Genomic DNA, 57,671 nt, shown 5'->3' with positions numbered 1-57,671 from the left:
GCAAATCGAGTATAGACGCTGTCGCAGTAATCACCGAAAAAAAGGAGCTTTAGATCAGCGTTAAATGCTCCCCCGAACAAGAACTCCAACGTACAAGCGATCTTACCATCATCTATGGTATGGCTCAACGTATCTTAATTATGACAATGCGAAGCAATTTTCAACTAGTATATCAATTTATGACACATTAAAAACTTTCCTCTCCCCCATCCAATCAGGCTATTTCCATATTGGATTCCCGTTTCGCAATTTTCTGGATGCTCAGGAGAATCGGAACTTTTTGATTGAACTTGCTAACGAAGCTGACTCATCAAATACTATCTTAGCAATAGATTCATTTGGCATACTCTATCGCTTCGCACTTGCACACGAAAAAAATGGTGGCTAATCCATTTCTTAAACGCCCGCTCCCTGTCCGAATATAGAATGAATGCAGGTCCCTTTGGTAGAGGTCCCTGCATCAGATTTGCAACTCGCTAAATTGTAAATCTATTATATCCGAACTAAGCGATCGATACCACTGCGAGGGGACTTAGCCGGATAAGGATCTCCGCGGGGCCAAACGGTTCGGGCGTGAAGTGTCGCCTTCGAACCGTGTCAGCAGCCTTCCCAAATCCCCCGTTCTCCGTTACCGCCCCCACCGTTCAATACGATGAGAACCTTCCTTAAGCCCGCGAAGATAAACGTAGCGCTCGTCCTCGTCCAGCGTAAGGCCGTCGGTTGATTCCACCGCGGACGCATCAGAATGAAATACCACCTCTCCATTCCAATAGATGACGAACTCCTGGTTCTCCGGCTTCGGAATGCCGACGACTGCGCTCGTTCCTTCCGGCGCTTTGAGCGATGCGCAGAACCCTGTCTCCGCCAATTCCCATTCAAAACGGATTTCGCCGTAAGGCGTAGGAACCGTGCCCTCTGCCCGTTGCAGATCACACGGATGTGGGATGGCTGCAAAAGAGCGAAACCCGGGCTCCGTAGGTTGAACACCCAAGATGTAACCGGACAGCAAATGAGCGACCGCCGTATCCGGGTGGGAGCTGTCTCCCCAGTTCTTACCTGGCGGCATGATTGCCGGCGGATAGGTCATGCACTCCCAGGTCGCATGAGGTCCGCGCCAATCGGCTAATGCGCCAAGCCAATCTACGCCGCCTCCTGGCTTGCGAAGCGTTCCGAGCGCATCCTCGTCATAGCCGTAGTGGAATTTTCCGCGAATCGCCAAGCTTTGATACTTGCCCATGTCCGTTTCCTTAAGCTTCTCTCTGACGGACGCCGCTTGTTCGCCATCCGGAAAGCCGATGGCCAGCGCCAGCGCGTTGGCGTAAAACTCGAATTCGCGGCTGCCCTTCAGCTTAACGTAATGCCCCTGCTCTTCATCCCACAGGTGCTCCCGAATGCCCTGGCGCAAGACCGCGGCCTTCTCTTCGAATGCCGACGCATCCGCATCGAGACCCAGCAATCCGGCCAGATACGCGCCTTCCTTGAACGAATCATACACGAGAAAGTTCACGTAAGCGCCCTTGCCCGTATATTCCAGAAGATGGCCCCAGATGCCCTTGGACGTCTCATACCGTTGATAGAACAAGCCGTCGCCTTCCACGTAGTTCCACAGGTAATCCAAGCTTTTAACCATCACAGAGTACAACTCTCGGGCCAGCTCCAGATCGCCGGTGAACAGGACATAATCGGCCAGCACGGGCGCGAACCAGGCGGAAAACTCGTCGGATTGGTAATAGCCGTATTCGCCGATTCCCGGCTTCACCTGATTTTCCGGATAACAAGCGGCCCAGATGTAGCCTTCCGGCGTTTGATGCCATGCGAACATCCTAATCGTTTCTTTCATGTACGTATAATTGTCGAATGCGTAATAGACGTTGCGACCCGCCCAATCCAGATCGCCGAGCCACGGCAGACGGTCCCGCTTGGCGCCATCCGCGATAAATGCGGGAGTACGAGCGAAGGACCAACCGCTTAGATCCCCGTTGAAATCGTCTGCGAATAGAAGCTGACCCGCTGCGTCCTCTACGCGAACCTCGCGTATGAGCGCCCACTTGTCCATGGGTTGGCAAAATCCGACTTTTCCTTCGGCATAGGTATCGTCTATGGTCGTATCGATCAGCGTCCCGTTAAGCAGCGTCTCCATCCGCGCTCCGTCCAGCCTCACCTCCAGATGATAGACCCGACCATCGACGATCGGAATGGAGAGAGATACCGCCGGCTTCAAGCGCACATATACCCCGTCAGAACGCTTGAACAAATGCAGCCTTCCGTCCAAATCGATCTGACCGACATAGCCGTTATTTTCATCGAAAGCCCGAACGATCCAGCCCACTGCGGACACGGGTCCGGGATTGCGGCGAATGACGAACTGAAACCCGAACCGGTAATCCTTCCACTGTTCCCCTTGAACCGTCAGGCCGACATCGTTGCCCTTCGCCAGTTTGCGCGGGACGAGCCAGCCCTCCACGACCGTCCAGGCGTCGGTGTTCGGAAACGACGAGACTTGTGCCGTGTAAGTGCTTGCATACCACAACCGATTTAACTCCTCGTCGCTCGAATGGAAGCTGCCTTTATACGGCGACAAGTCGGACGTGACTTCGAGGCTGAAATATTCGAGATCCACGCTGCCCTCGGTATCGAGCTGAATGAGCACCCAGCGCTGCTGGCCTTGAATCATTGGCGCGATATACAAGCCGGCTTCTTCAATCGTGTACAGCTCGTACCTGTAAGGGTTAGCAGGCGGAACAGGCAATTCCACGCCGAGATACGTGCACGACCCTCTGCTAAAATCTCCGTTCTCCCCGTGTACCGGATCGACGATCCATTCATACCAGTCGGCATATGCGATTCGCAGCGTCGGACGCCCCGTCTGTCCGGCTATCTTAATGATCGGATATCCTCCCGGAGCGGAAGGGCCAAGATCGAGCAGAATCGACGGTTTCTCTCCCCCGGCAGCGTATACGAGCTTTGCTGCCAGAGCGTCCTCCCTCAAAATGTGCTCCGCATCCGTCACGTCGCCAGTCTTCGAATGAACGGCAGTCCCGAATACGCGTTTGGACGTCGGCGTCAAAATGTACTTCTCCTCGTTATTCATTTAAACCACACTTCCTCTCGTTACCGTTTTCGCTATCTACGATCCATTATATTTTTTATCGCGCGCATGCCCAGCCATCATTCAAACCGAAAGATAAACGATTTAAACCTATTTTCAAATTTAAGTCATTGTTGTATCAACGAATCGCTAACTATAAAATATAGGTATCCAAACTCTCTACCTTCGAGGTGAGCAACCTGTCCGTTCTCTACTTTACGGCCCCTCCCCTGCCTCATTACATCAATTCCGGCGAGTCCCGGTTTAAGCCCGGAGACATTCATCCCGCCCGCGGCCCAATCGGATTGTTCGACCTGCTCGTCGTTCATCAGGGCACGCTGTTTATGGGAGAGGATGACCGGACGTGGACCATTAACGAGGGACAGGCGCTTCTGCTGAGGCCCGACCGACATCACTATTCGCCTCGTTCCGTCGACACGGACACGAGCTTTTATTGGCTTCATTTCCATACGAAAGAGCTGTGGGATGATCGGATGCGAGAGGATCAGATGCGGGATGAAGCTGAAGAGGAGCTTTCGGATGGCAAAAATCAATTCCACGTCGAGCACGGGCTCATTCCGCGCGAGTTCGGCTTTTCTATCCCGCAATATTTTACGCTTCAGGATCCCGTGGACGTCTATCGCCGCCTTCGCGAGCTGATCGAGTTGGAGCGGCAGCCGCTATCGTGGGCGCGATGGCAGCAACAGATCCATTTGCAGAGCTTGCTTAAAGTATTGGCCCAGGAGCAGGACAAGCTCAGCCAATCGCCTGCCGCCCTGCTCGCCGAACGCGTCGCCGTCCATCTGCGCACACATTATCGCTCGCACCTGACGAACGAGCTGCTGCAGCGCGAATTCAATTTCCATCCCGTCTATATCGCGCGCTGCATGAAGAAAGCCTTCGGCTGCTCCCCTCTGGAGTATTTGACCAGGTACAGAATCGAGCAAGCCAAACTGCTCATGATCAGTACGACGCTGTCGATCGAGGAGATCGCATGGGAAATCGGATTCCGCCATCAGACCTATTTCTCCAATACGTTCCGCAAGCTCGAGTCGATGTCGCCGAGCGAATTCCGCAAGCGGTACGGCGGCCGATAATCGAGGCTAACATAAAGAAGCTGACCCATAAGTAAAAGAGTCGTACGTAAGGATGTACGACTCTACTTAGGGGACAGCTCCTATAGCGTATCTATTCCATTTATCGCCGGCTTTACTTTTCCGCCAACAAATTCGAGATAATATCCAATTGCTGCTCTACCGAGATCGGATCGCTGGGAAGAAACTGATTGAAATCCAGCCTATAGATCTTTCCTGTTTTTCCTGCTGGGGAGTTTTGAATGAGCTTCTCCACTTCCTTCACATGTTCCTCTGCGCCTTCATTCACAGCCAGGAATAACCGATCGCCTATAAAGTCGGGAATGACCTCGGAGGAGATTTCCCACGTTTCTCCGTTGATGACGTCTGTTTTTACTTTATCGGTTGGCTTCAGACCCAAATACTTGTAGATAATGTTGCCGCCCATATTGGTATCCCCGTAAATAAAGACCGCATCCTTACGCACATTTAAAATGGAGAAGGTTTCATCTGCGCCGACAATCGGACTAATCTTCTCCTTGTATTCGGCTATTTTTGTCGCAAATGCTTCATTCCATTGCTTCGCTTCCTCCTGCTTGCCGAGAATATCGCCAAACATTTCGACGTCCTTGATCGGGTCGTTGTACTGCTCCACCACGATGGTTGGCGCGATCTGGCTCAGCGCTTCGTAACCGCCTTCTACGACCTCCGCGAATGGGGCCGTTGTCACAATCAGATCCGGCGCCAGCGATAGAATTTTCTCCGCATCGGGCGGAACTCCAACATCTTCAATCCCGGAAACATCGCTTAGCATCGGATTGCTCAGAATGAAAGTAGTTGCGCCTACCGGCTTCACTCCCAACGCCATGAGTTCACCCAGATGAAAAAGGCTGACTACGCGTTGAGGCTTTACAGGAATTTCTGTCTCGCCATTCAAATGCTTGTAGGTCCGCGTCTTGGCAGCAGTCTCGTCAGTAGCGGCGCCTGTTGATGCTGATTGGGTAGCCGGCGGCGTCCCTGCATTACTGCCTGTATTGTCTCCTGTATTACTGCCTGTCTGACATGCACTCAGAATCAAGCTTGTGCACAATAGCATCATGGCTCCGAACGATGGTCTTGAAAATCTAAACATGGATGTGTCCCCTTCTCTAAATGATTGATAATAATTCTCATTATCATTATGAGAAACAGACATTCGGGATACAATGGACGATTTTAATAGCTGTAATGGATTATTCTGAACAGCCTTCCGATTGTCCTCGCGAAATTGCAGCGGAGAGCGCCCCGTATGCTTTTTGAACAACCGACTGAAATAATAGACATCCGCGTAGCCGACGCTGCTCGCGATTTCCTGGATACGAGCCTCCGACTTCAAGAGAAGCTGCTTCGATTTGTGTATGCGTACATGAATCAGATAGTCAATCGGACCGACCCTGATCTGATTTTTGAACAAGCGGGACAAATAACTCGTACTGCAGCCGTAAAATCCGGCCAATTCCTCGGCTGTAATCGGCTCCTTGTAATGGTCTTGAATATAGTGAATGGCTTGCGATACCAAGTTTGGTTTACTGTTTTCCGCTGCCGATGTGCGTATTTGCCTCATCACCTCGTACACAAACGGAAGAAACGCCGACTGCGCCTGCAGCTTGTCCAGCGGAGATGCCTGCTGCCACAGGCGACTCATGGCTTGACACTTTTCCAGTAGGGGTAGCATTGCATAAGGAGTGAACGTATACGACATACGAAAGCTCTGCAGATCCTCCTGCGATTCGCACTCGGCTTGATATAGCATCAAGTAACAAGCAAAATCGTTCCCTAACGGCATAAAATTTAGCTCCGAGCCCTTCCCTCCATGCAGAATGTGAGGCGAACGAGCCCGATACACCGTTCCCGACAGGCTCACGTTTGCTTCTCCTTGGGTCGTAACTAAGAAAAAGCTAGTATGTGCCTCATAGCGTTCAGGGTCAGTTCCGCTTTCCACGCGTAACTGCCGAATATCCAGCAATCTTACGGCAGCTCGACCCCACCGCTCGATATGAGCCTCCCACTCCATACTAACCCCCTCCTTTCACCATTTATCGGCTTACGCCAGTATAACAAAAAAACTCTGACCTCGTACGTGTACGGTCAGAGTTTTGCTGGCGGAGCGAATTCGGCAATTGGGGTGAAATCGGCCGGTGTAGTTGAGATGCCCCCGACCGGCCTCAATCGAGTAGCCCGAAGGAGTTTCACCTTCAGGCTCTCACAGAACCGTAAGTGAACCTCTCGATTCATACGGCTATTATCATTCAGCCAGTTACGGTGTCATTCCGAGAGCCCAATGTGGAAACATATTGGGCTCTCTTTTTGCAAGTTCTTTCAGCCATTTTTCAGCTCGACTGCGATGTCCCCTAAACCTCTTGTATTTGCACATTGCCCATTTGACCAGTCTGCGATTCAGACAGTCTATGGTGTACCTTACTGCCGATGGATTGAATTTTATGAAGTAGTTAAGCCAGCCTCTGACCATCGAAGATAGCATTTCAGCGATCATTTCAATTTTTCTACCGGTATAGCTATGAATTCGCATCGCTTTTATCTTGTTTCTGAATGCTTTGGCTGACTTCTCACTCACCGATGGTAGGAAATTGAACTGCAACCTCCCCAGTCTGTCTTTTATGAACAGACTCTGAAAGGTGTACCCCAAGAACTCAAACTCAGTGACTGGATGCTCCTTCATCCTGTCCTTATCCTTGCAGTATACAATCTTGGTTTTCGTTGGATGCAAATCAAGCTTGCATTCCTCTAGTCGTTTCTTGAGGCTTCCCAGAAGCTCTTCTGCTTCCGCTTGCGTTCTGCAGTGAATAATGGCATCATCTGCATATCTTTCAAACGGTGCATTTGGTTTTGTTCGTTTCATCCATAAGTCAAAAGCGTAATGCATAAACAGATTCGCAAGTACAGGACTGATGACGCCACCTTATGCAAAGCTTTGCATAGACCGCCCTGCGGCGTGCCTTCTCCCGTTGTCTCGAACACGCCATTCGCCATGACTCCGGCGTTAAGAGAGGCACGAATAAGCTTTAGGACACGCTTGTCCGTCACTTTTCTTGCTACTCTTGCCATAAGCATGTCGTGGTTTACTTGGTCAAAGAACTTCGCTAAGTCCATGTCTACAACCCAGTGAAAGCCTTCTTGGATGTAGTGCTGAGCTTGCTTTACTGCGTCATGTGCTCGCTTCCCAGGGCGAAAACCGTAACATGCCTTCAGAAATCCGCGTCGAAGTTCGGGTTCATCACTTGTAAAAGGGCTTGTTGAAGAAGGCGGTCCATCACGGTCGGGATGCCGAGCAGCCTCATGCCGCCTCCGGATTTGGGGATTTCCACCCGTCTGACGGGCATGGGTCTGTAGGTTCCCGCAAGAAGTTCGGTCTTCACCGTCTCCCAGTGTGTTTTCAGGTAAGCTTGTAGTTTCGCTACCGTTACACTGTCCACACCGGGCGTTCCTCCGTTCTGTACCACTCGCTTGTAGGCGAGCCTGAGGTTATCTCCTCCGAGCATTCGTCCTAACAAGTCGTTATTTGCTTCGCGAGAGGAAGGGGCGACTTGTGCCGACGAAGAACTCGGCGCTCCGGCATACCCTGACGGCTTCACCGCTTCTCTTTGCCGCAAGCTCTCTTGCGAGATTTTCTGCTGTCTTTGCTCTTCCTGCGAACGCATCGGTTTCCTCTCTCCTTTCGGTTCAGCCCTTCCGGCTTCTGGCGTCCCGTACTCCCGTACTTATGGCCTCTGCTGATTCCTGCGGATTCAGCGCAGCTTCTCAGCCGCGGTTACGAAGTGACTTCGCGTCTTCCGTAGGCCTCCCCAGACTGGAAACCTGGCTTTTGGAAATTAATGTGATTACAAATAAGTGGATGATTAATATCCCTATCAAATAACGACAAAATCCATCTAAATAATACAAATTCAGTCATTATTTCTGGTGAATTAAGTAGGAAAAGACTATACCCTATTTAAGTTTTAAATGTAACAATTTAGGTGGCGACCATAAAGTACCTCGTCAAACTAAGATCTGAAGAAAGGGGCAGAGATGATGAGAGTGATAGTATAACCGGTTGTTTTAGGTTGTAGTCTTTCGGATTATAAAGGTTCTCACCAAAAAAGGAGAGTGTTAATTTTATGAAGAAACTAATATCATTAATGTTGTCATTTTGTATTTTAATTGTTGCAGTCACGCCTTTGGCCAGTGCATCTGATACTGTTCAAGAACCAAAACCATTAGTTAATGAACGGGTCATTCAGTTCCTAGAGAAAAATAACATTGATTTTCACATTGAAAATGGTAATATTATACTTACTAAAGTTACAACTAATGATATAGCACTAGTAAATGAACTGCTTATCTCTGATCAGCAAATAAATCGGAATGCTCTAACTTCTTATCCAACAGCTTGGACTCATATGATAAATTATGATGTTGTTACTTCAAAGAAATTTAAAAAGGCTACAAAAACTGCATTTGTCACAGCTGTATTAACTTTTATTGGTGCGTATGCTTCACCAGCTGTCGCTCAAGTTGTCGCTACATCAGCTGGTGTAGGATGGGGAGGGTATTACTTCGTTAACACTGACGAGGAAGACATCTATACTTTCATTAAATATTATTACAGAGAATTAAGTGCTGGTTTCTTTGATCACAATGGTAATTTCATCGGAGATTACGAAATCAAAAAAGAAATTAGATTGACTAAATCTTCTAATGGAACCGGGGGAACGCTGGAGTCTTTCACGAGGAATTCTAGTATAGTTGAACCATGGTTCTGAAATGAGATGACGGAATGTTTCATTTATTAAAGTATCTAACTTTTTTCATTGTATTATTTTTCTCCATTTACTTTATTTATGATACGAACTTCATTAAGCCTTTTGTGCATTCTCTTCTTATATTCATTGTATTTTTTTTAATGGATTCCTTAGGCAAAAAGAAAAAGTAACAGATTGAATGGAGGGTTCAACCACCCTCCATTTTTGATTGAGTAGCATTTATTATTTAGAACTCTTGGTCTTTTCTTCCCGCTAATCCACTGAACAATCCCCACTAGTTCGAAGCTTGTCGACTACGCTATTATCAGCAGTCAGTCCACAGAAAAATTACATGCATTCAGCGATCCCAAGGTCCTTGGAGCGCTTACGAATAACAGACATCGACTGAATCCCACTACTCTTTATGTTAGGTGTAATTACAGAAGTATAATGGATAGATCCATCAGGAAATGTTGTAAGATTCAAATGCGCAGCACCCCCATTTGAATTTACGCGGCGTCGTGAACCCGCTGCACGTGAAGGTATGTAAAAATTTGTACGACAACTCACCGACCAAGAACGACATTAAGGATGGCATAGTCATCGCTCGGCTTGTCAAAGACGAGAGATACGCCGTACCGAATATTCCACAAGGCCTTTATGCGGAGTGCGTGAAGCAATGAACATTTGCGACCGCCATGGTGACGACAACATGGCTGCACTATTTAAGATTTTCTACTTGGATAATTTTTTTGGAAATTCGATGGTATGGCAACTTCGGCTTCAGCATCGAAAGAAAAAAACCAATGCCCCCCCTTACTCCACCAGGAGGACCAAGTCTCTGGCGAGCCGTGCCAGCGCAAAGCAAACCATGCCCCTTCCTTTACGTCTCTAAAATTTAGCTTTTACCACCAGCCATTTGAATATCGAATACCCGCCTCGGCCAATCACTTCGGGTAATCCCATTCGACGTCGCTCTACTCTGATTTCGCGAACTGTTTCTGGCCAGCCATCGGCTTCGCTTCCCAATCATTATTAAATTGAAACCGCGAGGCCAGTCAATGATTGTTCGCAACAAACAATTTATGTTCTTGTCCATAGTCGAGAAACAATGTAAGTCCTTGTCCTTCGCTTTGGACAAGGACTTACATTGCTAAAACAAAAAAGCCGCGATATACGCCGCTTTTAATCGATGTATGTTCTTGTCCTCTGGCATCCAATGATGTCGAAAATCAAGAACTTGATCCCACAAATGACAAGAACGTTGTCCCCTCCATCTTTATGCTATTCTGCTAGTTAGCACAACGACGGTAGCCGATCGTTCTAGCCGGCTACCGTCGTGTCATCATTGAGCTATAGTACCTATTAGCGTAACGATTGGTAAGAGATAAGTGACCTAAACACTAATCCACGGTTCTTTTAGAATTATACTTAAAAAGCCGATCATGATGGAGCGGCACCATTACCATCTAGCTTATATTTTTTTGCTGCATTTGTAATATCGGTTAAGCGATAATCGTCAAATGTTCTCGTTTCAATGATAGCCCAGTTCAATTCAACATCTTGTCCGATCAACGCGCTGTAATCCTCACATATACGTTTGTGCAACTCTTCAAATAGCTTCAAACTTCTTGAGCAATCGATGTAGAGTTTGACTATCACCTCGGTTTCATGATAATTAGCAATTGGTACATAAATTGTCATTCTTGGCGTTAAAAGTTTTGCCTTTGCATCGGGATCTTGCTCCTGCCCAATTTCAAATTCGGCATTTAACAGCGACTGTGGAATGTGAGCAGACCAATTACGGAAATCACGTAAATGGTCAAGCGCCTTAACATGGCGCTCAGATAGTCTTTTTAAGACATTTCCAAAGTTCTCTCAGAGTTTTGCTGGCGGAGAGAGTCGGCATTTCGGATAAAATTAGCCAGCGTAGTCGGGATATCCCCGCCCTGCCCCAATTGAAAAGCGCCCTTGCCCCCTCACAAGGGCTAAGGCGCTTTCTCCGACTACCAGCGTAAATTGCTGCAATACTTCGCTTTAATGGACGCTTCGGCTTTCAAGCCGCTTTTCTTGAACAATTCTTTAATCGTCTTCTTAAAGTCGCTTTCCTTGCCCTTAACTGCCGATTTCTTCGGTTTGAGCAAGTCGATGCGGAAAGGACCGGCTTCCGCCCGCAGCATAGGTCCGTCGGTTCGGCAGCGGGTGTCGAAATCGTAGCCCAGCTTGTAGCCGGCCTGCAAATTCCCAAGTCCGGCCGTCAGCTTACCCATCGCCTCCAAGGTGAGCTCGTTTTTGGCAAGATCCTCAAATGGCGTAACTTCAAGACCGAGGCCGACGCCAAATCCCCCGTCCCCGCATGCAGAGACGCCCTCGTCGGTAATACACACTTTTCCGCCAATCCCAACGATCGCATATACCGAGGCTCCTACGCACATTTGACCGCAAGGATCGCGGAACATAACCGGGTTGTTATTCACATAAGCATACAGGTTCGCTTGACCGCTCTCGACCAGGATCGGATCCCTCGCCGTCCAACGGCCCGCAGCAGGATCGTAATCGCGGAAGCCGAAGCGAATCAATCCCGTATCCCGATCCTCCAAGCCGCCGGCATAACCAAGCAGCAGTTCAAACGCCGGATTGGAATCGGATTGCAGGTTGCCGAAGCTGTCGTAGCGCAGCTCCTTCACAACAGCTCCGTTATCGTCCAGCACCCGTTGAGGCGTTCCTACGCCATCCGCGACAACGTAATAACGCTGCCCACCGCGCTCCAGCGCAATCAGCACTCCCATCTCGTTGTAGGAGTAGATCGTCGGCTCGCCGCTCGGATCGACCGACGCCGTCAGCAGATGCAGAGAATCCGGGCTGCCGTACAGGTATTGATACGTCCGCCCTGCGCTGTCTTCCTTGGCTACCCTGCGTCCAAGGCCGTCATACGTGTACTTGTAGGTACCGTTCGCCACGGTCGCTTCCAGCAGTTCGCCGCGAGCGCCGTAAGCGAACGTATCCGCGCCCCGCTGCGTCAGAAAACCGTCTGCGTCAAAGCTGTAGGCAAGGTCGCCCACACGCGTCAGCACATCGTGCTCTGCATAGCTGCTGACTACAGGCCCGGCGGCTCCGCCCGTCTGGCTGGTAATCCGGTTCTTGTTCGCATCGTAGCCGTACGCCTCCGTCACGACATTGCCGCTCGGCTCTACTCGCGTCACGCCTGTCAGTTGCCCATCGAGGTCATACTCGAAATGCGTCGTTTCCCGTCCCTCCGCCGAATCTGCAGCAATATCCGTGACGTAGCCTCTCTTATCGTACGTATAGGCCGCTTTGTAGACTTGGCTTCCTTTCAGCGTATAGGTGGCGCTGCTGATTTTGCCATATTGGTCATAGTCCACTTGAATGTCCAGCTTGTCGTCATGAATGGAATCGACCGCCTTCAAAGGACCGCCGCGATTAAATTGAAATGCTCCGTACTGGGTCAGATTGTCTTCGTTGTCATACCGGATCGGGGTATGGTATACAGCGCCGGCAACCGTCATCGCAATATTCGTCATGTTAAAGAAATCGTCATACGTGTAGCTGAACGAAGCGTTCGCTTTCCCGGTCAGCGCCATTGTGTTGATGCTCTCTCCCGAGTATCCGTACTCAATCTTCTGTCTTCTGGAGCTATCCTGCTGCATGACGCTTTCGATCGTTTGCGCATAATCGGATTGCCCCACATACGTAAACATGCGCTGAATATCGGCATCGTTAATGCCGACAGGCCGCTTGCCGTCCCCCGGTTCCAGCACGTGGTCGATGACCCGTCCGCTGCTCAGCGTAGTTCTCATCAGGCTGCCGCCATTGTCATGATCCGCAGCATACCAGAGCCCGGCGCCGCTCGGAGCGAAGCCTTCGAATTGCCCCAGCGGATTGAACTGCTGCTCGTATACCGCGCCGTCAGGCATCGTTAACCCCGTTAAGTTGCCAAGGCTGTCATAGTCTTGACCATATACTTTGTTGCCCGGAGTCACAATAGAGGTCATGCGTCCCGCGGCGTCGTATTCGTATTTCTTCACGCTGCCGAAAGCATCCGTCTCCTGTTCGACCCGATTTTGCGCGTTGTACGTATACTGGATAAACCGCTCCCCTTGCTGAACCCGCTCCAGCCGGCCAACGGAATCGTAAATCGTTTCAATCGGGAAGAGGTTGGTTCCCGGCCAAGCTACCTTGCCGATTCTGTCTTTCTCGTCCAGATAGGTTTCCGTCTTGGTACCTTCGGCCGTCGTCTCCGTAAACTTATGGCTGGCTCGGTCGTATTCGATGGTAGACACATCGCCGTTCACCGTATGTTGGACCTTGTAAGATACCAGCTTGCCGTTGTTATCCGTCACAGCGGATCGTTCTTCCTTGAATTTCGTTACTGTACCGTCAGGCGATGTGTAGGTTAATTCCGCAACGAACGGCGTATTTTTGCCCATACGAGGGTCCGTTCCGAACGTCTTGGTCATTGCCGTGCCGTCGGGTAACGTCGCCGTCTCGCTCTGCTCGCCGATCCTCTCGGTTACGGTCTGATATCCGTTCGGGTCCGTCAGCGTATAAATCTTTTTGCCGTTGGCAGCCACGGTCTCATATGTCGTTATCCGATTGCTCGGGTCCGTAAAGGTAACGCTGTAGCCGTTGTCGAAAACCGATCTTTGCAGCGTTTTGACGCCGCCCTCCGGATTGACCGCCCTCACCAGCATCCCGGTATTGTCGAATGCATACTGACTGACGCCTTGCTCCGGGTCCGTGAACTCTGTGAGCAGTCCGCCCTCCTCATACTTCATGCGGTACGTCTCCCCAGCGGGGTTCGTAATCGCGACTAGCTCGCCGCCGGCATCCACTTCAACAATCGTCCGCTGTCCGCCTGGCGCGACAATCGCTGTCGGGTTCCCTTGCGCATCGCGTTCAATCTGTGTCAGATTCCCGCTGCGATCCGCTATCGACAGTAGCCGACCGTCCGGATCATACGCAAAATCTCGCAGCACAACACCTGAGAACGCACTGACATTCTGCAGAATCCGGCCTGTTTGCAGATCGAAGGCATTCACCGACAAGCCGTCCTCCTCCGGAAATTCGGCGATTTGGAGATGAGACTCGCTCATCCGATAGCTGCCGCTGGAACCGTCGCTATAAATGAAGTTCCCATTATAGTCTATCGCAGCCAACGATAACGTGGTTTGGGCTGCTGCGTTGAGATGATCGAGATCGACCTCCTCCACAATGCCTTCCTTGTTGACTTTATATAACTTTTCCCGCTCGTAGGTGTTCTTTGAAGCGATAAACCACAAATTCCCTTCCACATCAACGAACATTTTCCTCATGTAAAATAACGCCTTATTCGCAGCCACGCCGTGGGCAATGACCTGATTGCTGTAAGTGTCCGGCGTTTTCCCCACGATCTTGGTGATCGTGCCGTCCGCGCTCATTTTTCTTACCCTCGATGTATATTGCATGTGATTGAAGTTATCGTAGATGCGATCGTGAATGTACAAGAAACCGTCTGCGCCCATCGCAACGCTAGTCACTTCGCCGATCGTGGCCGGATTGGCTTTGCCGCTGTCCGCTCCAGACACCCCTTGCGTCGTGTTGCCCATCATCTGAATACGGCCTTCGGCGTTAATCCGATAAAACAGATTTTTCCTCGCATCCCTATTGTAGCCGACAACGTACAAGGAGCCTCCGCTTGCCGCAGCTATACTATAGACGACATACAAATCCGATTCGACCGCCATCGCCCCATCGACAATATCGTGATCTGCATTCCCCGTCCCGGCAAAAACAGTCCAGCGGGTTTCATCAAATTTCTTTAGATAAATCTTTCTGTCCGTGGGAGAGTACCGGTATACATTCCCTTGAGGGTCGGCGCTAATGTCTCCGTAGGTTTCTTGCGGGAATCCTTCACTTTTTAGGAAGGTGCCGTCATTGTTCATGCGGATGACAACTTGATCCCGATTGCCGCTTCCCACATCTCCGTAAGCCATGAAGTAGAACGTATTGCCAGGACCGGGAACGATTCCTGTATTGGCAATCCGATAACCTCCGAGACCGCTTAATTCGATCTTTTTTAGTTTTTTGTAGGACGCCGTTTTTTTATTGCGATCCCCTTCGTACAGAACATTCGCCTGCATGCTCAGTATATTATGCGCATCCAGGCTCCAGCCCGCGACTCCCGCTTGCTCGTACGGGTTGTTCGGGCTCTCCAAATTCCCGTACCAGACGCGGGAGACAGGCTGCCTCATTGATGCTCTGCTAAAACCGATGACCACGTTAGATCCGCTGACCCGCCCGAAGCTTCGCGTCTGTTCGTCAGCCTCATAATATTGAAAATCGTAGTAAAAGGATACGGTAACCTTGTAAGGGTGCGTGCCGATCAGCTTCCTCTCGTAAGCGTCCAACCCATCCCATTGAAAAGTATGCGTCACGTTCGTGGCCGGGGCGAACGATTTACTGTACGATTTGCCTCCGATTTCGACCGTAACACTCATGGATTTCAGCGAATCAGGAATCGTATCCCCGCTGACCGGTATCGTGAGCTTTGATTTCTCCTTATAGCCCGGCGTTCTCGTGCTCACGTAATTCAGGTTCATGCCCGTTCCTTCGATCGGGATCGCTTGGCCTAAGCTCTGATTCTGACAACCGATGATCGAGCCTGCTTGTTCGCAAGGATCGTCATCCTCCTCGTTTCGCGGATCTTCGTCAAGCGGCGGCTCGGCATCCATCGGCGGGCCGTAAGGCCAGTTGCAATCCCATGGCGTGAAATGCTCAATCGGCACGCGCCATAAGCTTTGGCCTGCGGCATACAGCTCTGCAAGCTGCTGTCTTTCCTTATCCGTAAATCCGGCTGCGGCCAGCTTCTCGGCGCTGTCGGCCATCCCGTCCCCGTCCATATCGACAGTGGCGATTCCTCCGTCGATCTGGAGAATGCGGACCACTCGTCCGTTCTCGGACGCGACCCAGCGCCCGGCCTCACGATCGTAGTAGCCCATCGGCACGACTTCTCCGACCGGGAACTCCAGGTAGTTCTCTACATAGTAGAATAATGGCTGATTGAAGCGAATCTCGGTCGCTCCCGCTTGCACCGCTTCGTCGGCAGACAGTTCCACGGCGTGCGTATAGCCGACATAGTCCGGCAGCTCGCCCGGCATGGCCTCCGGCCCGTTCTCGCCCACGGTGTATTCGGTAGCGCGCAGGTGAATCTCCGTGAGCGGCACGACAGACCCGTCCGGCAGCTCCATCGTTGCCGATGACCCCTCCGGGAAAATGACCGTGGATTGCCGGGTGCCGTCCGCATCCGTTACCGGAGAGCCTTGCGCCGCCTGGACACCTGTCGCCCCATCCAAGTCAACAACCGTCACCTTCGTATCGTAAGCCTTCAGCACCACATCCGGCAGCGTCTCATATTTTTCGGCTACTGCCGATACTTTCCGCTGGACGGGCATATACCCTTCCTTGGTCATTTGAAGCGTCAGAATACCGCCGCCGTTAACGACCAGATCAAACATTCCGTCTTCGCGGCTCTTGGTTGAGCCCAGCTCGGGCTGGTTCAGGACGCTAACCTGTACGCCTGCCAGCGGCTGATTCTCTGCATCCAGCACCTTGCCGCGAACAACGGACACCAGACTGTCTTCAATAGCTCCGGCAGCGACTCCCGTCTGCAGCGGTTCGCTTCCCTCGTATAGAAACTTGACCGTCGAAGAGAAGGTCGGCAGCGCTGTTGTTGATATCGGAGTCGCCACTTTAACCGGGTCCGGCGTCCCGCTCGAACCCTTCGGCGTGACCGTGATCGCTTCCGCCCGCTCCGAGAATCCGCCCGCCGTATTGAAGGCCCTCACCGTGAAGCGGTACGCAGTCCCGTTAACCAGACCTGTTACTGTAGCCTCCGTTACTTTGCCGACTTGGGGGCCATTCATCCACGTAGCTCCAGCGTCTGCGGAATAGAGAACCTCGTATCCCGCCAGATCCGTCTCGCTGTTCGCCAACCAGCTTAACGTAACGACCGTATTGCCGGCCACACCCGTTAATCCGCGCGGCGCAGCCGGAGGCGCCGTTTCAACCGGTGGAGCTTGCGGCGTCGCTTCCGCTCCGGCCGACTTCTCCGACTCGTTGCCGGAAGTATCGTATGCGGTCAAGGCGAAACGGTACGTTACTCCGTTCGTTAATCCGCTCACGATGTAGCTCGTTACGCTGCGGCCGGCGACATTCGTTCCGGCATCCCATGTCGCCCCATGATCCGTTGACCGGTAAACCTTATATCCCGCCAGATCATTCTCGCTATTCGCCAGCCAGCTTAGGCTGACACTGGCGTTTCCTGAAGCTGCGCTCAAGCCCGCAGGTGCGGCCGGCGGCGTCGTATCGACACGTACAGGGTTCCCCGAGCTACCGCCGCCTCCACCGCCCGATGTTGTAACAGGTCGAGCCCCATCAATGGAGACCTTCCCCAGCTTCAACGTTTGTCCTGCGCCTAATGAGGTGAAGGTTTGACTCGCTTCATACTTATGACACTCGCAGCCCGGCGTCTGCGTCTGCTCCGAATCGAGCAGAGACAATCCCGGGAATGCCGAACCGCTCGCCCCGTAGATGGACGCCGATCCTCCCCCTTTTGCCAAGATTTGCGATAGACTCGCATCCTCCACAAGTGTCAGCCGATACGTTTTCTCCGGCAGCACATTCGCACGAAACGTACCATCGGCAGCCGTAACGGCGTAGAACGTCGGGTTGGTCGTAAACGAAAGAAAAGCCCCGATCAACGGCTTGCCGTCTGTTCCCAGCACCGTTCCTTCAATCCACGCAGATTGCTGAGCCGTTACTTCCAAGTCGCCCTGTCCCTCGCCGTGCACGACGGGCTGATAGCCTGCGAATCCTTCTTTCACAACGTGCACATCGTAATTCCCGTAAGGAATCGCCGCCGCCGTTGTCCAAACTCCCTGCGCATTCGTGCGCCCCCACGCCTTGTACACGCGCTTCCCTTTCTCATGCACGAATACTTCGGCATCCGCCAGCTCCGCCCCGTCCGCCTGACGAGCCTTAATGGACAGAGGCCCTGCTTTCGCCTGATTTCCTCCCGCGCCTGCAAGCTTCTTGGCACGCTGAAGAATGACGGCCACTTCCGCTCGAGTTATGCCGTTCTGCCCCTGAAACGTGTTATCCCCGTAGCCCTGCAGCACACCGGCTTCGACCAGAGCCGCAACCGCAGACTGCGCCCACTTCGGGATCAAATCTTTGTCCTTAAAGGACACTGCTCCCGTAGCGATCTTGCCCACAATTCGATTCAGCATCACCGCCGACTCTTGGCGGCTCACTGCGGCGCCGGGTCTGAATAGGCCCGCTTCATTGCCTTGTACAATCCCGAGATTGGCCGCTTGGCGAACCTCCTTGGCGAACCACTCGTTCCCGACGTCCCGGAAATTCGGAGCCTGCACAGTTGGCAGCTCCAAAGAAGCCGCCTTCACGAACCGAAGCAGCATAACGGTTATCTCCGCCCGCGTGACACTGCGCTCCGCGCGAAACGTCCCATCCTCATACCCCTGGATTACACCCAGCTCCGTCATCTCGGCAATCGATTCCTTCGCCCACTCCGGAATCCGCTCCTCCGGCTTCTGGAGGCTTACGCCGACATCGCTAGCCTCAGCTCCAGCTCCAGTCCCAGTTCCAGTTCCAGTCCCAGTTCCAGCCTGCACCACACCAAACGGGAGCGCTCCCTGGATCAATAAGGACAAGAGGAGCAGCAGGGAAAGCCCTCTTCTCGCCAGCAATTTCTTCATAGGTTTGAGCCTCTTTCCACACTATTTTGGAATCTCACGTTCCCTCCAATCTACCATGGCGAATTTCACCCTGAGAATTATACGAAAGTATACTTTTTCACCTATACTTTAGCCGCCGGTCCAAATGCCCATTAAAAAAAGCGACACCCTCCGAAAAGTCCGAAGCTGTTCAGCGGATATTGCACCCCTAGATCAACCCAAAACCAGGAATGGCGATGCAAGGGCCTCTCCCCCGCACCGCCATTCCTTTTTCCATCAAGACAAAATCACAAAATCACATAATGCTCATTATAGCTTTCCACGATCCCGCTTCCCGTGTTGACATTCGTTCCATGGACCGTGTTCACCGAATTCATGATCTTGACCGTCCCTCCGACAGCATTGACGCACCATTCGCCGCTCTGATCCGCGCCGACATTCCATATGTCGGCGTTACCTGATGTCACGTGCACGAGCGTGCCCGGAGCATAAGCCAGAATGCTCATGATATGCTCATTCGACGGACCGTTAAGCTCGATAAACTTTTGCATTTTCTGATAATTGATCAAGAGCGTTCCGGGCGCCATCCAAGGAATCTTCATCTTAAATTCGCTGATCCCCGTCCACGGCGAAGGGTTCATGTCGTACAATTCTTCAATCCAGCCCTCCGTGGATGTTCCGACTCTGATGAAGGTATTGCTGTAGCTGCCATAGACCGATCGGATCAAGTGCCGGTCGCTTCCGTTCGCAACATCTATCCCATGATACGGATTTTTGAAGTTCGTATAGATGACATAAGCGTCCTTCGCATTGATTCTGAATGCGAAAGGATAGGTTTTCAAGGTGCCTTCTGCTTCAAATGGATTGTTGGGCCATATCACATTGATCGCGTTAATGCCCGATCCGTCTCCATTGAGGGTCACCGCGGCCGTATCCGACTGAGGCGTACTTGTATTTTCCCCGCCATATACGGTCAACCAGGTTCCGTAGCTGATATACGCCCCCGTTTTCCCGGATCCCGTTCCACGCAGTTCCACGTTGGTAGGAATCGAGAGGTTGCCGTTTATCCTATACCACCCTGCGGGCAGGTACACAATCCCCCCTCCCGCATTGCCCGCATCCGTCAATGCCGATTGGATGGCCGATGTGGCATCGTCGAACGGAAAACCCGTCGGGCTTACCAGCGAGGACACGCGCGGCGCATTGTAAGGCGCCTTGGTGACGTCATACAGCACGGCTCGGGTGATTTTGGGCAGGTCCCTTGTCGTGTAAGCCGTAGGCGAAGTTCCAGGCGACGCGATCGAAACGGACCCGGCGGTTGCCCCGGTGAGCGTCGTGTCGGTCACTTTGATCGTGTGATTGGTTACGTTGTTCTTAATGGAATACAGGCTTCCTTCCAGCGTGCTGCGAATAAACGCATTGAACCTGCCGACGGAAGCATCGTCTACCTGCAAGGCGGTATTGGTATTGGTCAGGCTAACGAAAGCTAGATTGCTGCCCCACGTACCGACTCCCCCAGCCGTATTTCCTCCGCCAAAGCGCATGCCGATGTTGTATCCCTCGGCAGAGAGATGATGAAAATTATAGATTTCGATGCGTCCGAACGTAAATGCCGTGCCATTCGCCCGGGTCCACGCATCCAGCGTGCTCTTCAGCGGCGCATGGTAAGCAGTTCCAGCATCCACCCAGTACGAATTATTAAAAGTAATATGATGCGCGCCGCCTGCGCCATAACCGTTAAAGAGCTCGAGTCCCCGCGACAATACGGTCCCTTTCACATAGGAGATTTCAGGACACGCAGTGAACCCGCCCGTTCCGCTCATTCCGAAGCGGAATCCGCTATAGGCATTTAACAAAGTCAAATTTTTAATGAAGCGATTATGTCCGACGTCCGAAGTTACGACCCACCCCGTATCGATCGGATTGGCGGCATTCTGATTAGGATAATATATTGTCAGCCCATAGAGGCCGCCAACGTCTCCTACCATCGTAAAGAGAGTTTGGAAACCGGCATTCACGTGGGCTTCGATCACTGTCCCATAGTCGCCCGAGCCAGAGTCCGGATCGCGCCAATCCCCACGCAAGAACACGCCCGAAGGAACATGGAGCGTATTGCTCACTTTATACGTTCCGGCAGGCATCCAGACAGTGCCTCCGCCTTTATGCTGCGCATTGTCCATTGCATTCTGGATCGCCATCGTAGAATCGGCTGCTCCCGTTGCGTCCGCCCCGAAATCCGTCACATTGAAGTCCGCCACGACCACATCTTCGGTTGGATAGATCGTGCTTATAATTTGCGGATTGGCCTCCAAGGTCGTGCCGGCGGGGGTAAAGGAAACATTGTCAAAATAAACCGCTCCCGTTATGCCATTGTCCGTAACCGCACGAACCCGCACGCTGGGCTGATCGCCGCTGAACCAGTCACGGCTTACTTTCGTCCATGTCCCCGCACCCAGACCTCCGATCACTCCCGGCGACACCTCCTTATCCACATCATTCAAATCCAGATAAGCGTCGCCGTTGTTGTCCGTCTTGTAAATCCAGGCGGACAACGTGTATCTCGTATTGGGTTCAACCGGCAGGGTATTGCTGTACGCCACGGCCCCGTTGCTCGTGGATTTAAGCGAATAGGTCCCTGACTGACTTCTATCGGTGGAGCGAGTCATGGCGCCGTATGACAGCCAGCCATCGGTACTCTCGAACGAACCGTCGGGCGCAACGGGCTCCAGCTTCACATCGTCAAAGTATGCCGATGCGCTAAGCCCTCCATCCGTAATGGTTCTCACTCTGGCCTGGGTTGCGTTGCCGCTATCCCATAGTCCGGATACGTAGGTCCATGCGCCCTCGCCAGCCCCATTGAATACGCCCGGTTGAGGCTCACCCGTTATATCATTAAGATCAAGATAAGCATTCCCGGCATTGTTGTTCTTATAGATCCATCCGGAGAGCTTGTACTTCGTATCGGGCAGCACGGAAATCGGATTGGACGTCGCGGCAATGCCGTTCGCAGACGATTTTAACGATGTCGTCCCCGTCTTCGCCTGATCCGTCGACCTGCTCATTGAACCGTAAGTCCAGCCTGCATCGCTCTCGAAGGTTCCGTCCGGTTGAACGACTTCCAGCTTTACATCATCGAAATACGCAGCCGCATTCAATCCGTTATCCGTTATTGTTCGAAGCCGGACCTCCGTATTGGCTCCGCTATTCCAGATGCCGGATACGTAAGTCCATACGCCGCCCCCGCTCCCATCATATACGCCCGGTTGAATTTCTCCCGGTATATCATTAAGATCCAGGTAGACGTTCCCGGCATTATTCGTTTTGTAAATCCAGCCGGATAGCTTATAGGTCGTATTGGCGGCAACCTCAAATACATTCGTACGGGCAGACGCGCCATTAATCGTGGATTTCAGCGAATAGTTTCCGGTTTTCGCTTTATCCCTTGATCTGCTTAACGACCCGAATGACCACCCCGCTTCCGTTTCGAACGTGGAATCCGGAGCATTAACCGCCAATTCCACATCATCAAAATAAACTGGCGCGTCTATCCCGGCGGCTGTAACCAGTCGAATCTGAAGCGAGGTTCTCGTTCCGCTGAACCAATCGGCGCTTACCTTCGTCCACTTGCCTCCCGCATTAACAGAAGGCTCGACTTCTCCCGCAATATCGTTTAAATCCAGATAGGCTGTGCCCGAGTCGGTCTCTTTATAAATCCAACCTGATAACTTGTAGCTGGTATCGGATTCTATCGGAAACTCGCCGCTAATTGACACTGCCCCGACCGTCGTCGTTTTTACCGCATATGAGCCCGTATGAGCCCTGTCGGTTGACCTGCTCATCCCATACATAGCCCACCCGGTTCCAATCTCGAACGAGGGGTCCGGAACGTTAGCTCCGGCCGCGAAGGAATGACCGGTCATCACGTTAGTATTCGATGCCATAAGAAGGATTATTATCAGGATAAGCGCCTTGCGCATAGTCTTGTTTGATCTCACGCTGTTCCCTCCAAATTTGATGTTTGGCAAACCGTTTGCTCCATTAACGGATGCTTCCGTCAAGGTTCTGCCTTTTGAAACCGCTTACCAAAAACTTTGCATTTAACGGGGCATCCATTCCTTTGCCGTTAGCGAATCTGTCGTTGCCCCGCAGCTTCTGCATTACCGCTCACCCCCTCATTGTTATATGTCATTTAATCTTTTAATACAACTTTCAAAGTTAATATATATCTTTAATACATTTATGTAAAGATCCATTTTTGTTTTTTTGAAAATGTTAACAAAAGAGTCCCCGCCGTCCGTTTCGGACGGGAGGACTCGCTTGCAATCCAGAAAACGAACGGAGGAGCCAACGCTAGCAATCCGCTGTCCTGGCAGCCAGTCTCCAATTGCCGTGTCCTATCGGACAAGCAATTAACTTACGCATTGGGCGGCACGGTATTATTCGCGGCCCCCGGGCTTATCAAGTCACGTAGCAACTGATCGAGCAAATATCGCCCTGACGCATTGCCGCCGCCATGCGTCAGCGTGGTCTGCATGACAAGTCCGTCGCCCATCTTCCGTTCTGCAATATACGCGCCCGCCGCGTAAGAACGCAAATCGATACGCGCCAGAATCGGCGGAGCTTCAGGCGGCTTGTCCTCGACTGATTCCCAGGACGGAATTTTCGTGTCCATGTAATACGTGGAGGCCAGCTCCAAAAATTGTAGATCGCTGTAGCCGTCATGGGGAAAGTCTCCCATCGCGTCATGCGGCTCAGGCACCACTGCATAGGAATAGGCGTTAAAGCCGCCGGGCTTGATCGGATACAGCGCCTCCTGATGGCCTACATAGAGCACACGGGCACCCGCTCGAGCATAAGCCTCCAGCTCTTGATTCCATTCCGTCGAGATGAGCACTGAAGGAGTTCCAGTGTCGCCGGCTTCATTCTGAAGCGGTTTTGCCCATGGATATTGAACCAAGAGGGATAGGGAGTCGCCCGGATCGTGAACGCCGAGCGAGAAACCACCGGCTTCCTCCTCGAGAAGCGCCTTATTCGGATAAGCCCACAAATCCCAATCATTAGTAACGGTAAATTCGGTCGCATCTTCGCGCAACAGGACAATTAACCTCAGCTTGCAGGGAGCGGGGAACTGCGGCATTTCGAAGACGATCGGCGACAACGGCGTCAAGCCTCCGTTCGCAATGATGCCGCATGCGCTAGTTCCCGCGGCCACCGAATCTTCCCCGCGCACCAACTGCCATTCCAGTCGACCTCCGGCCAAAGGCCGGCTCCCGTAATGGGACAAGAATGGCGTTACCCGAACCTCCGTGCCGCAGAAGAAGTTCTGCGTCGTCCTCTCCAACAATAGCACGCTCGCGGCGGCAAACTTACGAAGCTCAAGAGGGTCGAACTTCGGTTCAAAGTTGTCGTCATAGAAGCCCGGTTGCGTAGTGGGAATGTCATTGAGATGGGTCAAATACAGCGCGCCGATCCGATCGTAAAACTTCGCGCCCTCCATGTAATACTTCTTGGCCATCAGCGCATGCTGTCTCGACGTCCGCTTAAAACGCTCGATTTGCTCGGGCGCATATCCCTGCTTACGCAGAATCGCTTCCGGGTCCGCCACGCGAAAGAACGACCACCACCAGGGCAGTTCGCCGCCGTTCGCCCGGCGAACCGCAGAGGTGTCGCGAATGGTGTCCGTATCTGCGAACTCCCCGAGAACGAGCGGCTTGTCCGCTTCCTTCTCCCGTCTCGCCACATGCTCCCCGATCGTCTCGCGAAATCCCTTCAGCGGAAAATAAGGATGCAGCGCATAGAAATCGCCGTACCGCGTAACGCCGTTGCCGCTGTTGTCCAGATACAGACGATTTGGCGCCAGCTCCTTGCCCGCATCGACCAATTCACGCATAAGCTTGTCCATCTCTTCCGAGAAAAAGTGCATTTCGCAGTTAAAGTCCGTCAGTATGACGCTCGGATGGTTGCGATCTTTTACCAGCATTTCACGAATCTGCTTGCGAGCCCGATCGAAGAAGGCGGGGGTCTCAATTGGATTCCAGATCGGGTATTCGATATAGGCATACATGCCTAATCTGTCGAACTCGTCGAGTACATAACAAGGCGGATCGAACAAAGTAAACTTGACCGAGTTGAACCCGGCTTCTTTCAAATCCGCGATTTCCTTGCGAACTTGTTCGCGATCCGGACGTACGGACAGCCTATCGAGATACATTCCCCAATGAATCATGCCGGTCAACTGCAGAGGAACGCCATTGAGCAGAAACTTGCCGCCCTCCGCCTCGATTTTCCTCATCCCGAAGAAGACATTGCGGCGATCCGCCGCTGCGGCCCCAGCGGTAGACAGGGAAAGCTCCGCCGTATATAAATAAGGATCGTCGATCGACCACAGTCTCGGCCGAATCAGCTCCACCGGAATGACGCAAACCTCGCGGCCGCCCGCCTTGAGGCGAAGCCCGGCAACAGCGGACGACACCCCTTCCGGCTCCCCGCCCGGAACGCGGATACCCAGCCGCACGTCAACCGGAGCGGCGCTCTTGTTTCGCAGCGTAGCATGCGCGATTGCGCGGCCCCCGTCGACGTCCGGTTCTATAAAAACATCCTCTATAAATACGCTCGGGCCGACCGACAACCCCACGTCATGCCATAACCCTCCGTAATTGACGCCTACGGAATCCTGCAGAAATCCGGCCAGCGTCTCCTTAATCGGAAACTTCCCTGTGCCGGAAGCACATCTCGGGTCTGATTGATCGGTCACGCGGATGATTAGCTCATTGTCCGCCCCGTCGTTGAGCAAATCTGGGAGATCCGTGCTCAGATCGAACCGAAACGGCGTATAGCCGCCCTCATGATCTCCTATGTATGTTCCGTTGACCCATACTTCAGCATAGTAATCCGCTCCCATAAAGGTTAGCCAGACGATATCTCCAGGGGCGTGGTGCGGCGTGCGGAACTTGCGGCGGTACCAACCGACTCCGTCGAACTTGCGCGTATCCCCGTAATCGTCGGTCGAACCCGACAGCTTCGGGCCGGCTCTCACATGCACAAGCAGGCGCGCTTCGTCGCCGGCGGAGTGTCCTTCAAGGGCGATTATCTTTTTTAAATAGTTCGGCGTACCGTTCATTGCATTCAATCCAATGGACATCTGACAATCCGTCCGGAACCGAGCCGTCTCCGCAACAGCTTCCCGAGCCGCCGATCCCGCTTCGATTCGGATGTTCCACGCCCTGTCAGGCAGCGGATGCCAGGTGATCAAGTCTTGCGAGAAAAAGCTGCAGCTCCCTTCCGTCTTTGCCGTTCCGAACATTTCCAAGCTTTCATCGGAGTCGATACCATAGTTTTTGGACGTTGAATCGAATTCAAATTCATTGTCGCCTTCGCGCAGAATGCCCGCTTTTATCGGAATTGCCACCCACTGCGCTTTGCCGTCGCAATAGGACTCCAGATCGACGGTCTGCCACGCGCCGCCATTGATCCGCACCCGAAGAAGCTTCTCCGCCGCCTGCGAAGTTCCTTCCTTCGGACTTTGGAAGTTGCCTTCCCATACCGCCGGTACCGGAATGGGCTGCCACTGCTCTTCCCTAATGTCTAAGAGGGCTCTCTCGCGCCTTTCATCCGGTTCATAATCGGGATAGAACGCCCATATTCCGTTCAAGCTTTCCTCATATTTCATCGCAACAAGCTCCTTCGCCTTTAGTACATACCTGATTCGAATACGTTACACATCGCAAATAATCATTGTAAAACTGAATTGATCGATTTATTATTAATATATCATATTTATAAACCATTACAATAACATGATTATTTGTATTGTTAGGAGAGGAAACTTTTGACTAAGCCACAGGTTCACGTCATCTCCCACACGCATTGGGATCGAGAGTGGTACATGCCCTACGAAAAACATCATTTCCGTCTCGTGCGTCTTCTGGACTCCGTTCTGGATTTGCTCGATCGCGACGAACATTTTCGCAGCTTTCACCTGGACGGCCAGACGATCATAGTGGACGATTATCTTCAGGTCCGCCCTGAACAACGGGAGCGCATCACCCGCTTCATTCGCGAAGGCAGATTAATCATCGGCCCCTGGTATGTGCTTCAGGATGAGTTTCTTACGAGCGCGGAAGCGAACGTCCGCAACCTGCAGATCGGGCACAGGGAAGCCTCGGCATTAGGACGGGTTGCCAAAGTCGGCTATTTCCCCGATTCCTTCGGCAACATGGGGCAAGCGCCGCAATTGCTCGCCCAGGCCGGCATCCGCGTTGCGGTATTCGGCAGAGGGGTCAGACCTAAAGGTAAGCATGCACGGGCCGACGCCTCGTCCTATGAGTCCCCCTATTCCGAGATGGTCTGGGAATCCCCCGACGGAACACGCGTGCTTGGCGTACTGTTCGCAAACTGGTACAACAACGGAATGGAAATTCCCGTCGATGCCGGACAAGCCAGAGCTTACTGGGATAAACGGTTGGCCAATGCGGAGAAATACGCCTCTACCTCGCAGCTCCTACTGATGAACGGATGCGACCATCAGCCGGTCCAGGAAGACTTGACCGCCGCGCTGCAAACCGCTCGCGAGCTGTATCCGAATTACGAGTTCGTTCATTCCAACTTCGTCGATTACTGCGAGATGCTTGTGCACGCGACCCCGGACGATCTTACCGTTATCGCCGGCGAACTCCGCAGCCAGGGAACGGATGGCTGGGGAACGCTCGTCAACACCGCATCGGCGCGCGTTTATTTGAAGCAGGCGAACGAGCGGATTCAATCCTATCTGGAAAAGGTCGTTGAGCCGCTGGCCGCGATCTCGCATCTGTCCGGGTACGCTTACCCGCATGCCGAGCTTGCCTACGCCTGGAAGACGCTGATGCAGAATCACCCGCACGACAGCATCTGCGGCTGCAGCGTGGACGAGGTTCATCGCGAGATGATGACCCGATTCGCCAAAGCCGAAGCGATGGCGCAAGCCATCGCGGAGGACAGCCTGAAGGAGTTGGCCGTTAAGATCGATACTTCGGCTTTCGGGACTAGAGCCGGCTCCTTCCCCTTCATTGTTTTCAATACCGCAGGTCGGGAACGCAGCGGCGTCCTGAGCGTGGACCTCGAAGTCGACAAGCGGCCTTTGCTCGTACCGACTCCCGAGGAAGCGGCGACTAACGTTTCTCTTTATCAGCCTTTGCCGCAGAACATGGCTGCCGAGTTGGAGAAGCTCGACATCACCGGCTTCGGAGTCTTCGATCTCGACGGCAATAGAATCGATGCAGAGATTGCGGACTTGGGCGTACAGTTCGGCTATATGCTTCCGGATCACGGTTTTCGACAGCCGTATATGTCTCGCCGCATACGCGTGAAGCTGTCCGTCGGCCCGGTTCCTGCGCTTGGCTGCAAGTCGTACGCCCTGGCGCCGATAGAAGAGCAAGATCTGCAGGTCGGTACGGAACCGAAGTCCTTGGTTACCGGGCCGTGCAGGATGGCCAACGGGCACCTCGCCGTCGACATCGCTCCCAACGGGACGATCGAGCTGACGCATCTATCCACGGGCCGGGTTTATCGCAATCTGCTGACATTCGAGGATACCGGCGACATCGGCAACGAATATATGTTCATGCAGCCGCCCGGCGTGCAGCCGTTGTACAGCGATGGCCTGAAAGCCGAAATTAAGCTCGTAGAGGATCTTCCTTGCACGGCTTCGTACGAAATTGTTCACGAATGGGAAATTCCGGCTAACGCCGATAGCCTGCTCGACAAGGAGAGACAGTACCTCGTCGCATTTCCGCTGCGGAAATGCGGGCGGGCGAACAATACGGTTTCCTTGAAGCTGCGGACTCTCGTGACACTGGATGCCGATGCACGCGAGCTCAAGTTTCGCGTCCGTTTCGACAATCAAGCAACCGATCACAGACTTCGAGTGCTGTTTCCGACAGCGATTGCCGGCACGCAGCACCATGCGGACTCGATCTTCGAAATCGCCAGCAGGAATACCCAGCCTTCCGCGGGATGGAAAAATCCGTCATACACACAGCACCAGCATGCCTTCGTAGCCATCGACGACGACGCAAGCGGGCTTGCCGTCGCCAATCGCGGTCTGAACGAATATGAAGTGCTTCGGGACGGACAAGGCACAATCGCCCTGACGCTGCTTCGGGCAGTGGGGGAATTGGGCGACTGGGGTCATTTCCCGACGCCCGAAGCGCAATGCCTGGGCGAACACACCGCCGAATTCGCATTAATTCCGTATGCAGGGGAATCCTCCCGCCATAATGCCGCCACGATCGCCTATGGCTTTCAGACGCCCTGGACAGTGATGCAGAAAGAAGTCGGCAAGGGCCGTTATCCGGGCGAGTACGCCTGGTTAGATTGGGAAGGAGAAGCATTAGCCCTCTCCTCGTTCAAGATCAGCGCCGAGACGGGGGATCTTGTCGCGCGCTGGTTCAATACGTCCCGCACCCCGACAGCCTTGCGTATCCTAAGCGCCGACGGGGCCGAAGCAGCCTACAAAACGACAATTCTGGAGGAAGCTGTCCCTCTCGAGGTCAGGCACGCCCTTCCCTGCGTAATGCAGATTCGTCCTGCTGAAATCATCACGGCAGCTTTCGTCCGGCGTTAAATACATCCGACAGAGAGGGTTGAAGTGCATGAGCAAATTAAACGGGCGCAAGCCGTTGTATCATCAGATCCGGCAGTACGTGACCGATCAGATCAATCAGGGAATATGGAAGGCCGGCGACAGGCTTCCTTCCGAAGCGGAGCTGGCGAAGCAGTTCGGCGCCAGCCGCGTCACCATCAAAACGGCGATATCCGAATTGATCGATAACAACGCCATTTATCGGGTTCAGGGCAAGGGGACCTTCGTCTCGGCGGACGCTTCGGGAGAACCGGTCGTTTACGAGCCGAAAAAGGAAGAAAATCTCGGAAATAGGCTGATCGCGTTTATATTGCCTGCCATCGTAAGCTCGTTTACGACGAAGCTGCTCGATGGCATGGAAAAAGAGCTCTCCGGCAAGGGCTACAAGCTTCTTTATTGCAGCACCGCATCCTCCCAAGAGGAAGAGAAGCGAGTTCTTAACGAAGTGCTTGCGCTCGGAGTCAGCGGCATCGTGATTTTCCCCGTGGACGGAGAATCCTATAATGAACAGATTCTTCGTCTCAAGCTCGGTCATTTTCCTTTTGTCGTCGTCGACCGGTATTTCCGGGGAATCGAGACTAATTCCGTCTGCGCGGACAATATCGAAGGAGGGCGATTGGCGACGGAAATGCTGATTTCCTTGGGCCATCGTCAGATCGGCCTTGTTTCTACGCGGATTACGGACACCACAAGCGTCGAGGACCGGGTCGCCGGTTACGAAAAGGCGTTATCTCAGCATCACATTGCCGTAGACCACCGCTTGCGGATTACGGATTTCGAATCTATCCGCCTCGACTCCGTCCTTAAAGACGGACAGGCCGATCCGGATGCCTTAAAAGCGATTTGCACCTTTATTCGATCCAATCCTGAGATGACAGCCATTTTTGCGCTCAATCTATCTGCCGGACTCACGATCGTGCAGGCTGTGGAGTCCATTGGACTGCGCATCCCGGAAGATCTGTCGGTCGTTTTCTTCGATCAATTCGAGATGGCCGATTTCGCCAAGGTGCCCCCTACCTGCATCGTTCAGGACGCCACGGAAATCAGCAAAGCAGCCGTGGAATTGCTATTGTCGGCTATTCGCAATCCCTATGGCGAACCGCGCAGAGTCACGTTGACACCCCAATTGCTCATCCGGGAATCTTGCGCACCGCCCAGTAAAAAAGCATTACAAAAAAACATATTTACAACACAATAGTACAACTGGTATTATTTAAAGCGAAAGTTGTATTATATGATTATTTGTAACTAAATTAAATGGACGGTTTCTTAATCTCCTTTGGTGTCAGTCTCTTTTTGAAAGCGCTACCGATGTATATCAGCGAGGTGAACATGATGATCACGCCCTTCTTCAAGGAACTATACAAGAATAGATCGCTCTACTTATTCGCGCTTCCGGCCATGCTGCTGCTCTTCGGCTTTAACTACATGCCATTGTTCGGCTTGCTGATCGCGTTCAAAAACTACACATTCGATCAAGGCATATTCGGCAGTCCGTGGATGGATCCGTTCTATCACAACTTCAAGTTTCTGTTCCAGTCCTCTCAAGCTTTTCGCGCTTTGCGCAATACCCTGCTCCTGAACGGACTGTTCATTTTGGGCGGCATTGTTACGCAGGTTGGCTTCGCGCTCATGCTGAACGAAATCGCGCGACGGAGGTTCAAAAAGCTGGCGCAATCCGCGACATTCCTGCCTTACTTCATCTCCTGGATCGTCGTCGGCGTATTTACCTACGTACTGTTCAACAGCGAGCATGGTTTATTGAACGGCTTGCTCACCGGCCTTGGCATGCAGCCCATCGATTGGTACTCCTCGCCGCATCTGTGGCCTATCATTCTAACACTGATCGCCTGCTGGAAAACAATCGGTTACGGGAGCGTCGTCTATCTGGCCACCTTATCCGGCATTGACGCCACCTATTACGAGGCCGCTGAGATCGACGGGGCTTCCCGCTGGCAGCAGATCGTGAAGATTACGCTGCCGCTGCTCCGGCCGACGCTGATTATGCTCACGCTGCTTGCGCTCGGACGAATCATGAACGCGGATTTCGGCATGTTCTACGCGATCATCGGGGACGCCTCCCTGCTCTATCCGACAACCGACGTCATCGACACTTTCGTCTACAGAGGCCTGCGCGTATCCGGCGATATCGGCATGTCTTCGGCCACTGGCTTTATACAGTCCGTGCTTTCGTTCATTCTCGTTGTCGGCTTCAACATGATTGTTCGCAAGATGGATAGAGATTCCGCGCTATTCTAGCGCCAGAAGGGAGTTTTATCGGCATGAGCACTCGCAGAAAGTTTAGAAGGGACGCGCCTATCACGATATATGTGATCGTGTTCCTGATATCGGCCGCTTGCATCATCCCATTTCTGATGGTCATAAGCGGTTCGCTCAGTACGCAGAAGGACATCATGGAGCATGGTTATTCCTTGATTCCAAGAAACGTCACCTTTGTCGCCTATCAAGTCCTGTTCATGAAAATCGACATCATCCTGCAAGCTTACAAAATAACGTTCCTGGTCACGATTATCGGCACGGTGGCCAGCCTGCTCATCAACGCTATGATCGCATATTCGATCTCGCGCAAATCGGTCAAATACCGCAATGCGATCTCCGTCTATTGCTTGATCACCATTTTGTTCAGCGGCGGCATGGTGCCTTGGTACATCGTCTGCATTAACTATTTTCACCTGAAGGATCAGTTGATCGCCTTGATCGTGCCTTATCTCGCCAACGCCTGGTACATCTTCCTGCTGCGCAATTTTATCGGCTCTATCCCGGAAGAACTGCATGAATCGGCCAAGATCGATGGCGCTGGGGAAATGCGAACCTTTGCCCAGATTATCCTGCCGCTCTCCAAGCCGGCGCTGGCAACAATCGGATTGTTCATCGCCCTTGGGTACTGGAATGATTGGTGGCTGGCCCTGATGCTGGTCGACGACGAGAAACTGCGCCCGATTCAATTCCTGCTGCGCGTCATCGTCTCGAATATCCAGTTCCTGCAGTCCCAGATTGGCACATCCGAAATTCGGAATCTGACCGACATGACGCCGACCGAAGGTTTGAAAATGGCCACCTGTATTCTGACGATCGGTCCCATTATCTTTCTGTACCCGCTGCTACAGCGTTACTTCGTCAAAGGGATCATGGTTGGCGCCATCAAAGGCTGACTTAACCGGCAAATGCCGTTAAGTATATTAAATTCACTAGAAGGGGCTGGAATTTGTGCTTAGAAAAAAGAGAGGATTTATGATGTTGGCTTGCGCGATGATGATCGCCTCAGCGCTCTCCGCCTGCAACAAAACGAACAATGAGGGGGCCGCTTCTTCTCAGTCATCATCCTCTTCCAGCGGTCAATCTTCCGAATCGGCCGCCGCCGAGCCACTGAAGGACGTTACGCTGAAGTTCTACTTCGGCGGTGACAAGCCGGCCGGCGCTGACGCCGTGTGGGCAGCCATCAGCGAGAAATACAAGGACATCCTGCACGCCAAGTTCGAGGTGAAGTTCATCCCGTGGGGCGATTATTCCAATAAGCTGCTGGTCATGGCGGCTTCCGGAGACAAATGGGACTTGAACTTCGATGCGGAATGGCTTGGATACTCACAAATGATCGGCAAAAACGCCTATCTCCCCCTGAACGAGCTGCTGCCGAAATACGCTCCGGAGCTGAACGCCAAATATGAAACTTCCGGGGCGCTCGAAGCGGCAACCGTCAACGGACAGGTTTTGAGCCTGCCTTGGACGATGAAGCAAAATCATAGACCGTTCATCCAATGGCGCAAGGACCTTGCCGACGCGCAAGGCTTCGGACTTCCGCACAATGGCATCAAGACGATGGAAGAACTGGACGCCTTCCTGTTAAAAGCAAAAGAAACCAACTCGGACAAGCGCGTCTTCAACATCGGCTTCACGGGCGGTTATCCGTATAATATCGGTCAATTCATGATGCTCAAGTATGGATTAGCGGACTTGAATTTCCATGGACTCGTCTTCGACATTAACGATCCTGCCTTCAAAATCATTCCGTTCGAGCAGACGGAAGCGTTTAAAGAAGCGGCTGCCTGGGCGAAGAAATGGGTGGACGACGGCATTATGTCGAAGGATGCCATGGTAGATAAGACGGACGTTAATACCTTGTTCGGCAATGGCCAAGTCTTTTCGCAATACAGTACGCACGAACACTCGTCGCAAACGAACAATTATCCCGACAAAGCCATTGTTACGGAAGCATCCATGCTCTATCCGGACAAACCGTTCTACAACCGATCGCCGCTGGCCAACGTCGTCGGAATCAATAAAAACTCGCCTAATCCAGAACGGGTGTTGATGTTCCTCAACCTGCTCGAGACGGACAGGGAGCTTTACGACATGGTCATGTACGGCGTCGAAGGCGTCAATTATCAAGTCAAGGATGAAGCGGCCACGCTGCCGGACGGCGTAGACAAAGACAATCCGGGTAATAAAGCTTATCTGGGCTGGGCTTCCCAATGGGCATTCTGGAAGCCGCAATTCATTCGCCCGACAGAGGTCAATCCGGCCGGCTTCTGGCAAGCGGAATCCGATTTCGCAAACCAACCCAATAATATCAATAATCCGCTCGGCGGTCTGTTCTTCGATCCCGAACCGATCAAGAACGAGCTGGCGCAGCGCGACACGGTTCAGGACGAGTTCGGCAAACCGATTCTAGCCGGCTTGAAGACCGACATCGACGGCTATATCGCCAAACAACAAGCGGCGGGTCTGGACAACATTATCACCGAACTGCAAAAACAGGTTGATGCTTTCCTAGCCAGCAAATCGGATAAATGATTTAGTAAAGCAGAGCTTTTGCCTCAAAGCTGATTCAGATAATTGATGAAGGCCCCGAAACTTAAGATCCTTAGATGTTAATACGACCGGGCAGGGTTACATTGCCCGGTCTTTTGGCGTATGCGCCCGGCGGTTTACAATTGACTAAGTTGTTCATTTGTCCGGTTTTATTGTATAATTAGAGAATCAATCGAACATTGGAATGAAAGAGCGATAGTCATACTGGAATAGAGGCGATTATTTTGACTAAGTCCAGCCGCCGCGTACCGCTGTATACGCAAATCCGCCAATACGTTAAAGACCAGATCGATCAACAAATATGGAAGCCGGGGGATAAGCTTCCTTCAGAGATCGAGCTTGCCGAGCAGTTCAGCGTCAGCCGCGTCACGATCAAATCGGCGCTGACCGCGCTTGTCGAGGAAGGCCTTATTTTTCGCATTCAAGGCAAGGGCTCGTTCGTGTCCACCGATTCCGCCGGCGAGTCGATCATATACTATCCATCAAGCGACACGCCCAAACCGCAGCTCGTCGCTTTTCTGTTGCCCAATTTGACCGGTTCGTTCGTCACAAAGCTTATGCAGGAAACGGAACAAGAGCTCGTCAAACATGGCTTCAAGATGCTGTATTGCGGCACGCATAACTCGCAAGAGATGGAGAAAAAAGTGCTGAGCGAGGTGCTTCAACTAGGCGTTAAAGGCATTATCATTTTCCCGGTAGACGGGGAATCTTACAATGAAGAGATTCTTCGTCTGAAGCTTAATCAATTTCCATTCGTCGTCTTGGACCGCTATTTCCGCGGCATCGAGACGAATTCCGTAAGCATTGATAACGTGGAGGGAGGCCGAATGGCCGTCAACAAGCTGGTCGAGCTTGGTCATTCGCGGATCGGATTTATCTCCAGCAAAATTGCCGGTACAAGCAGCATCGAGGACCGCCTTGCCGGATATGAGAAAGGCTTATCGGAGCATCATTTCCCGGTCGATCATCAGCTGCGCCTGACTAATCTTGATGCCGACAAGCTAAATCTCGTGCTAAATGAAGGTGTCGTGGATGAAGATTCGCTGCAAGCGATTCGTTCCTTCATCGCGTCCAGACCGGATATGACCGCGGTATTTGCGTTAAATCTTGCCATTGGCCTTACAACGATTAAAGCCGTAGCCTCTCTCGGACTGCGAATACCAGAGGACTTCTCTATCATTTTCTTCGACCAGTATGAGATGGCATCCTTCTCGGCGATTCCTCCGACATGCGTCATCCAGGACGAAAAAGCGATCAGCGTCGCCGCTGTGCGGCTTTTGCTCGAATCGATGCAAGATCCCGCCCGCTCCAATACGCGGATCACGCTCCCGCCGAAATTAATCGAAAGAAATTCCTGCGCCGCTCCTAAAGTTCGAGAGCAGGCATCTGCACACTAAGACGGCCGACGGCGCCTGCAAACCACGGTCAAATACGGCTATCGCGATCACGACATTCTGGCAGTTCCAATCTGATGGGGCCTTGGCTAATCGGATTCCTGCAGGGGTGTCGTGTATGTTTTTTAGTTCTTGATGTTGCTCATCCACAGCTTGTCCACAAGTTGTCCCCAGAAATACCCACACAACATAAGTTACTCTCGGATTTCAAGCAGCTGCAGCGTTTAAAGCAACAAGCCTCATATTTAACAGGCACCGCTACAACGAAAAATCGGTAACCCCCTTTTTAGAGGCATATTTCAGAGTATAGGTTTCCTCTTCTTTTCCATAGGGCATTGTCGCAATTTTGATACGAGTGTAATCCAGCCTGCTCTCTCTTAAAACCCTCTTAACCATGGCTATACTCCGTTCTTCGTCCGTTACGACACAAAATATATTAAGTGCAAATTTTTTCGGATCGGAGATGCATTTCCCCATATCAAAACCGTCCACAGAGCCTAAGTCGGCATCCGCTAGAGTCAGCTCCAAGTATTCCATGACTTTATCTCTTAACCAGTTGTCGCGTTGGCTTCCTTTTGCGCTGTTCAGCGTATATTGCACCACTAACCAAAATTTTTCGCTCATTTCCACACACCTGCCTTTATTGTTTTACCTTATCCTCAATATCGGATCGCGGGGCTCATTCCGCAATAATTATGTGAAAATTTATATATGAACTGGGCGATTCGATGCCGTTCGACATCTTTTCCTATTGTAAAAATAAAGAATTAAATGGTAAATTAAGAGATATCAACTGATGCCCACGAATCTTCCGCCTAATCCTTCATTCATCTACAAAATGAAAACGCTTTAACATCCTCGCAGACTAAAGAATCCAACTTTTCACATATGTATCGTAGCCGTGCCTGTACCGCCACCATCGTTCTCCCATAACTCAGCCTATTGAAGTCCCACTTACTACTGAAAGGAGGTGAGGTCGAATTCGTGCTTTCCAATTAAAAGGAGGTGAGGCTTGACCTGTGATCAGCAGTACCCCTTTCACTATTCACGTGCCCACTCAGCATCACGCGAGTACGGAATAGTGACTAGTCGTTTTCAAAAAAAGGAGGAGAATTCATGATTAACGGAGGATTTGGCTTAAAGAAAACCGGTTTGGCCTGGGTCTGTTTATTGCTTATACTCATACCCTTCGTATCCAGCGTCGGCGTACAAAATGTAAGTGCAGCTAACCCCAATGGCAATTACAAAATCGTTGGGTATTTCCCCTCCTGGGGAATCTATGGCCGCAGCTATAACGTTACGAATATCGACGCCTCCAAAGTCACGCACATCAACTATGCTTTTGCCGATATTTGTTGGGAGGGTCGACATGGGAATGGTTCAACAGCGATAGACAATCCGAACAAACAAACCTGGTCTTGTACAGTAACGGGAATTCCGCTTCAATCCGGCACCGTTCCCAATGGCAGTATCGTCCTTGGCGATCCGGATGCCGACGCCTTGCGCCCGACCCCTGGCGGTCCAACGACCGGCTGCTGGGCCGATGCGGCTTGCGGCAACTTCGGAGCTCTACGGAATTTGAAGGCGCAAAACCCTCATCTAAAAACGATTCTCTCGGTCGGAGGCTGGACATGGTCCAATCGCTTCTCCGATACGGCGGCATCCGATCAAACTCGGAAAAACTTCGCCAAGTCCGCCGTCGATGCGCTGCGAGCCTACGGGTTCGATGGGGTAGACCTCGACTGGGAATACCCGAATGTCGAAGCCATTCAAGGCAATAGCTACCGCCCGGAGGATAAGCAAAACTTCACCTTGCTGCTGCAAGAAATCCGCGACCAATTGGATGCAGCAGGAGCGGAGGACGGCAAGCATTACCTTCTTACCATCGCTTCCGGAGCGAGCCAAAGATTCGTCGATAACACCGAGCTCAACAAAGTTGCTCATATCGTCGATTGGATCAATATTATGACTTATGACTTCCACGGCGGTTCTTTTGAAGCTACGACGAGTCATAACACCGGGCTTTACGGCGATCCTAGCGACCCTTACTACAGCAACAACTTCTTCGTGGACGGTGCGATCCAGGCCTACGAAAATGCCGGCGTGCCTCTCAATAAAATCGTTGTCGGCTTGGAGTTCATGGCTCGTAGCTGGAAAAACTGCCCTCCAGGGCCGAATAACGACGGCCAATACCAGACCTGCGCGGCAGATAACGGCTCCGTATTCAAATGGGCGCCTAACGGGACTTGGGACGATACCAATTCCGGGAATACAGGGGTGTTCGATTACGGGGATCTCGCCGCAAACTATGTGAATAAGAACGGGTATACGCGCTATTTTAACAACATTGCCAAAGTTCCTTACCTCTACAATCCGACGACCAAAATCTTTATCTCCTACGACGATACGGAATCCATCGGTTACAAAACCGAATACATCAAGAACAACTATCTCGGCGGAGCCATGTTCTGGGAGTTCAGCTCCGATTGCCGCACAAGTCCCAAATACAGCTGCACAGGACCTAAGCTGTTGGATAAAGTCGCTGGAGATTTGAGTCAAGCTACTCCGCCTGCGGATACGGTTCCTCCGACAGCGCCAACGAACCTGGTCGATGCAGGGCATGGCGATAAGAAAGTCACGCTAAGCTGGAGCGCTGCTACGGATAACGTCGGGGTTATGGCTTACGATATTTATCGGAATGGTTCGCCGGTTCTGTCTGTTGACGGAGCAACAACATCTGCGCTCATCAAAGGATTAACGGGCAGCACAACGTATATTTTCACAGTCAAAGCCAGAGATGCCGCGGGCAACTCTTCCGCAGCCAGCAGCGCCCTTTCCGTCACCACTTCGCCGCCGATCGTCGACCATCAACCGCCAACTGCTCCAACCAACCTCGTCTCCTCAGCCAAAACAAAAACGACGGTAAAACTAAGCTGGGGAGCTTCGACCGACAACGACGATATCGCCGGCTACGATATTTACCGGAATGGCACACTTGTACAAACGACGGAAAACACAACGGAAACGATCACCGGACTTTCTGCGGGAACGACCTACAGCTTCTATGTGATTGCCAGAGATTTGTCCGGCAACCCTTCTGCATCTAGCAACTCCCTCTATGTCACAACGCCGACCGACCCGGTTTTCCCTGCCTGGCAAACCAACACAACGTATGCAGTCGGAGCTTACGTCACTTACAACGGCAATCTCTACAAGTGTACGTATGCCCACTCTTCCATCCAAGGCTGGGAGCCTTCGGCCGCTCCAACGTTATGGCAGCTTCAATCCGCTCCGCCTGCGGATACGCAGCCGCCGAGTGCGCCTACGAATCTCGCCATTTCTGCACAAACGGCAACGGCCGTTACCCTAACATGGACAGCGTCTACCGATAATATCGGCGTAACCGGCTACGATATCTATCAGGATGCGAATTGGGTCGGCAGCTCCGCAACAACCACTTATACAGCGTCAGGCCTCACAGCAGCCAATTCCGTATCCTTCTATGTGAAGGCCAAAGATGCCGCAGGTAACGTGTCCGCTGCCAGCAACATTGTGACTAAGACGCCGACAACGCCAGATACGGTACCTCCTGCGGCTCCTGCAAATCTGATTTCTACAGCCAAAACTCACACGAGCGTTACTCTGGTTTGGGGAGCTTCTACAGATAATGTTGGCGTAACCGGCTACGACGTCTATAACGGTTCTACGCTGGCCGCTTCCGTGAACGGCACGACGCTCACCGCAGTTATTGGTAGCTTGACTCCTAACACGCCCTATACCTTTACGGTCAAAGCCAAGGACGATGCGGGCAACGTTTCAGCTGCCAGCAATGCCGTGACCGTCACGACCGATGAAACACCTTCAGTGGATACCGAGCCTCCAACAGCTCCGACAAACTTGACTTCCACAGCCAAAAACCAAACGAGCGTAACGCTGGCTTGGGGAGCTTCCACCGATAACTTCGGCGTAACGGGCTACGACGTCTATAACGGCTCTACGCTTGCCGCCTCCGTGAACGGCACGACGCTTACTGCCGTCATCAGTAACCTAACGCCTAGCACGTCCTATACTTTTACAGTCAAAGCCAAGGACGACGCAGGCAACGTTTCGACTGCCAGCAATGCCGCGACAGTTACAACCGATGCCCCTGCAGCTGCGGCATGGGTTGCTAATAAGGCGTATGTCAAAGACGATCTAGTCACCTACAACGGAAAAATATATAAATGCGTCCAACCGCACACTTCCCTTGCCGGTTGGGAACCTTCGAACGTGCCGGCTTTATGGAGCGTTCAACCTTAATTAAGTTCAGTCGCGGCGATATGCAGCACAGAAAATAAGTAGAAGGGGGCGGCAACGCCCCCTCTTAACCCTCCCTCTTCCTAGCAGGAAGTTGGGAGGGTTCCTTTACAGTCGTAAAATCGTACCATAATCGTCAAGAGTTGTTTTATTTGTAATCGGGGTTAGCAATGCTCGAAGCCCCCGCCCCAAACTGATAACGATACAAAATAACTACAGCAATGATTAACAGAGACATGACGACAAAAATATTGCTGTATACATGGCCGGCTTCATTCGTAATCACAGGATTAAACTGTACGGACACAGCGCCCTTATCCAATATTTTCCCGACCACACTCATGGCCATCGCGCCAGAGATAAAATTGATCATGGAGAGTAATCCCATGCCCACGCCTGTCTCCTCTTTGGACAGCGTCCGCGAAATCGTATTGGACATCGCAATCTGCATGAAAGTCTGACCTACATTCCCCAGTATCAAAATAATGGCGATGAGATATGCCGATCCCCCAATAAAGGTAGATAGCAGGGAAAAAGCAAGAAATAATAATATTGAAGCGACAAAAACAAGGGCAAAATTGCCGCGGTCGTCCGCCAGCCGCCCGCCCTTGCGTCCCATGATGGCCGAAGCAATGGCAGCCGGAACTAACACGAAACCAATATTCGCAGGGGACAAACCATTCACTGCCGCTAAAAACTGCGGTGTCAGGAATACCATACTAAAGCTCATTGCAGTGGTCGCAAAAGCAAGCGTTAACCCCATCGAATAGGTTTTGTTACGGAACAAAGACGGTTTAATAAAGGGTTCCTCGGCCTTCCGAATCCGGAGAACGAAGAAGGCCAGCGTGACAAGTCCTCCGAGGAACAGCCACACTTGCATCTGTGTGATTGCTAGCAAGAAGACTGCGACCGCCACAGCGAGCAACCCGCCGCCAAGGGCATCAATACTTCCGGCCTTTCCTTTCACGTTGTCTAAATATTTTCGAAAGAAAGGAAGCATTACTAACGGAAGCAAGGAAAGGACGAACATCAGTCTCCAGCTTCCAAAGCTGGTGATTAACCCTGCAGCGACAGGCCCCAATGCATTACCGAGTGCCAGCCCGACCGCCGAAGTTCCGAGCGCGCGTCCCCTCTTCTCTGGAGCAAAATAACGGACCGGAATAATCATAGCCGTAGCAGGAAGCACGGAAGCGCCGGCAGCTTGGATAACACGGCCCAAAATAATAAGCCAAAACTCATTAGCAAGCAGACCGATTAATGAACCGATTGCGAAAATAAACAACCCATATGTCAGCAAATCCTTCAATCGATATTTATCCGCCAATTTCCCCATAATAATGGATCCTATCGCGTATACGACCATATAGCTGGTCATAATCCAACTCACTTGCGAAGGAACGAGGTTAAACTCTTTACCAATCTCAGGCAGAGCAACATTGAACATTGTACCGTTCATAACCGAGAATATTAACGTAACGACAAGGATGGATAGCAACTTATCCGCATGTTGTGAAGCTGCGTTGTTCGTCATAGTTCGAACCTCTTCTCTATCTCAGTAAAATATAATGAGCATCCTCTGTATTTTTATGTACTGAGGATACTCATTATATGGATGCGTGTCAAGTTATATAATTTACTTTGAACCGATTAGTCTATAGAATAGGCTTTACATAATATCGGTCAGCGCAGAAAAATGAAGACCTGCAAGAGCTAGCGTTAAAATCATAAGCATGGCCGCCGGAAATATTTTAGCTATTGGATCTTTAGAACGAATATGGAACAATACCGCTCCAAGCATAATGCAAGCAAGCCATAATGCAGCGGTCGCAAGTATTCCCTCGTTCCAAAAACCAATAATCAAACCGACAACGCCTGCCAAAGCGATAAAACCCGTTGCAACTCTGAACCATTGGGGCAATCCTAAGTGCATAAAAGTATCAACTTGCATTTTGGCTCCTGCAATTTTAGAAACTCCCGAGAAGAAAAAAGCGAAAGCCAATAAACATTGCAGGACTATGGCTACAATATCCATGTAAAACCCTCCTTATTGTCTTTTCAAAACCTTGTTGTTCATTCACAAGCCGGAGCACAATAAAGAGAGGTAACTCACTAAGAGTTCACACATATTAATTATACTCATGAAATTGAGAATATAAAAATAAGTTTAGAATGTCAAGGAGGTATTCCGCACATGAACTCGGATCAACCCAAGGCGATCGACGTCATCCACGTATTAATGAGATCATCCACCTACATTAGAACGGAGTTTCAGGCTCAGCTGGCAGCCCTTAACACACCTTACCACCTCACGGGTCCTAGGTTACGTCTCCTTTCCACCGTTGCCGAAGCCGGCAAAATTCGCATGAATGAGCTAGCTGTTAAATTAGGGATTAAAGCGCGCACCGTTACCGATTTTGTCGACGCACTTGAACAAGACAAACTTCTCATTCGTCTTCCCGACCCCACTGACCGGCGAGCTACGCTAATCGAGCTTACAGAGCTTGCTCAGTCCACTATTGAGCAGGCGCTTGCTTACCAGGATAAAATCGCAGACAGCGTGCTGGAGAACCTTTCGGCAGAACAGCGGAAGCATTTTTTCGACCTTCTCATTCAAATCACCAATAACAAAACCATTTCTGATTTTTGCGAAGAATCCGCAAGATGACGGGAGATTAGTTCAAGAGCGCGAACAACTCCTATCGAAGCTAAATGTCGAGGAAAAAAGGAAGCATCTATCTCCTGGCATTGGAAGGAGATAGATGCACGCACAACACCCATCGATCATCAATTGATTAATAAAGCCTAATATAGAAAAAATCCATAAACTCATGCAAACGGACTCTCAGGCAACCCCAGCGCTATGCGCAAAAGATTCAAAGCCGACATATTCGGATTGACGCGATATTGCTCATATTCCTTTTTCCTTACGAGCATTTCGATACTCTTCATAGGGTATTTCTTCTGCTCCTTCTGAATCGTTTGCAAGAGTTGGGGGAGACAGCTATATGCAAAAACCTCCTGCTGGGAGAGCTTCTTGTCTGTGACTATATTAAATCTATTAATAATCACCTCTTGGGGGTATTGATGAGCTTCTCTTCGTTCATCGATTCGAGTCAGACCGACAGTTAAAGCCCACTTCGATTCCAACAGATCCAATGTTGCCAACAGTTCGCTGTTCTCCCACCCGGAAACAGTTACATTTTGCTTATGCATCGTAATATTTCCCAGATCAGTCGATAGCTGAATCTCATTCAACCTAATCCGTTCTCTACGATCTACCGGTATGGAATTTAGTATATGGTCCAGCTTCTCTGCCCGACAAATCACGATTTTATCTGCTGCGGGATCGGTCCCGGGCGACAAAATATAACCATCCTCTTTATCCAACAACATATCCGCCAACATTTCGGGATCCTCACAAGTATACTCGCGCGTTACATAGATGTACTCCCGCATATCTTTTGGATTCTTAACAGAACCGTCATTGCTATGATTAATTCTATGGCACATACTAATTATTTCAGGGTAGTTGGCAGCTATGATATCGGTCAACGGCAGCTTCCTTCCGGAAGCCTGCACAGTTTCTTCTTGTAGTTGCTGTACCCGGGCCATTACCTCCGATTTAACAATCGGATGGCTCCAGATGAAAGACCCATGAATACACCAGCCCTCGAAATACGGCTCAATCATGCCGACAGCAACAGACCACGGAGGAAGCTTACCCATCGTTTCGCAGTAGGGCATTCGATACCTCTCACCAGACCATATGTCCTCAATAATCGTGCCTTTCTCATACATATCGACCAACTGAAAACACGAAATCTTCATTGTTCTCCATCTTTCAAGCATTTCCTGTTCTTGCATGGAATACCTCTTGCCTCTTTCTTCCACAAACCAGTCAATTCCATGTTTTCCGTTATCATACTCGCGAAAGAAAAATGCCCACACGTTTCCGGCCCCTTCTCGAATAGAGCCTAAATCAGAATCGAAGGATTTAATTTTCTGAGAATCAAAAGCCCACTCTCCACCATTCTTCTGAGCCAGAAAGGAATACAAGTCTGTTGTCAATTTGAATTTCTGATCAAAAAAGGCCCGCGCCTTCGCCTGCTCCGCCTGATCTTCAGACTGCTTCGACAAACAGCATTGCTTATACTTTTTCCCGCTTCCACAAGGGCAAGGGTCGTTTCTTCCTACCATATTCCATACTCCTCTAGTCATTTTTATGCTGTTCTGATCTACCGGCATTCTGTATACGTCACCTCCAGCGTATCAAAATAGGTACCTAGTGTATACACCATACATAATCACGCGATCCCATTGAATGGCTCGAAGTTTTTTGAAGAACAATATTCCCAAATCAAGTTTCATTAACCAAGTACTTAGAGTAATAAGAAACGAGGGTATTCATTCTTTTTTTCATCTACTGCATTTTGTTCAACTGCTATACGAGCTGACAACAGAGGTAGTGTAAGCCAAAACTTAATTGAGGAGGCTATAAAATGAATGGGCTCTGTAACGAAGAAGTGAATAATGCAGTGTTACAATTCGCGAATCTTGCCAAGAGGACGTTTGAGAACGGCTCCTTCTTCAAACTCTATAAGATTATCTTTGCTTACTTACGAGAGACTGAAGAGGATATGACGATAAAGAACCCGGCAGTTTCTTTCACTATCGCAACTTTCGAACACGTACTAACCGGAGCGACAGAATGTCCAAATTGCAGGATGCGCTATCAATTCCGACATAGTATCTCTGACAAGGACTGGCACGGTATCGAAATCCATTGTGAATGTTGCGGCGATCATTTCAATTACTCGGAAGAGAAGGAAACGGAAACCTACTACAACATTAATGTGATGAATAAAATAGCTAGCTATAACAGGAGAAGGAAAAGTCTTAGGATCAAAACTTTTAGAGGGGACCTGTTCCATAAAGCAAAACTTGTATGGGAAGGCGACGATCTGCCGGTTTTATGGCTCAATATTAATAATGTGCGAAAAGTAGACGAGGTTGAAGCCTTCTGGCATCAATGTAAGAAAGAAGTTCAGAAGAGAAATCGATTACGAAGAATGCTGCTGGATAATATGAAAACTCCGATGGCTCAATGATATCGGAATAACCACGGACGTCCCCCTATAGGTCAGGTTGACCCAACACAAGGTTTGGCCAACCGATCATTCTAATGGGGGACGTCCGTTTCGAATTTACTTTGAATTACAAGTTAAAACTAACCATAAATCGATGAATGATGGTGGCAACTTCAGCACGAGATGCCGCACCTTTGGGATCAAGGCTGCCGTTCCCTTTGCCGGAAAGCAATTCGTTGCTAACGGTCCATTTCATCGCATCTACTGCCCACTTAGAGATTTTTTTCTCATCTGTGAAAGCCGCTAGCGACTGATTCGCGCTGACATTCAGCTTGTTTGCTTTGGCATATTTGTAAAGGATCTGCGCAAGCTGTTCCCGAGTAATCGATTGATTTGGAGCAAAGCGGGTTGGATCAATCCCATTCACGATGTTATTCTGGCTGGCCCAAGCGACTGCCTCTTTGTAATAGTCATTCGCTTTCACATCTTGGAAGCGATGGGTCCCTGCTTCAGGTTTGCCAGCCAAGCGGTGCATGATCGTGACCAGCATGCCGCGAGTCATCGTTGCGTCCGGGCTGAATGTATTTGCAGCCGTTCCGGTGAACAAAGCATGCTCCACAACGTAGTTGATGGATGAAGCCGCCCAATGTTTCGAAATATCATTAAATGTAGGTGTAGACGGCTCTGTCGGTTTTGTCGGCTCGGTTGGTTTCTCAGGCTGTTCCGAAATCTTCTCGAAGGTTACAACAACTTGATCGGTAGATTTCACCCCCGTCAATTGCGTGAGCGCGCCCTTGGATACACCATTAATCGTAACCTCTTTAACCTTATAACCTTGATCTGGCGTTATCGTAACATGGCCATTGGAATCGACAACTGCCGTTCCTCCAGCGCCAGTGACGGATACATTCGGTTTACTGGCGTTGCCGCCACCGCCGCCTGATGAACCGTTGCCTGGCGTGCCGCCGGAAGGGTAAGCTTTTACGATGACAGTATACGGTTTGTCCTGGCTATGGTCGCCGCGAGATACCGTTGCAGTCAGCGTGACATTGGCATTGCTCGAGCCTGAAGATGGGCGTGTAACGATTGCCATGTTGTTGTCGATGCGAATAACATTCTCGTTGCTGCTCTTCCATTCGATTCGGACGCCATGCACCCCTTCGGCAGGGAGCGGGACGTTCGCAACAATCGCACTCGTATCGCCCAGCGTTGACGTTACATTCGCAATCGTATCGGCAATGGCCTGCTCGTCGCTATATGCAGCCACACCAACAAAGATCGGATTGGAATAAAACCACAAACCTGTATAGTTGCGATCATTAATATTGTTAAAACGCTCTTCGTTCTGTTCCGGAGTTACACTGCCGCTGTAATCAAATGATTCATCCTGCAAGGGCTCGCCGTTAGCCGTAAAGCCTGCAACATCCGTGCCGAGGTTCGTTCCGCGCAGACGGTAGTAACGGCTTTTGTCCGCAGGAACCTTGTAGGAAACCGTGTAATAACCCTCCGCATCCGGTTGTCCCCAATCGGCTTCCGTAAACCTTTTAACGACCTGCGTCGTGGCATTGGTCGTGTTGCTGGCATATTGACTTTCTTCAAGCTTGCCGGTCACTTCTCCGGAGATTAGATCGACATGATCGACTTTGACCTCATTTGTGACAGAGGTAGGATGAGGGCTAATCGGCGCATAGTTGTTGCGCTCCGGGCTCTTGAAGCGAATGCTGATCGTTGTCAGATCCCCTTCGGTTACCTGCAGGTTCTCGCCCATCTCAGCCTGATTGCCATTCCCGCTTGCCTTAAAATCAAGCGCATGGATGAGATCGCCATACACAGCATAGGACTTCCCTGAACGCATCCCCTCTACGACGTCTTTAAAGGTATTACCCTCGACCCAAGTCATGTTTCTCGAATACTCGCTCGGCCAGTACCCGCTTGAATAACTTCGATTGCTGCTCACTTTAAAATGAAAGTCGGAATTGGTGAAGTTCCAGAAGCGGCGGCCTTCGCCAAGCAAAGCATCCCACATTCCGCCGATCTTGCCGACCATGACGTCAGCTCCGCCGTAGATGTCGGCTAATTCCGCTCTGTTCTTACTGGCTGCCATCTGGTTGCCCGGCAACCCTTCCATGCCAAATACAATGTCGGGAGCAGCATCGTTCATCTTGCGAATGTCTTCGATTGTGACCACACCCGAGCTGTCGCCGTTATGTCTGGACGGATGGTTAAGCAGCACATAGCTCTCCGGATAATTCGTTTTCAGCCAGTTAATGGCTTCAAGGGTTTTATTTTTATCAGGCTTCAACGTATTCTTGTCCGGCCTTGGTCCCCAAAGCTCGGCCTCATTGGCATGAAACATGCCTGGAGCCGTATCGTAGCTGTACAACCACACGAATTGATGAATCGCATCGATGGGCACTTCATCGCTCATGGAATCGATAATGCCGACAGACCCGTGATCCAATCCCATCATATCCCATTCAAAGCCGGAGTAAATGAATTTGCCTTGATACTTGCCGGCGGCCTGGAGCGCTTTAATTTTATCCTGTTGATCTTTAATCGCCTCCCAACGCGCAGTGGCCTTGTTGTTGCCATCCGGGTCTCGCGGCGAGTCGCGCAGATGATCTGCGAGAACGATATAGTCGAAAGGATCGCCGTAAACCAGCGAAGTGACCGTTTCGGCTGGCTTGTTGTCAATATCCTCTCGGAAGGCGGCATCGAGTACATTTTCCAATTTCATAAAAGACTCGGAAGCATCAGCCGATTGTACGGTATGAGTATGGTACTCGCCCGACATCCATCTCCCGGTAGAATTAGCTGCGGGCGTATAATCTGCTGCAGACGTCATCGCCGCGCTCTGGGCAAGTGTTAAAAAGGCGAACGAGGTGCAAAATAATTTCTTCAGCTTGCTGTTCATATTGTCGTAATCCTCTCCAAAAGCAGTATGGTATCGATACCAGTATGGAGGCGAACTGTAAACTTACATCCTGAAGTGATGAAGTGTTTTGTAAAAAGTATCTTGGCCCCCCTCTCTCACGGCTGCAAAAAAAGACCTTTGTCTGAATGAATTCAGGACAAAGGCCGTTATTTCGTTATATTTTCGCTTCTCAGCCACCGGAAAGATGTTTGGCAAGCGCCCTCGCGGCAACATGACCGGAGCTCCAGGCCCACTGCAGGTTATAGCCGCCGCAATCCCCATCCACATCCATCACTTCGCCAGCCAAATAGAGCCCAGGTACGAGCTTGGATTCGAGTGTTCCTGTTGTTAACTCCTCCGTATCGATGCCGCCTGCTGTCGTCTGCGCATGCGTGAAGCCGTTCGTATCGGTCACTTTAAATTCCCAACGCTTCAAGAGTCGATAAAACTCCTTCTTCATCTTCCATGTCAGATCCTGGCAAAGCAGGTGCAACTGCTCGTCGATACCCGCCTCCTTCAGGAGAACAGGAATCAGCTTCTTGTTTAGAATACCCGCAAGAGAGTCCGCAACCGTCCGATGTCCAAAAATCCCCCAGTGAGTCTCCAGAAAATCTACGAGCTCCTCCTCGGTACGTCCCGACATCAGATCAACCGCTAAGATCACCTCTTCCTCTTTCGCGAGCTGATAGGCAGCCTTTCGGCTTAGCTGGAGAATCGGAGGGCCAGAGATGCCATAGTCCGTAAAAAGAATTTCGCCATATTCACTGCGGATGACTTCATCTCTGACGAGGATACGTCCCATTCCCTCGAACTTGATGCCTGACAGTTCCTTTAAATACGGATAATCCAGCTTCAACTGCACAATCCCAGGCACAGGGTAGATTCGCGTATGTCCCAGACGCTCGGCAAGCACATAACCGGAGCCGTCCGTTCCTGTTTTCGGAGCAGTGAGGCCACCCGTACATAAAAAGAGGTATTCGCTGGTATAAACCACCTGCTCCTCATTCTCTGTCTGGCATTGAAGCGTAAAGCGCGGATGGTTCGGCGAATAGGTAACATCCAGCACTTTGGTTTGGAAATAGACGGGAACGTTCCTATCCTCTAACGCAAGCTTAAAAATCTCCAAAACCGCTGCAGCCTGCAGCGACATCGGATACATCCGGCCATCCTCCAAGCTAATCAACGGCAGCCCAAGCGTAGCAAAGAAATCGATCGCTTGCCGGACCCCGAATTGCTGCAGCACAGGCAGCGGAAATGCCCCTTGATTACTGTGATATTTACGAGCCAGAGCCACCGCTTCATCTGTCCCCGTTGCAGTCGATTCGTTCGTAATGTTACAGCGCCCATTGCCCGTCGTTAATACCTTTTTTCCAATCCGGTCGTTGCTTTCAATAATCGCGGCATCAATGCCCAAGTCCCGTGCAGTAACCGCAGCCGTTAAACCGGAACCGCCGGCGCCGATAATGATGAGTTGATGATGCTGAGAAGTTTGTTTCACTTGTTTTTCCCTTCCGAAATTTGTTTAGCGAGCGCTATCGCAGCCACGTAGCCAGAGCTCCAAGCCCATTGCAGGTTATACCCGCCAAAATCCCCGTCAACGTCCATCACCTCGCCAGCCAAATAAAGCCCAGGCACCAGCTTAGATTCCAACGTTCCTTCGATTAGCTCTGTTGTATCAATGCCGCCGGCCGTCGCATGCGCATTCGCGAAGCCGTTCGTATCGGTCACTATAAATTCCCAATGCTTCAAGATTCGATAAAACTTTTTCTTCGTCTTCCACGACAGGTCCTGGCATAGCAGATAAGGCTGCTGGTCGATCCCAGCCTCCTTCAGCAAGACAGGAACCAGCTTCTTATGAAAGATACCGATAAAGGAATCCACAACCGTCCGATGTCCGAAGATCCCCCAGTGAATCTCTAGAAAATCGACGAGCTCCTCTTCCGTGCGGCCCGGCATCAAATCAACGATTACAGACACAGCATCTCTTCTCGCGAGATGATACGCAGCATTCCGGCCTAGCTGGAGAACGGGAGGTCCGGATAAGCCGGATTCCGAGAAATGAATTTCACCCGATTCGCTGCGAACGACTTCCCCGTTGACTTGAATATGAGCTTTGCCCTGCAGTTTAATGCCAGACAACTGCTTCATATTCGCATATTGCACCTTCAACTGCACAATCGCGGGCACCGGGTCGATCAAGGTATGCCCCAAACGCTCGGCAAGCGTATAACCTGAACCATCGGTTCCCGAACTCGGAGCGGTAAGGCCGCCCGTACAGAGAAACAAATAGTCGCTCGTGTAAACCGCCTGCTCCTCTACTTCCTCCGTCACCACTTTGCATACGACCGTAAAACGCGGATGCTCCGCCCTGACGATAACATCCTCCACTATCGTATTGAAGTACACAGGAACATCCCGATCCTCCAGCGCAAGCTGAAAAATATCCAATACCGATGCAGCCTGCAGCGACATGGGATACATCATTCCTTCCTTCAACTTGGTGAGCGGAAGCCCGAGCCCAGAGAAGAAATCGATGGTTTGACGGATGCCCAATTGCTTCAGTACTGACACTGGAAATCCAGCCTGATTACTATGGAACTTGCCCGATAAGGCGGCCAATTCGTCCTCTGCCCCCGTCGCAGTAGATTCATTGGTAATATTACAGCGGCCATCGCCCGTCATTAATATTTTTTTCCCAATTCGGTCGTTTCTCTCTAGAATCGCGGCGTCGATGCCTTGGTCCTTCGCAGTAACGGCGGCTACCAGTCCCGCAGCCCCTGCACCGATAATTAACAACTTATGATGCATAGAAGTTTGTTCCTCTTTCAGATGTAGTCGATATGCCCTTAGTTCAACATTATAGTACAAGTATAACCCTTTGCTTGCCGTCGAGCCAATGTAATAAAAAACCGAAGCGGATCCGTATGCTACTGGTCTTCTCCGGCTGTGTCTGTCTCATAAACAGGATTGCTTAAGATAATTGATAGTGGGAGGTGTATATCCCCCCCGTAGACCTAATCATGACCCGCAACGTCTCCAATTATCTAGAAATTGCACTTTTACGCGGATATATCTATTTGCACACATAAGTTTACGCAGGCAAGTTAGTCGAAAAATCGTACAACGCAGCTCGAATCAGGCTTGAAATGAGAATGTTTGTTCGAAATCGTACAAAGCTACTCGGTTCAGGCTTGAAATGAGAATGTTCGTTCGAAAAATCGTACAAAGCAACTCGAGTCGGGCTCAAACGATGGAAGTTTGTAGGGAGAATCGTACAAGTTGACCAAAATCAAGGGTTGCAGCTCGTAATCGTTGACAATTGGAAATTAACTTAGCATACTAAGTAAATATATTTGTTTCATAAGTATAGGGCAAACGATCGGTAGTTATTATTCCCCTCGCCACTAATCGATAATGATTATGATCGTTGAATCGATACATACACTACTGTTAGTTAACTGCTTGTAGGACATAACGTTGAAATAACGTTGAAAATCGGTGCAATGCAGTGGTCGACTACCGTTTTTAGAAGATTATCAGCTTCCAGAGCTGCCGCACTTGCAAGTATCTACGCTGACTTAGAAACCGCAAGTTCAAAAATAATTATTATAATGAGGAGAGTATCCGATGACTGAGAACCTGGAACTTTATGATGTAACCTTTATTGGCGGCGGCCCTGCGGGGTTATATGGCGCTTTTTACAGCGGAATGCGCGAAATGAAGACAAAAGTAATCGACGCCCAGAGCGAGCTGGGGGGCACGATGTTATTTTTTCTGGATAAGATGGTGTGGGATGTCGGAGGAATACCCGCTCTTACGGGGCGGGAGCTGACGGATCAGTTAGTTCGTCAGGCCCGCACATTTGACCCGGCGATTGTATTGAGTCAGGAAATTGAAGGGCTGGAGCGCCTCGATGACGGCACCTTACTTCTGACCTCCACTGCCGGCGACCGGCACTGGACCAAGACGGTTATTATGGCGATTGGATACGGCGGCCTGCGAAAAGTGAGGAAGCTGGAAATCGAAGGGGCCGAGCGCTATGAAAGCTCAAACCTGTATTACACCGTAGAAAACCTTGAGGAATTCCGGGGGAAAAGGGTCATGATTTCCGGCGGAGGCGATTCGGCTGTAGATTGGGCCAATGAATTGGAGCCGATTGCAGCTAGCGTGACGGTTGTCAACCGGACGGATAAGTTCAAGGGACTTGAACGCAGCATTTCACGAATGAAAGCTTCTGCTGCCGTCCGCACTCACTATCAAATAGAGAGGCTTCATAGTGAAGACGGCCAAGCAATCGATAAGGTCACGATCTGCCACGTAGAAACAGGACAGCGCGAGCAGTTGGACACAGATGTGCTTATTGTCAGTCACGGCGCCACTTATGAATATGGCAAGCTCAGAGATTGGGGGCTAGGTATCGGAAAGGACATTCTAGCCGTCACCGATAAAATGGAATCGCAAATTCCCGGCATATTTGCGGCTGGCGATTTTGTGAGCTATGGAGCAAAAGTGAAGTTGATTACCGGAGCATTTAACGATGTTGTACTTGCCGTCAACGGCGCCAAACAATACATTGATCCCCACGCGGCGAAAATGGCCCGAATCTCTACCGAGAATGCCCGTTTTGATGAATTGAACAAGCAGTTCGTCAATAACTAGCCGTTGAATCGTATAAGTACGACCGCCATATTGTCTTAATGCTCTCTCTCCAAATTCATTCATACTGCACTCTCAATTTCGTCTACCCTTTTCAGCCATAAGGAAGCCCAGACCCTCATGCGGTCTGGGCTTTCTTCGTGGAGGCGAAGGGATTTAAATCCTTATTCGAAGATTACGCCATGCAGGCGAAGTTACATCGTTTACATCTTGAGGATATAGGGATTATAAGATATTATAACGAAAAGCATGGAAACATTTATGCATGTATAAGACTGAATTTTGAATCAATGTTTAAAATAAAAGGGACGTTTTTGGACTCTGATGAGGAAGTGTTACAAAATGAAAATATTCAGTACGGCGCCGGAAGGAAATGAATTGGCTCAATATGTTGGAGTAGATTATATTAAGTTTTCTATTTCGATTATTGAAAGCGTAATTGATTGGATGAAGAAAAATGATAGTATTGCTCAGCCGCTTCTCGCAAATATCGACTTGTTGCTAATGATAGCTCATAAATATACTACAGATGCTAATTTACTGTTAGAAAAAAGAAAAACACAAGAATGGAAACAGGTTTTTAATGATTGGTTTGCACGTTGTGGAAGCAAAATACCTGCTAAATATAGAGATGGCATAAAAGAAAATGGCGATGAACTTTTCAAAGAATTAGAACAATATGGACACTAATATTTGATCATCTGGCCGTTTCATAGCAGTTGACAAGATAAAGAGCCAGTCTCCAAAAGACTGACTCTTCAATCTGGTCATTTCAATCTTGCCTTTTTAGAGCACTGATTTCAGCTTCAGTCAGCCCGGATGCTTTAGCTATAATCGCTGTATCGACGCCAAGTCTGAGAAGCTCGAGAGCCATCTGGCTAGCTTTCCTTTTCTCACCTTCAGCCAATGCTCCTTCAATCATAGAAGCTTCGTCATGCAAATACTTTTGCCTATCTTCATACAATCGACGGGCTTCGGCATCCTGACTCAGAAACTCCAATGTATCCATCGCTTTCTTCAATACAGGCTCGTTCATCGTCAACACCTCCAGCCAAGGGGAGTCGAACCCTTGTTCGAAGACAACGTAACATGTGCTTCTACGGGTGTAGTGACAGATTTGATGTCACCCATCAAGCCCCCCTGCAACACCGTTCTTAATAGGTCGGCCTGATTGTCTTCTTCAGAACACCCCAGGCGGAGATGTGACAGCGTATCCCACTAAAGTTGGTCCCTCTTCCCAGCACATGGGCGATATAAGCGAGAGCACGTGAACAGGTTAACAGATTTTAGTGTGTTGAAGCTGACTACCTACCCATGATAGCCCATGCGTAAAACTCTTACTAATTCATTCTTCCTACTAACTCAAATGCATACCCTGAAGAAAACAATAGCGATATTGATGACACAATGATGATAAATGTAACACACCATATGGGCTTGTTCACGAGAAAACTAGTTTTTCTAATAATAAACGCTGAGATTTTCCCTGGCTTTATTAAAAACATATTCAAAAATATTAAATGTAATTGAACTAGAATTATGATCACATTTAGAAAGGATATAAAAACAAACCCTTCCAGATAATAAAGAATTTTAATTTGAAAAGAAATGTCCCCACTTACCGTTAACTCTTGTTTTGACATTAAAGCAATATTCACAAAATTGATCACAACTAAATACAACATTGTTCCACACCACAGCTGATTTAATCGATCTAACATATTCTTTCGATATAATAAAGCGACCAAAACCATTGTACTTATCAAGACAATGACAGTATACACTGTTAACCAATTCATAATATCAACATGATATCTCTGATACAAAATAACACCTACAATTGATCCAAAAACCCAGTAAATTCAAGAATCATTTTCACTACTAGTGCTTTTCACAGATGGAGCTGGTGGATGTACTATCGTAGTGTGAGACCGTTGGTCGACATAAATCAATAGCTGCTGAACAATGGCTTTTACTTGTACAATGGAGGTGTTATTTTGAATCGAAGCGTGTGCCTCACCATTTCTCTTTCCTGTAATTATGAAAGGAATAATGAGAAAAATTATACCCAGTATAATTTGTACTATTAACGCAATTTTATTATCTAGAATATAGTTCCCAATCTCTTTACCGAACATTACACAGTTCCTCCAATTCATCTCTGAATTCGCCTATTCTGTGTTAACTGTTAGTCTAGCCTCCAAGTATGTTCTTGGAATAGCTATATAAAAAAGGCTTAATCCTCAGTTGGACAAATTCGTTTAAATAATCCTTAATTCATTTTTAGCAAGTTGCCAGCTAGGTTTTTCTTGAGTCAATAACCACGTATAAAAGGTAATCTCTATATAAGGAGAATGATGGAGTTTTAACTATCCAATGACACATTTCGCCAAAAACATTCCCTTTCCTTCTAATGTTGACAAATAAAAAGTTGGCATGGTTCACGTCTTAGGGTACATTCTAAATCATTAATAATTGGTCTTAAAAGAGACTGCAATGCACATACACCTTCCTCGTGGGGATGGTGTTCATGATCGTGGTGGCGAGTAATCAATTCCTAATTTAGCCTGCTGTAGAAACCAACTCCAATGATAACAACCATAGAGGTAGAATTGAATTGCATGCTCAGACTACCTCGCAGTCTTCCGTGCGATCGAACCCCAATGCTCTCCTTTGGACTGGGGCGACTCCACAATATTCTTCACCATCACGAAAGCCGACCTCATATGGTCGGCTTTCGTGATGGTGAGGCGTGGGATGTCGAACCCCTGCCCGAAGACAACGCCATATGTGCTTCTATGGGTGTAGTGACAGATTTGATGTCACCCTAGAGACTCCCTGTCACCGGATTTTCTTCGGGTCAGTCTGATTGTCTTCTTCAGCTAGCCCCAGGCGGATGCCAATGCGGACCCCCAAAAGTTGGGTACCTGTTCCTTGGACTTGAGCAATAAAAGGAAGGGGCTTGGTTATCCATCTATTCGATTATTTTATTTGCCAAATGCCTTTTAAACGGTTAACGGTATGAACCCATTTGGATGCTCTCGGCTTACATACTGTGTTTTGGTTCCCGAAAAATCCAATTTCCGATATAGCTTTATTGGCAAGTACGGCTTTGATCCACTTCACTTTAACAACAAACTCTGCATGATCATCGTCATCTAAATATTCTTCATAGTAATTTGCATTTTTACTGAGTTGATATATATTCTTTTCTTCGTCATTTTCTTGAAAAAAAGCTTTATCTGCCTTTTGCGCAGTGTCGGTTACAGTTCCTACACCTACATAGCCAACTCTCGGAATGTTTACCCATACACGATCACCAATAGATAATTGATTTAGTGTGCGTGAATACCATTCCCCACCCCCACCCGATATAAAGCCATACCTTAAAGCATCTGTCCAACTTCGATTGATTCCATCACCGAAAGACACATAATACTCTCCGTTCCAAGGCTCCTTATCTTTAACAACGGCAGATGCATTTTCTAAAGTTTCCTGTGGGTCAATCATCCATGCACGACTGATATATATAGTAGAATCCTCTTCAAAAACGGTAAAGAAAATTACATTTATAGGTATTAAAGAATCACTTAAATACTCCACAATTCTTTCCGTACTTGAATCCAATTCAGTCGCTACAATAACGATCTGATGCGAGTTATTAATGTTTTCCTCTTCCAGCCTAATGCGAAACTTTTCATAATATTCTTCCTCTAAACTATTTTGCTCTTCATAGTACTTAGCCACATAGGCCTCATATATTGCAGATATTTTACTTGCTGACAAAGTTTTTATCCACGAGGCATAGTCGAGTCCCTGTGCAACAACTTCCCGATTGGTTTTGTGCTTTTTTAGTTCAATGATGATAATGGATCCGCTATTATCAATTGCAAGTAAATCAATGTATGTATTAAAATCGGTCAGTACTTGTCTTCCGATGATAAGCCAGTTATCATCCAAAATAGCAGAATTGGATTGAATGATTTCTTCAAGCTCGACTTCTAAATCTAAAGTAACATTCCTTACTTGTCGTACTTCATCACCAGCAACTTTCCATATTCCATGTTTAATAGCCAACATACTCACCTCATTTTCGTTCTCTATTCATAATCATAAGTTCGATTTTTCATATCCGAATCCTTTACTATGTCCTCTTATCGTTGGTTACGTTGTATCTGGCAGGCCAATAATTACGGTATCGCTCTAGCATCAAGCATTAAATAGATATCCAGACCAGAATAATCGGAAATAAAAAAACTGCAGTAATCCCCAAATAATAAGTGGCGACTTTAGTGTAGTAAATCCGTCTTATTTCCTTTGCACCTTTCAGATCTCGCGTTACCGTTAGCTTCTGATTGTCTATTAGGCTGTGATTATCTGTTAATGATATTATTTCATTATATTTTAATTCGAAATTATGAAACTGCAGTATAGCATCCATCTGAAAATGCCAGTCTGCAAAGTCAGTAATCCTGCTACCACTTATATTTTCCCACACGTAGCCCTGCATGTCATCAAATTCCTCTACTATTGGAAACTCGTCATTGGACATTGAACTCACCGAACCCGATGGGCTCTCAACCCAATGCAGAAGTTGATCCTCTATCACTTATTTCTTATTCCAGTGGTCTGCTCCCCGAACGAAACCGACTACTATGTGATGGTTTCTTGGGTCGCTTTTCTAATTCATCTCGGGTGGTATCCCATTCTCCATTGAAATGGCTGAATAAGTTGACCCGAGGATGACGTTCTTAGCGGTAGAATCAGATGCCGTGCTCGGTTTGCTCTGCAAACCTGCGCGCGGAACGCCCCCAACTGTCCTCCTTCGGAGTCAGGATAATCGACTAACCCTCGCTCCACGCAAAAAAGCCAGCCTCATGCGGGCTGGCTTTGATGATGGTGGAGCCCAGGGGAGTCGAATCCCTGTCCGAAGACAACGTCACATGTGCTTCTACAGGTGTAGTGACAGATTACAGAAATCCCTACTAAGCTGCTTGTGACAGCATTCTTTCGCAATAAATAGTTGGGGGCCGGCCCCCTGGATTAGAGATGTAGATCCGCCGTCTGTTGTAGTAAACGGTGATGTGCCTGAAGATGATCGATTTAATAGAGGCCATCGGATAGCGCTCAGTGTGGATCTTGTATAGCTTCTCTTTCTTTAGCGTAGCAAAAAAGCTTTCCA

32 protein-coding genes and 3 pseudogenes are annotated in these 57,671 nt (G+C 50.0%); 14 read left to right on the top strand and 21 right to left on the bottom strand.

The annotated features are described in order from the left end of the window. Positions 1 to 628: 628 nt before the first annotated feature. Entirely contained in the window at positions 629 to 3,091 is a 2,463-nt protein-coding gene (locus DFP98_RS31575; protein ID WP_116064626.1) for an alpha-L-rhamnosidase-related protein, read from the bottom strand. 188 nt (positions 3,092 to 3,279) lie between these two features. Here DFP98_RS31575 and DFP98_RS31565 point away from each other — a divergent pair, with 188 nt between their 5' ends. Continuing rightward, complete coding sequence (locus DFP98_RS31565) at positions 3,280 to 4,185, top strand: helix-turn-helix transcriptional regulator (protein ID WP_147310313.1); 906 nt, start codon at positions 3,280 to 3,282, stop codon at positions 4,183 to 4,185. A 112-nt stretch (positions 4,186 to 4,297) separates the two neighbouring features. Here the strand turns inward: DFP98_RS31565 and DFP98_RS31560 are convergent, their stop codons facing one another. The 4 genes from DFP98_RS31560 to DFP98_RS39910 all read right to left on the bottom strand — a co-directional run bounded on the left by DFP98_RS31560 (position 4,298) and on the right by DFP98_RS39910 (position 7,859). Next, positions 4,298 to 5,764, bottom strand: a complete 1,467-nt coding sequence (locus DFP98_RS31560; protein WP_281275177.1) for an AraC family transcriptional regulator — start codon at positions 5,762 to 5,764, stop codon at positions 4,298 to 4,300. 693 nt (positions 5,765 to 6,457) lie between these two features. Beyond that, the gene (locus DFP98_RS40070; RefSeq protein ID WP_281275176.1) at positions 6,458 to 7,060 is read right to left on the bottom strand and encodes a group II intron maturase-specific domain-containing protein; all 603 of its coding nucleotides are present in this window, start codon (positions 7,058 to 7,060) and stop codon (positions 6,458 to 6,460) included. Continuing rightward, the gene (locus DFP98_RS40340) at positions 7,057 to 7,410 is read right to left on the bottom strand and encodes a reverse transcriptase domain-containing protein (RefSeq protein WP_425455566.1); all 354 of its coding nucleotides are present in this window, start codon (positions 7,408 to 7,410) and stop codon (positions 7,057 to 7,059) included. The genes DFP98_RS40070 and DFP98_RS40340 overlap by 4 nt, the downstream gene beginning before the upstream one ends. Continuing rightward, on the bottom strand, positions 7,407 to 7,859 hold the full coding sequence (locus tag DFP98_RS39910; RefSeq protein WP_246016918.1) for an RNA-dependent RNA polymerase family protein: 453 nt from the start codon (positions 7,857 to 7,859) through the stop codon (positions 7,407 to 7,409). Before DFP98_RS39910 ends, DFP98_RS40340 begins: the two co-directional genes overlap by 4 nt. 459 nt (positions 7,860 to 8,318) lie before the next feature. On the opposite strand from DFP98_RS39910, the gene DFP98_RS31545 reads away from it, so the two are divergent. Both DFP98_RS31545 and DFP98_RS39905 read left to right on the top strand, forming a co-directional pair. Further along, entirely contained in the window at positions 8,319 to 8,963 is a 645-nt protein-coding gene (locus DFP98_RS31545) for a hypothetical protein (RefSeq protein ID WP_116064622.1), read from the top strand. A gap of 500 nt (positions 8,964 to 9,463) precedes the next feature. Continuing rightward, a pseudogene (locus tag DFP98_RS39905) lies at positions 9,464 to 9,610 on the top strand (IS110 family transposase); the annotation flags it as partial. A gap of 775 nt (positions 9,611 to 10,385) precedes the next feature. Here the strand turns inward: DFP98_RS39905 and DFP98_RS40065 are convergent. From DFP98_RS40065 to DFP98_RS31520, 4 genes are all read right to left on the bottom strand, one after another. Beyond that, positions 10,386 to 10,517 (bottom strand): hypothetical protein, encoded by a 132-nt coding sequence (locus DFP98_RS40065; RefSeq protein ID WP_281275175.1) that lies wholly within the window; start codon positions 10,515 to 10,517, stop codon positions 10,386 to 10,388. A gap of 431 nt (positions 10,518 to 10,948) precedes the next feature. Beyond that, the gene (locus DFP98_RS31530; RefSeq protein WP_116064620.1) at positions 10,949 to 18,715 is read right to left on the bottom strand and encodes an S-layer homology domain-containing protein; all 7,767 of its coding nucleotides are present in this window, start codon (positions 18,713 to 18,715) and stop codon (positions 10,949 to 10,951) included. 266 nt (positions 18,716 to 18,981) lie between these two features. After that, positions 18,982 to 22,689 (bottom strand): glycosyl hydrolase family 28-related protein, encoded by a 3,708-nt coding sequence (locus DFP98_RS31525; protein WP_147310311.1) that lies wholly within the window; start codon positions 22,687 to 22,689, stop codon positions 18,982 to 18,984. Positions 22,690 to 23,108: 419 nt separating this feature from the next. Next, the gene (locus DFP98_RS31520) at positions 23,109 to 26,363 is read right to left on the bottom strand and encodes a glycoside hydrolase family 2 protein (RefSeq protein WP_116064618.1); all 3,255 of its coding nucleotides are present in this window, start codon (positions 26,361 to 26,363) and stop codon (positions 23,109 to 23,111) included. 159 nt (positions 26,364 to 26,522) lie between these two features. On the opposite strand from DFP98_RS31520, the gene DFP98_RS31515 reads away from it, so the two are divergent. The 6 genes from DFP98_RS31515 to DFP98_RS31490 all read left to right on the top strand — a co-directional run bounded on the left by DFP98_RS31515 (position 26,523) and on the right by DFP98_RS31490 (position 35,539). Further along, the gene (locus tag DFP98_RS31515; protein WP_246016916.1) at positions 26,523 to 29,294 is read left to right on the top strand and encodes an alpha-mannosidase; all 2,772 of its coding nucleotides are present in this window, start codon (positions 26,523 to 26,525) and stop codon (positions 29,292 to 29,294) included. A gap of 28 nt (positions 29,295 to 29,322) precedes the next feature. Next, positions 29,323 to 30,510 (top strand): GntR family transcriptional regulator, encoded by a 1,188-nt coding sequence (locus DFP98_RS31510; protein WP_116064616.1) that lies wholly within the window; start codon positions 29,323 to 29,325, stop codon positions 30,508 to 30,510. Positions 30,511 to 30,644: 134 nt separating this feature from the next. Beyond that, positions 30,645 to 31,571, top strand: coding sequence for an ABC transporter permease (locus DFP98_RS31505; protein ID WP_391571355.1), 927 nt, complete (start codon positions 30,645 to 30,647; stop codon positions 31,569 to 31,571). A 23-nt stretch (positions 31,572 to 31,594) separates the two neighbouring features. Beyond that, positions 31,595 to 32,485: a carbohydrate ABC transporter permease gene (locus DFP98_RS31500; protein ID WP_116064615.1), complete on the top strand. Its 891-nt coding sequence runs from the start codon at positions 31,595 to 31,597 to the stop codon at positions 32,483 to 32,485. A gap of 55 nt (positions 32,486 to 32,540) precedes the next feature. After that, positions 32,541 to 34,124 (top strand): extracellular solute-binding protein, encoded by a 1,584-nt coding sequence (locus DFP98_RS31495; RefSeq protein ID WP_147310310.1) that lies wholly within the window; start codon positions 32,541 to 32,543, stop codon positions 34,122 to 34,124. A gap of 242 nt (positions 34,125 to 34,366) precedes the next feature. After that, entirely contained in the window at positions 34,367 to 35,539 is a 1,173-nt protein-coding gene (locus DFP98_RS31490) for a GntR family transcriptional regulator (protein WP_116064613.1), read from the top strand. Positions 35,540 to 35,794: 255 nt separating this feature from the next. Here DFP98_RS31490 and DFP98_RS31485 read toward each other — a convergent pair whose 3' ends face one another. Then, positions 35,795 to 36,160: a hypothetical protein gene (locus DFP98_RS31485; protein WP_116064612.1), complete on the bottom strand. Its 366-nt coding sequence runs from the start codon at positions 36,158 to 36,160 to the stop codon at positions 35,795 to 35,797. A 492-nt stretch (positions 36,161 to 36,652) separates the two neighbouring features. On the opposite strand from DFP98_RS31485, the gene DFP98_RS31480 reads away from it, so the two are divergent. Continuing rightward, complete coding sequence (locus tag DFP98_RS31480; RefSeq protein WP_116064611.1) at positions 36,653 to 39,835, top strand: glycosyl hydrolase family 18 protein; 3,183 nt, start codon at positions 36,653 to 36,655, stop codon at positions 39,833 to 39,835. Positions 39,836 to 39,980: 145 nt separating this feature from the next. On the opposite strand, the gene DFP98_RS31475 is transcribed toward DFP98_RS31480, so the two are convergent. Continuing rightward, positions 39,981 to 41,363 carry an MFS transporter gene (locus DFP98_RS31475; protein WP_116064610.1) on the bottom strand — a complete coding sequence of 461 codons (1,383 nt, stop codon included), beginning with the start codon at positions 41,361 to 41,363 and terminating at the stop codon, positions 39,981 to 39,983. 135 nt (positions 41,364 to 41,498) lie between these two features. Beyond that, entirely contained in the window at positions 41,499 to 41,864 is a 366-nt protein-coding gene (locus tag DFP98_RS31470) for a DoxX family protein (RefSeq protein ID WP_116064609.1), read from the bottom strand. Positions 41,865 to 42,023: 159 nt separating this feature from the next. Here DFP98_RS31470 and DFP98_RS31465 point away from each other — a divergent pair, with 159 nt between their 5' ends. Next, positions 42,024 to 42,497: a MarR family winged helix-turn-helix transcriptional regulator gene (locus DFP98_RS31465; protein ID WP_116064608.1), complete on the top strand. Its 474-nt coding sequence runs from the start codon at positions 42,024 to 42,026 to the stop codon at positions 42,495 to 42,497. A 161-nt stretch (positions 42,498 to 42,658) separates the two neighbouring features. Here the strand turns inward: DFP98_RS31465 and DFP98_RS31460 are convergent, their stop codons facing one another. Next, positions 42,659 to 44,029: a YecA family protein gene (locus tag DFP98_RS31460; protein ID WP_181918058.1), complete on the bottom strand. Its 1,371-nt coding sequence runs from the start codon at positions 44,027 to 44,029 to the stop codon at positions 42,659 to 42,661. Between the two features lie 302 nt (positions 44,030 to 44,331). Here DFP98_RS31460 and DFP98_RS31455 point away from each other — a divergent pair, with 302 nt between their 5' ends. Beyond that, positions 44,332 to 44,940: a hypothetical protein gene (locus DFP98_RS31455; protein WP_116064606.1), complete on the top strand. Its 609-nt coding sequence runs from the start codon at positions 44,332 to 44,334 to the stop codon at positions 44,938 to 44,940. A 106-nt stretch (positions 44,941 to 45,046) separates the two neighbouring features. Here the strand turns inward: DFP98_RS31455 and DFP98_RS31450 are convergent, their stop codons facing one another. From DFP98_RS31450 to DFP98_RS31440, 3 genes are all read right to left on the bottom strand, one after another. After that, positions 45,047 to 47,833, bottom strand: a complete 2,787-nt coding sequence (locus tag DFP98_RS31450; RefSeq protein WP_116064605.1) for an S-layer homology domain-containing protein — start codon at positions 47,831 to 47,833, stop codon at positions 45,047 to 45,049. A 190-nt stretch (positions 47,834 to 48,023) separates the two neighbouring features. Next, the gene (locus tag DFP98_RS31445; protein WP_116064604.1) at positions 48,024 to 49,331 is read right to left on the bottom strand and encodes a BaiN/RdsA family NAD(P)/FAD-dependent oxidoreductase; all 1,308 of its coding nucleotides are present in this window, start codon (positions 49,329 to 49,331) and stop codon (positions 48,024 to 48,026) included. Beyond that, positions 49,328 to 50,641: an aminoacetone oxidase family FAD-binding enzyme gene (locus tag DFP98_RS31440; RefSeq protein WP_246016915.1), complete on the bottom strand. Its 1,314-nt coding sequence runs from the start codon at positions 50,639 to 50,641 to the stop codon at positions 49,328 to 49,330. Before DFP98_RS31440 ends, DFP98_RS31445 begins: the two co-directional genes overlap by 4 nt. A gap of 819 nt (positions 50,642 to 51,460) precedes the next feature. Here DFP98_RS31440 and DFP98_RS31435 point away from each other — a divergent pair. Then, a complete protein-coding gene (locus DFP98_RS31435) occupies positions 51,461 to 52,492 on the top strand; it encodes an NAD(P)/FAD-dependent oxidoreductase (protein ID WP_116064603.1) in 1,032 nt (343 codons plus the stop codon). Positions 52,493 to 52,831: 339 nt separating this feature from the next. After that, the gene (locus DFP98_RS31430) at positions 52,832 to 53,179 is read left to right on the top strand and encodes a hypothetical protein (RefSeq protein WP_116064602.1); all 348 of its coding nucleotides are present in this window, start codon (positions 52,832 to 52,834) and stop codon (positions 53,177 to 53,179) included. A gap of 82 nt (positions 53,180 to 53,261) precedes the next feature. Here the strand turns inward: DFP98_RS31430 and DFP98_RS31425 are convergent. The 5 genes and pseudogenes from DFP98_RS31425 to DFP98_RS39555 form a co-directional block, all read right to left on the bottom strand. Next, a pseudogene (locus DFP98_RS31425) lies at positions 53,262 to 53,576 on the bottom strand (PD-(D/E)XK nuclease family transposase); the annotation flags it as partial. Between the two features lie 775 nt (positions 53,577 to 54,351). After that, on the bottom strand, positions 54,352 to 54,627 hold the full coding sequence (locus DFP98_RS31415; protein ID WP_116064599.1) for a hypothetical protein: 276 nt from the start codon (positions 54,625 to 54,627) through the stop codon (positions 54,352 to 54,354). Between the two features lie 844 nt (positions 54,628 to 55,471). Next, positions 55,472 to 56,569 (bottom strand): endonuclease NucS domain-containing protein, encoded by a 1,098-nt coding sequence (locus tag DFP98_RS31410; protein ID WP_220377197.1) that lies wholly within the window; start codon positions 56,567 to 56,569, stop codon positions 55,472 to 55,474. Positions 56,570 to 56,705: 136 nt separating this feature from the next. Continuing rightward, a complete protein-coding gene (locus tag DFP98_RS31405; RefSeq protein ID WP_147310309.1) occupies positions 56,706 to 57,041 on the bottom strand; it encodes a hypothetical protein in 336 nt (111 codons plus the stop codon). A gap of 433 nt (positions 57,042 to 57,474) precedes the next feature. After that, positions 57,475 to 57,671, bottom strand: a pseudogene (locus DFP98_RS39555) (hypothetical protein); the annotation flags it as partial.

It is taken from the genome of Cohnella phaseoli (assembly GCF_003386235.1).
Lineage (GTDB): Bacteria > Bacillota > Bacilli > Paenibacillales > Paenibacillaceae > Cohnella > Cohnella phaseoli.
This window is presented reverse-complemented; position numbering and strand designations above follow the sequence as displayed.

Coding starts and splice junctions, on each gene's coding strand:
- DFP98_RS31575 (WP_116064626.1), bottom strand. CDS start 3,091: ATGAATAACGAGGAGAAGTACATTTTGACGCCGACGTCCAAACGCGTA.
- DFP98_RS31500 (WP_116064615.1), top strand. CDS start 31,595: ATGAGCACTCGCAGAAAGTTTAGAAGGGACGCGCCTATCACGATATAT.
- DFP98_RS31505 (WP_391571355.1), top strand. CDS start 30,645: ATGATGATCACGCCCTTCTTCAAGGAACTATACAAGAATAGATCGCTC.
- DFP98_RS31485 (WP_116064612.1), bottom strand. CDS start 36,160: ATGAGCGAAAAATTTTGGTTAGTGGTGCAATATACGCTGAACAGCGCA.
- DFP98_RS31470 (WP_116064609.1), bottom strand. CDS start 41,864: ATGGATATTGTAGCCATAGTCCTGCAATGTTTATTGGCTTTCGCTTTT.
- DFP98_RS31560 (WP_281275177.1), bottom strand. CDS start 5,764: ATGAGGCAAATACGCACATCGGCAGCGGAAAACAGTAAACCAAACTTG.
- DFP98_RS31460 (WP_181918058.1), bottom strand. CDS start 44,029: ATGGTAGGAAGAAACGACCCTTGCCCTTGTGGAAGCGGGAAAAAGTAT.
- DFP98_RS31430 (WP_116064602.1), top strand. CDS start 52,832: ATGAAAATATTCAGTACGGCGCCGGAAGGAAATGAATTGGCTCAATAT.
- DFP98_RS39910 (WP_246016918.1), bottom strand. CDS start 7,859: ATGCGTTCGCAGGAAGAGCAAAGACAGCAGAAAATCTCGCAAGAGAGC.
- DFP98_RS31480 (WP_116064611.1), top strand. CDS start 36,653: ATGATTAACGGAGGATTTGGCTTAAAGAAAACCGGTTTGGCCTGGGTC.
- DFP98_RS40070 (WP_281275176.1), bottom strand. CDS start 7,060: ATGAAACGAACAAAACCAAATGCACCGTTTGAAAGATATGCAGATGAT.
- DFP98_RS31435 (WP_116064603.1), top strand. CDS start 51,461: ATGACTGAGAACCTGGAACTTTATGATGTAACCTTTATTGGCGGCGGC.
- DFP98_RS31530 (WP_116064620.1), bottom strand. CDS start 18,715: ATGAAGAAATTGCTGGCGAGAAGAGGGCTTTCCCTGCTGCTCCTCTTG.
- DFP98_RS31520 (WP_116064618.1), bottom strand. CDS start 26,363: ATGAAATATGAGGAAAGCTTGAACGGAATATGGGCGTTCTATCCCGAT.
- DFP98_RS31410 (WP_220377197.1), bottom strand. CDS start 56,569: ATGTTGGCTATTAAACATGGAATATGGAAAGTTGCTGGTGATGAAGTA.
- DFP98_RS31475 (WP_116064610.1), bottom strand. CDS start 41,363: ATGACGAACAACGCAGCTTCACAACATGCGGATAAGTTGCTATCCATC.
- DFP98_RS31455 (WP_116064606.1), top strand. CDS start 44,332: ATGAATGGGCTCTGTAACGAAGAAGTGAATAATGCAGTGTTACAATTC.
- DFP98_RS31450 (WP_116064605.1), bottom strand. CDS start 47,833: ATGAACAGCAAGCTGAAGAAATTATTTTGCACCTCGTTCGCCTTTTTA.
- DFP98_RS31415 (WP_116064599.1), bottom strand. CDS start 54,627: ATGTTCGGTAAAGAGATTGGGAACTATATTCTAGATAATAAAATTGCG.
- DFP98_RS31510 (WP_116064616.1), top strand. CDS start 29,323: ATGAGCAAATTAAACGGGCGCAAGCCGTTGTATCATCAGATCCGGCAG.
- DFP98_RS31545 (WP_116064622.1), top strand. CDS start 8,319: ATGAAGAAACTAATATCATTAATGTTGTCATTTTGTATTTTAATTGTT.
- DFP98_RS31465 (WP_116064608.1), top strand. CDS start 42,024: ATGAACTCGGATCAACCCAAGGCGATCGACGTCATCCACGTATTAATG.
- DFP98_RS31440 (WP_246016915.1), bottom strand. CDS start 50,641: ATGCATCATAAGTTGTTAATTATCGGTGCAGGGGCTGCGGGACTGGTA.
- DFP98_RS31405 (WP_147310309.1), bottom strand. CDS start 57,041: ATGTCCAATGACGAGTTTCCAATAGTAGAGGAATTTGATGACATGCAG.